This window comes from Archaeoglobus fulgidus DSM 4304, assembly GCF_000008665.1.
GTDB classification, from domain to species: domain Archaea; phylum Halobacteriota; class Archaeoglobi; order Archaeoglobales; family Archaeoglobaceae; genus Archaeoglobus; species Archaeoglobus fulgidus.
The window spans coordinates 879,616-935,805 of record NC_000917.1 but is presented as its reverse complement, the minus strand read 5'-3'; the positions used below and the strand labels follow the sequence as shown (position 1 = coordinate 935,805).

Below are 56,190 nucleotides of genomic sequence, written 5' to 3'. Positions count from 1 at the left end.
AACGCTTTCATCCTCTATCTCTACATCGTAAAGCTCCCTCGTCTCAATCTCCACGAATTCAGGCCTGAAGTTCTTGACGAGGATAAACCCCTTCCTGATTCCATCCTTTAAAACCAGCTCATCCCTGTATCTGACAATTTTCGAAGCTTCCCTCAAATCATAGCGCTCGACTGAGCCGGGATAGGCTATAGCCTTTCCATCAAACTCGTAGATTTTTGGAAGGTGGATGTGGCCGAAGGCGTAGTAGCTTGCCTCTGGCAAATCGTTGATTGTGAGCTCGTAGGCCATGTCCAAATCAATGTCAACAACCTCCTTCACAGCCTGATGCAGAACCAAGACGCTTTTGTCGCTCTGGGGCTTGAGCAATGGCAAAACCTTCTCAAGCTGCCACTTGCTTCTGTGCCTGTCTCCCAGAATCTCTACGTCATCAACCACCCCTTTAACCAAGTAAACGTTCTGAATTCTCAGACTTTCTACGTTCTCTCCCCTTACAGGATTTCTCCTAAGTCCGAGAACGTTCAGCAGTCCCAAAGATTCAAGGAGGTGGTAGGCTGAGATGTCCCTTGAGGTTTTGTCGTGGTTTCCCTCTACTGCAAAAACGGGAATGTTCTCTTTCCTGAACATCCAGAGCGTCTCCACTGCCTCTTTAATAGTTCTCGGACTTGGAAGGCTTCGGTGGAAGAGGTCTCCGGCTATAACAACAAAATCCGCGTTGCTCTCCACCGCCTTCTCTGCAATAACTTTGAAAGCCTTTGCAAAATCTTCAGCCCTCCATGGCTGGTTGTACTGCTCGTAGCCGAGATGAACGTCAGCGATGTGGGCGAACTTCATACTGCCAAATCCTCTAAGGTTACCTGCTTCTTCTGTTCCTCCTCTCTGCCCAGCCACTCCTCAACTACATCAATGTCCCTCCCTCCGTAGTTTCCAGCGAACTTCCTTATTTTTACGGCAACCGGCAGCTTTACTGCGGGCCCTACAACCACAGCCTCACCAACTCCCAGAGAAGCTATGTCCTTCAGCAAATCCTCGCTGATTTGCTCGCTCGCATGCTGCACGTATCTTTGATCATTTGGCTCAGTAATTCTGAGGATAATCTTGGTGTTGCACTGACTTAAAACATCATCGTTCAGCCTTTTCGGCCTCTGGCTGACTATTCCAAGCCCTATGCCGAATTTCCTGCCCTCTCTCGCAATCCTCCCCATCCAGCTTACCACGTCGTTGTTGACTCCCTTGGGGGCGAAGATGTGTCCTTCCTCGAAAATTACGAGCAGTGGCTTCACAATCGCAGGACAGATTTTCTCCCATCCTTTCTTTCCCCTCACGTAGTTTATCCTTCCAACAAGAAGATTTCTCAGGAGGTAGGCAACAACAACTCTCATCTGCCCCTCATCAAAGCCGCTCAGATTAACAACATTGAGATAGGAAGGCTTTATGTTCGCCAGCATGTCGTTCTGGCTCAGCAAATCCTCGTACCTTCGCATGAAGGAGGAAACGTACTCCTTTATCCTTGCCAAAGCGTTCAAATCCTGTCTGTCCAGCGTGGCAACCCTCTTGATGCCGTTAAAGTCATAGTATTCAGCCTCTCCTTTACCGGCAGCAATGTTTATCCACTCCTCAGCGATGTCCAGAACTCTCTCAACAAACTCTCTTCCAGCTTTTCCCTCATGCCTCACTGTGGTGAAAATCCTCTCAAGGTGCATTCTCTGCACTGCTGCCTTCTCTCTATCAACCCCTACAAGGCTTGCGAACTCCCACGGCTCAAGCCTCTCAGGCCTTATGCCTGCTGGAACTACATTCTTCCCCCTCTCGCTGCCATCCTCAAAGGTGTAGCCCACATATTCCCCATGGGGGTCGATTAGCACCACAGTTCCGTTGAGCTTTTTCACAATGTCGTTGACCAGCACGGCAACGGTGTTGGACTTCCCCCCACCCGTGACGGAGAGAATGGCGAAGTGCCTGAGAACGAGCTGCTTTATATCGAGGGAAACGGAGATGTCTGGACGTGCGATCATCCTGCCCAGCTCAACTCCTCTATCGCACTTGAAGAGGGATGAAAGCACGTCGTCATCAGCAAGAAACACCTCTGAGTTTGGCTTGATGGGTGTGCGGTTTGGATAGACCTCTCCATCCTTAACCACTCCTATAACTGTAGCGGTCGCCACTATAACGTCGTTCTTCTCTATCAACCTCCTTGAGAAGTCGAGGTTCTTAACCAGATACTCAAAGCTGAATCCCTCGTCGAGAATCATGCGGTTGAAGTTTGAAATCTCTCTCACGATCCCTATTACCTCCTCCCCATCTCTGTTTATCGCCGTAACGTACTCCCCGAATTTTGGAATCGCCGAAGGGTTGACCGCGAAGCTAAAATCCGTAATCGAAGACTTTCCCATCACCAGGCCGACATTCTGCACGTTACTACTTGAACGAAACAAAATAAAATCTTTGTCTTCAAAGCCCCAATTGAGCTTTTAGTGAATTACTTTTTTGGATTATATTTTCGCAAAATCTGAAAAATTTGAATGGCTTCAGAACCTGAGAATAAATACTTATTTAATTTCGTAAAAAGCGAAAAGTTTTAAAAGGCTGAAAAAATAGTTAAAGACAGTGAGAGTTATGGAGGTGCCTGAGTTTGTAAAAAACAGGTACTGGCTTGAAAGGGCCTGGATTGAGGGTGTTCCGGCAGATGTCGAGATTCCGGAAAAGCCCCTTTACGAAGTAATTGACGAAGTCTGCCAGAAATACGCGGATAGGACTGCAATAATCTTTTACGGCGCTGAAATCAAGTACGGTCAGCTTAAGGAGTACACGGACAGGTTTGCCACATCCCTTGCAAAAATGGGGATAAAGAAGGGGGATGTGGTTGCAATCTACTCCCCAAACTGCCCGCAGTTCGTCATCGCCTACTACGGGGCAATGAAGGCCGGTGCAACGGTCACGGCCCTCTCCCCGCTCTTCGCGCCGAGGGAGGTTGAGTACCAGCTGAACGACAGCGGGGCGAAGGTGCTTGTCACCGTTGAGCAGCTTTATCCGAACTTCGCTGCTGTTAGGGAGAACACAGGCGTGGAGGAGGTGCTGGTTGCGAACATTGCCGGTGGAGAGGCGAAGGTCGAGGGGAAGTTCAGGGACTTCAGGGAGATGCTCGCCTCACCACCTGAACCGCCGGAAGTGAGCTGGAACGTTAAGGATGACGTTGCGGTTTTGCAGTACACCGGTGGAACCACAGGTCTGCCAAAGGCGGCGATGCTCACACACTACAACGTCGTGGCGAACATGTACGAGCTCATCCCCTTCACCGACCTGATAAGAGGCTGGCTGAAGTCGCACAAAGTGATCAGGGAGGAGGGGGATTACGTCATTGTCGACCTTGACGGGAAGGAGTACAGGACGTTTAGGGACTACTACTACAACGACTACTCCCCGAGAGTCGCGATACTTCCATGGTATCACATCTACGGCCAGACGGTTGACCTCAACACAGGTTTGGCGACAGGAGACATCCTCGTCGTTTTCGCCCAGTTCGAGCCGGAAAAGATACTGGAGGCTATTGAAAGGTACAGGGTTGCGACCTTCATGGGTGCTCCCGCAATATTCGTCTTTCTTGCGAACAATCCCGACTTGCTGAAGAGGTACGATTTGACCTCCCTGCTTTACGTTAACAACGGAGCTGGCCCGGTTCCGCCGGAAATCATCGAAAAGTGGGATGAGCTTCTCAAGGATGCGGGAAGGGGGATTCTTGTTGAGGGCTACGGACTGAGCGAGGCCTCGCCGGTGACCCACACCACGGTTGGCCCGCCGTTCAGGAAGAGAAAGATTGGCTCTGTTGGCCCGCCCATTCCCAACACCTACGCTGCTATCATCAATCCGGAAACCATGGAGTTTCTGCCGATTGGTGAGGAAGGGGAGCTTGTGATAGCCGGCCCTCAGGTCATGAAGGGATACTGGAACAGGCCGAGAGAGACAGAGGACGTCTTCTTTGAGGCCGGCGGAATGAAGTGGCTCAGGACTGGAGATATAGCGAAGATGGATGAAGATGGATACTTCTACATCGTTGACAGGCTGAAGGACATCATCAAGTACAAGGGGCACAGCGTCTATCCGAGAGAGATAGAGGACATAATGTACGAGCATCCAGCAATCAAGGAGGTCTGCGTCATCGGTCTGCCAGATGAGGTTGCCGGAGAGACGATCAAGGCCTTCGTCGTCCTTCATGAAGATTACAGGGGGAAGATTACGGAGCAGGACATCATCAACTGGTGCAAGGAGAGAATGGCGGCCTACAAGTATCCGAGAATTGTTGAATTCAGGGATGAGCTCCCCAAGTCCGCTGCTGGGAAGTATTTGAGGAGAATTTTGAGAGAGGAGGAATTGAAGAAGATGAAGAGGTGATTTCGTGGAAGAAGTGTATATTGTAGAGTATGCAAGAACGCCCTTTTCGAGAAGCAGGCCGAAGAAGCCCGAAAGGGACGTGTTCCACAAGATTAGAGGAGACGAGCTAATGGCGTTGGTTCTGGAAAAGCTGCCTGAGAGGGCGGGGATTGAGAAGAAGGAAGTTGGGAGGATTTTACTCGGATGCGCCTTTCCGGTGTCGGAGAACTGGCCTTACGGAGGGAAGATGGCGTCGCTGCTGGCAAAGTACCCTCCCGAAACCTCAGCAAGCCACGTGGACATGCAGTGCGGGTCGTCCCTTGCAACAACCGCCTACGCGTATCTGGAAATTGCAAGCGGAAACGAGGACATGATGATTTCCGGCGGTTACGAGCACATGACGAGGGTGCCGATGGGTGCCGACAATCCGCACGTTGACCGCCATCCGAAGTTGCTCACGGAGGAGTACAAGGACTACAGAATGGACATCGGGTTTGTCATGGGCTTGACTGCGGAAACGCTCTTTGAGATGGCGGGCTACCTGACCAAAGAGGACCTCGACAGGTGGTCTCTGAGGAGCCACCAGCTTGCTGCCAAGGCCCTCAAAGATGGTTACTTCAAGGGGGAGATAATCCCCGTTGAAGCCCCGCAGGCTGATGGTAGTGTGATAACCGTGGATTCGGATCAGTCAATAAGGCCAGACACATCCCTTGAGCAGATAGCCTCTCTGCCACCAGCCTTTAAGCCTGGAGGGGTGATTACAGCCGGAAACTCCTCTCCTCTCAACGCTGGAGCTTCAGGCCTGCTGCTTGCCTCTAAAAAGAAGGTTCAGGAGCTTGGACTTGAGCCAATCGCCAAAATCATCGGATACGGCACAGCGGGAGTGCCTCCTTACATAATGGGAGCAGGGCCGGTTCCTGCAAGCAGAAAGGCTCTGGAAAAAACTGGCTTGAAGGTGAGCGACATAGACTACTGGGAGATTAACGAGGCCTTTGCGATAGTCCCGCTTTACGCCATCCACGAGCTCGGAATTGAGCCGGAGAGGGTGAATATACATGGTGGTGCAGTTGCCATCGGTCATCCTCTGGCAGCGAGCGGTGCGAGGCTGATTGGCACGCTGGCAAGAATCCTTCAGGAGAACAATGGCGATTACGGCGTGGCAACCGCCTGCGTCGGCGGCGGACAGGGCGCGGCGGTTGTAATTGAGAGAGTTTAATTTTTTTAAAAAATATTTTTAAAAATTAATTGTGTTGGTGATGTTATGAGAACATCGGAGGAATACAGGCAGGATTTGTATAAGCTGAAGCCGAATGTTTATGTTAGAGGAAAGAAAGTGAGAAGGGATTCACCCGAAGTGAGTGGAGGAATCAATGTCATTTCCAAAACATTCGACCTCGTAGAGCATCCAGACTACAAGGATTTGCTGACCACAAAGTCCCACATTTCCGGAAAGAGAATCAACCGCTTCACCCACATAAATCAATCTGCGGAGGATTTGCTAAAAAAGCAGCTAATGACCAGAAAGCTCTGCAGGCTCGTTGGGGGTTGCATCCAGCGCTGTATGGGTTGTGATGCTATAAACGGCCTCTCCGTCGCAACCTTTGCAGCAGACACGGAGCACGGAACCGACTATCACAAAAGGTTTCTTGAGTACGTAAAGGAGTTTCAGGAGAGGGATCTTGTTGCTGCCTGCGCCCAGACGGACGTGAAGGGGGACAGAAGCAAGAGACCCCACCAGCAGGACGACCCGGACATGTACGTGAGAGTTGTGGAGAGGAGGAGCGATGGAATTGTTGTGAGGGGAGCGAAGAACTGCATAACCATGGCTGCTGTGGCGGATGAGATAATTGTTGTACCAACGAGAGCGATGACCCCTGAGGATAAGGACTACAGCGTGGCCTTCGCAGTTCCAGCAGATACTGAAGGCGTGAAGATTGTCGCAAGGACGAGCAAACTGAGAGCACCTGAAGGTCTGAAGATGCCGCAGGGGGAGATAGGGGACGACGAGAACATGATAATCTTCGACGATGTGTTTGTGCCGTGGGATAGAGTGTTTTTATGCGGAGAAAACAAGTACGCTACGCTTGCAGCACACCTCTTTGCCCTCTTCCACAGACACAGCTACACGGGCTGCAAGCCCGCCACCACGGACATGATAATGGGCTTTGGCGCTTTAATTGCAGAGTACAATGGGGTTTACGAGAAGCACAACATTAGAGAAAAGCTGGTTGAGCTTGCTGCAACTGCAGAACTTGTGTTTGCTGCTGGAGTAGCAGCAGCACACTACGGTCAGAAATCCCCTGCAGGAACCTTTATTCCCAATGAAGTTTACGCCAACGTTGGAAGGAGGCATGCGGGCCTGAACTACTACAAGGAGCTTGAAATTCTTGCAGAGCTTTCTGGTGGGTTGCCTGCTGCACTGCCCTTTGCCGAAGACTTCCTGAGCGAGGAGGTGGGCCCGTACATCAGAAAGTACATCAAGAGAAGGGCTGACGTTCCGGCGGAGCATGTGTACCGCTGCCTGTTCGGAATATCCAACATCCTCTGCTCCTCCCTCGGAGGTGTTCAGGCGGTTGCAGGAGTTCACGGTGGAGGCTCGCCGGTGATGGAAGAAATTGCAATATGGAGGAGCTACGACTTCGAGAAGAAAAAGGACATCGCAAAGTACCTTTCTGGCATAAGCGAGGAGCTTCCGAGAGATTGATTTTTTGAATTTTTTACATCATTCAAAAAACAAAAGGGAAAATTTACTGGAGGGGATGCTTCCTCACCGCTCCAAGCCTCGAGGGCACTTTGCCCAGCAAAGACCTCCCTATTATCTCCATCTCTATTTCCCTTGTACCCTCGTAGATCTCCAGAATTCTAACGTCCCTGTACATCCTGCTTATGTGCTGCTCTCCCATAAATCCGTAACCTCCGTGTATCTGCAAAGCCTCATTAACAATGAACTGCGCGGCCTTGGCCGTGTAGTACTTCGCCATCGCCGTCAATCCCGGATCTGGCATCCCCATCTTGTCCTGGAAGTAGGCAGCCTGATATGCCAGTAAGCGGGCAGCCTCAAGCTCCGTCCTCATCTTCGCAAGCTTCTCCTGCGTAACCTGGAAGTCTGCAAGCTTCCTCTCGAAAACCTCCCTGTTTCTGGCGTAGTGGTACGCAAGCTCAAATGCCCCCTGTGCAAGGCCCACAGCCTGAAATGCGACAGGAATCCTTGTGACGTTGAAGAAAATCATCGTCTGGTAGAAACCTTTCCCTTCCTCGCCGATGAGGTTCTCCTTCGGCACTCTTACATTTTTGAACACAACTTCCGCAGTGTCATTTGCCCTAATACCAAGCTTGTTCTTCAGCTTGTTCGCCTGCACACCCTCTCTTTCTCTTTCAACCAGAAATACTGACATGCCATGATGTCTCTTCGGCGGATTTGGATCAGTTCTCGCCAGAACTATGTAGTAGTCTGCAATGCTGCCGTTGGTGATGAACATCTTCGTTCCGTTGATTACGTACTCATCTCCATCCTTGTCCGCTCTTGTTTTAATTCCCGCAACATCGCTCCCCGCCTGAGGTTCTGTGTAGCAGGCGGCGCAGATTTTCTCTCCCTTTGCGAGCGGTGGCAGGTACTTCTTCTTCTGCTCCTCGTTGCCGAATAGCGTTATCTGCTCTGAGCCGAACACCGTTCCGACAATCTGCCCAACACCAGCATCGACCCTCCAGAACTCCTCGACAACGAGGCAGGAATCAAGAATTCCAAGCCCCTGCCCTCCGTACTCCTCGGGAATGGACATCCCGATGAATCCGAGCTGGGCAGCCTTCTTCCAAAGCTCAAAGGGGAACTTCTCCTCCCTGTCGCACTCCTCAACGTAGTTAGGAAACTCCTTCTCCGCGAACTCCCTTGCAGCCTCCTTTATGGCCTTTTGCTCTTCCGTGAGGATGTATTCAGCCAGCATGCATGAACTCCTACCGAAAAGTTTTAAATCTTTCGCAATTTTATCTCAATTTAAGATTTTGATTTGACATACTTTGAAATTTATTTGAAAAAATTTCGTAAAAATAGTAAGAATTATAAAGGAGGATTCCAAATATGAGTGGTGGTAAAAATGGAGATAAAAACCGTTGCAGTTCTCGGTGCCGGGCTGATGGGACACGGAATTGCTGAAGTCTGCGCGATGGCGGGCTACAACGTGACAATGAGGGACATCAAGCAGGAGTTTGTTGACAGAGGAATGAACATGATAAAGGAGAGCCTTGCGAAGCTCGAGCAGAAGGGCAAAATAAAGAGCGCCGAAGAAGTCCTTTCCAGAATAAAGCCAACAGTAGATCTGGAGGAGGCTGTTAAGGATGCCGACTTGGTTATAGAGGCAGTTCCAGAAGTGGTTGAAATCAAGAAGCAGGTCTGGGAGGAGGTTGACAAGCTGGCAAAGCCGGACTGCATCTTCACCTCCAACACCTCAACAATGAGAATAACCATGCTCGCAGACTTCACCTCAAGGCCTGAGAAGTTTGCAGGCCTGCACTTCTTCAACCCGCCAGTCTTGATGAGGCTGGTTGAGGTTATAAGGGGAGAGAAGACCAGCGACGAGGTAATGGACTTGCTTGTTGAGTTCGTGAAGAGCATCGGCAAAACGCCGGTGAGAGTGGAGAAGGACGTGCCGGGGTTCATTGCCAATAGAGTTGTTGCACCAAGAGGCGTTTTGCTTCATGCAGTGGTTGAGGCCGAGAATTTAACGCCTGAGGAAGTTGATGCAGCTTTCAGAAAAGCGGGTTATCCTATGGGTCCCTTTGAGCTTGCAGATTACGTTGGGATAGATGTCAATTACAATGCTGCCAGATACTTTGCCAGAGCAGTTAGCCCCGAATACGAACCGCCCGAAAGGGTTAGGAAAATGGTTGAGGAAGGCAGGCTTGGAAGAAAAACGGGCAGGGGGTGGTACGACTGGAGTGGTGGTAAGCCAAAAATTGACCTGAGCAAGGCAACAGGCAAAATCAACGTCGAGGATTTTCTGATGGTCGAAATAAACGAAGCGGTTAAGCTCGTTGAAATGGGAGTGGCGAAGCCTGAAGACATCGACATCGCTCTGAAGCTTGGATACGGCAGGCAGAAAGGACCGTTTGAGCTCCTTGAAGAGTTTGGAAAGGAGAGGGTTGCAAGGAGGCTCGAGGAGCTGGCGAAAAAATATGGAAAGAAGATTTTTGAGCCAGCGGAATCTCTCAGAACCTAATCTATACTTTTTATCTCCGCATACAGGTCTTCCAGAGCTTTGAGGTAGTCAAGCTCTCCGCGCTCGATTGCATCCATTCTGCTTTCCAAGTCTCTTGTTCTGTCCTCTGAGACGAATTTTGCGTATCTTCTTACCAAAAACCTGAAAACGTCAATGCCCAGCTTTGTCGGAATCATCCTTCCGTACTTTTCTACGACGTAGTTTCTCATGAAGAGCCTGTCAACTATGGTTGCGTAGGTCGAGGGTCTGCCTATCCCCCTTTCCTTCATCATCTGGATTATCTCCGACTGCGTGAACGGCAGAACTTTCGGAACACTCTTAACCTCAGCCTTAACCCTGAAAGTTCCCGTTGGAAGCTCGTTTTTAACCCACACAGCTCTATAAAGCTCGTAAGCCCGTCCCTCAGCCCTTACAATTCTTTCCTCCTCCGCCGTTTTGCCGTCGAACTCTATCGAGTACTTCTTCACCACCACCTTGAACGGCCTGCATTGTGAGGCCATAAAGCGCCTGAAAATTAGGTCGTAGAGGGCGAAGTGCTCCCATCTCAGGCCTTCAACCACCAACACTCCTTCCTGAATCAGCCTCTGAACGTCATCCCTCGTGAGCGGCCTTGTTGGCCTTATGCACTCATGCGCCCCACTCTCTCCCCATTCTCTACCGACAAAGTCGTCTCCGAGATACTCCTTTGCAATTCTTTGGCCTACATCGCTCACTCTCGTTGAGTCGGTTCTGTGGTAGGTTATCAGACCATTCTCGAACAGCTCCTGGGCAATCTGCATCGTTTGCTTGACCGAAAACTTCAGTATTCTGTTTGCATCGCTGAGCATGGTTTCGGTTGTGTAGGGGGGAAGGGGCGTTCTGAGCTCTTCCCTCTCCTCAACAAGCTTAATGGTGAGGTCGAACTCCTCCTCGTCGTGCTCAAGAACCAGATCAAAGTCCCGAACAATGGCGATTTTCCTCCTCTCCCTCGACTCCTGAAATCTGTCTATTATCCAGCCGAGAACCGGAGTTTGAGCCCTTCCGGCGGAGAGATTGCGGTTGTTAAACCTCTCCCAGAGCTTCTGGCTTAAAACGAATCCAATCCAGCGGTCTTCTATCCTCCTGACAACCTGTGCCTTCACGAGATTCTCATCCACATCCCTCAGAGATTCTAACGCTTCAAGAATTGCCCTTCTCGTCACCTCGTGAAACTCGGCTCTTTTAACAGCTCCACAGCCTGAAAGGAGGTTTTTGAGGTCCCATGCTATCTTCTCCCCCTCGGTGTCAGGGTCTGTGCCGACGATGACGAACTCAGCGTCGTGGGCGAGCTTTCTCAGGGCTTCAATTCTGCTCCTGGAATTGTCCACGTTCTCGCTCCCGCACTTCGGACAGCTCTCCCTATCCTCCGTGAACTGGTAACCGCAGTCCCTGCACCTCTTGATGGATGCATAGACGGGGACGAACCTTCCGTTGACGAGCACTCCGTGAAATCCTCTGTTGGTGATAAGGTCAACAACATGTCCTATGCTTGCCGTCACCATCAGAACGTACTTCTGCATCGGAATCTCGTACACAACGGCGCCGTCGAGAACCTTCACGCTCGGTTTTCCGAAGAAGCGCGAGATCTGCCTCGCCTTTGTGGGGCTCTCAACGATGAAAAGCGCCGGTTTTATCAGGTCGAACTCCTGCCTTCTTCTGTACCTGTCCCTGCTCTCGTCAAGCTCTCTGGAGAGCTTTTCAAAATCAACTTCATCGATGCTCTTGAATTCGATGTCGTAAAGCTTTGCCCTCTCGATGAAGGCGGAGAGAAGCTCAGAATCGTCTTCCAGCAAGAAGCTTGCTCCCTTCGTCAATCCTCCGGCAAAGAGCCTCGAAGTTCTGCCCGAACCCTGGATGTAGGTTCTCAGGTCGGGAAAAATAACCTCTCCCTCTCTCACAACAACGTCTTTAGCCTGAGGCCTCTCCTTGCCCATAACCTTTTTCAGAATCTCCCTCACTTCGTCAATGTGCCTTTCAACTGCGGGCAGGAGCCTTTCAATCTCGTCAACGTTGCGGTAGAGGTAGGCGAGGAGCTTGACCATCTGAGGACTTAGCGAGTCTATGTCCTCAATTGTGACCCTGAAAGAGGGACATCCGACGAAAACGGCAAACCTTATCCTTTCTGGCAGGTCCAATCCCCTCACAAGCGTCCCGTAGTAGTGCGCTGTGCCAATCAGGTGGTCTATCTCCCCCTCAACGAATTTTTCGTAGTCTCCCTTTTTGGTTGCCGTAACTATTCCGATTCTGAACTTGTTCTTAAGAGATTCGTAAATTTCTTCCGCCTCCTCACCAGTTCTGGCGTAGATTATGCCCCCTGTTCCGAGCTTTTCGAGTATTGATGAGAGCGTTGAGATGCTCTCATCGTTCACCGCAACATCCTCAACATTCCTGACCGTAATCCTCGAAGAGCCTATGTCGAAGTTCAGAAGCTGCCTGAAAAGCTCGGCCTTCTTACCCTTCTTCGCCGTTGCAGTGGAAACCATCAGACAGCCTCTCGCCTCGCCCACCCAGCTTTTCGTCTTCAAGTCGTAATGGAAGCCGAGCAAATGAAGAAGCTTGTCAACGTTCTTCGAGGCTTTCAGGATTGCATCGACATCGTCAACAAAAATGAAGTCAAAATGTCCAAGCTCCCTGTAGTGTTTGGACAGGAACTGTGTTGTTGTTATAACAATTTTGAAGTTTCTCAGGTTCTGCATGAAGTTCTCCTTTTCCCTCTTAGGGATTCTGCCATGATAGTAGCCGATGAGATTCTCAGTCCCAACTCCAGCCTTTTCCGCATACTTTCTGATGGTTTCGGCTGCTTGAATTACCAGCAGGGAAGTTGGGAAAATTACGTAGCACCTTTTTCCCTTTAAGGCAAGGAAGAGGGACATTGCAAGGCCGAAGGAAGTTTTGCCAACTCCTGTGGGAGCTGTTGCGGCGAAGCTCTCTTTACGCAGTATCCTCTTCGCCCACATTTTCTGTATCGCTCTCGGCTCACCCACGCATTTTCTGAAGAATTCGACGAATTCCTTAAGAAGGAAGTCCTCGGGAAAAAGGCAAAGCGACCTCTTTTTTCTGAAGCATACGTGCTTCTCAATCTCTTTGCTTTCAAGGTCGCCCCCGCACACGGGGCAGAGGTTTGAGTAGACAACGGGAATCATCGAAGTGAATTGGATAGAAAAGATAAAAAATTAATCCTCAGAGGCAGCTTGTGGATGCTGCAGTAGTCGGTGGGGGTCCTGCCGGAAGTCTTGCAGCAATTTTGCTCGGGAAAAGCTACGACGTTGCGCTTTTCGAGGAGCACCAGAGCGCCGGCTTTCCAGTTCAGTGTGCAGGGCTGGTGAGTGATAAATGCTATAAAAAGCTGAAGGAGCACTGCAAGGCTGAAAAGGCAATTGAAAATCACATAAAGGGGGCGTTCTTCTTCTCTCCATCCGGAAAAATTGTTCTGGAAGGCAGAGGAGAAGCGGTGGTCGTTGAGAGGAAAATTCTCGACAGATTGCTTTTTGAGAGAGCTGCTGAGAGAGCGAAGGTTTTTGTAAAGGAAAAGGCTCGGTTGAATGGTTTCAGGATTATAACTCCGTCCAGAGAAGTTTCAGCAGAGAAAATAATCGGAGCGGATGGTGTGAACTCCACTGTTAGAGAGCACTTCGGCTTCCCCACAATGGGGTTTTTTACCGCAGTCCAGGTCGAGGCGAAGTTCGAGCCGCTCGACGAGAATTGCGTTGAGCTCTACTTTGGCGGGAACTGGAGCGACTCCTTTTTCGCCTACGCCATACCGCTCGGCGATACCGCAAGAATCGGAGTTGTCAGCAGAAGCAGTCCGCTGCGCTATCTGGAAAATCTGATGAAAAGGCATCCTTCAGTGTCCGGCAGGGTGGAGGGGAGCGCTGTGGAGCTGAACGCAGGGGCGATTCCCGACAGGCTCGTTAAGTTCTCGAAGAGAGACGTTGCTCTGATCGGCGATGCTGCAGGGATGGTGAAGCCCTACACGGGAGGTGGGCTTTACTATCACCTTATCGCCGCAGAAAAGCTTGCCGAATCGTTTCCGGATTTGAAAGGCTACGAGAAGAGCTATCTGAAGGAAATGGGGAGGGAGTACAGGTTTGGCTATGCGGTGAGAAAGCTGTACTCTCTTCCTGACGAAAAGCTGGAGCAGCTTTTCTCGGCAATGGCAGATTTTGATTTCAGGGGTGTGCACATGGACAGCCCCTCAACTCTCATCAGAAAAGCTGCGGATATCAGCTTTAGGCTTTTGAGAAAACCCTCCCTCGCCTTTTACCTTGTGAAGAGCCTGTTTCTCTAAAGTTTTATCAAAACGTACTCTCCGTCTTGAACTTCGGGAGTTACTTTTCCGTCCCTCACCTCCACCCTTTCGAAATCTCCACTGGCGAGCTTTTTAACAATGCTCTCGTAAAACTCGTAGAGCCTTACGATCTCCCTTCCCTTCTCTGTTAAGACGGTTTTACCCCCACCACTCCCCCCCTTCTCGCTCTCAACGACCTTTCCAATGACCTCCTCCATTTTCTTTATGTACCCCCACACGTAGCGGTAGGACATCCCCAGCTTTTTGCTCGCCGCGGAAATTGAACCCTCCTCCTCTATCGCCTTTAAAATCGCAACGCCACCCTTTCCCGCAACGTGGTTGCCCCCCTTCTCAATCCATACTCTGAATCTGATATCCATGATTTTTGTATTGCTATGCTTTAATTTCTTTTCTCCCTATCAGGCTGAAGTAGACATTTTCGAGCCTCGGAACCTCTCTTTCAATTTCAATTATCTTTCCTCCCTGCTTTCTGACCTTTTCAGCAAAATCGAGAAGCTCTTCAACCTCAAAGAGCTTTACGCTCTCTTTTCTGCCGTCAATGGTGTACTCAACTTTGTAGATGGTATTTTGACCGATGAGCTCCTCAAGGCTTCCGAAATACAGGGCTTTACCTCCTTTCATCACCACAACCTTGTCGGCTATCCTCTCAACGTAGTACATGTTGTGTGCGGAGAAGACGATTATCTTTCCCCTTTCTGCAAGCTCTCTCAGAAGCTCGGCTATGCTCAGCGAAGTCGTTGGGTCGAGCCCGCCGGTTGGCTCGTCGTAAACCAGCACCTCTGGGTCGTGAAGAAGAGTTCTGGCAATAGAGACCTTCCTCCTCATTCCCTTTGAGAGGTCCGAAATGTACTTGTCGGGTAAATTCAGCCTCTCAAGAAGGCCGTCTATGTCGGCTCTAACGTCATAAATGTCGGCAAAGAGGTTGAGATACTCGGAGACGGTCATGTTGTCGTAAAGGGCGTCAATCTCCGGCAGGTATCCGATTATTCTTTTCATCTCTTCATCAAAATCCTTGCCGAAGTACCTCACCTCTCCACCATCGGGCCTAATCAAACCGGCGAGGATTTTCAGCGTTGTAGACTTTCCCGCTCCGTTCTCCCCTATCAGACCAAGAACCTCTCCTCTCCTCACCGAAAAGCTTATGCCCTTTACGGCCTCAAAGCTACCGTACCTTTTGAAGAGATTCCTTACTTCGAGCACCTTTGTATCTCAACTTGAGGATATAAAGTTTAATAGTTGAACGACAAAAATTCAAATATGTGGAAAAAAGTCGCTGAAAAGTTTGAAAAGTACCCTTCTCAAATCGCAGTAGCGAGGGAATTTTTGAGGCTTGGCATCTCTGTCAGGAATGGGAAAGCTTACTGCGGGGACATAGAGCTGGTTCCGACCAAAATTGCTGAAGCAATAGGTGTTGACAGAAAGGTGGTTCTTGCAGCCATTCAGAACATTGAGAGTGATGAAGAGCTTAGCAAAGTCTTCTCAGCCTTAAAGCCCGTGGCAAATATAGCTGAGGTGGCAAGAATTCTCGGCTTCGGCGTTCTTGAGGTTTACGCTGAAAGCACCAAAGTCGGGATTGTGGCAGGTGTTGCCTCAGCCCTCGCCAACGCCGGCATCTCGATAAGGTACATCCTCGCCGAAGACCCTGAGCTGAGCGTGGAGTCGAAGCTGACAGTTGTAACCGAAACGAAGATTCCCGGAGCTGTTGTTGAGGAAATCCTGCGGGTTGAGGGGGTTGAAAAGGTTCTGATAAGTTAACCATATATACTGCGATGGCTTCTTGTTATCATGCAAAAAGTTCTGTTGGTCTTAGCGGTCCTCCTGCTTGCTGTTGAGGCAGTCCACGCAGAGGGCGTTTCGGTAAGCTACCAGATATCTCCTGAAATTCTCCTCCCCGGCGATTACGCAGACGTGACGCTCACTCTGACAAATCCCTCCGCTTCTGATGTGAAGGTTAACTCCATTGTGGTTTCGGGAGCGAAGGCCGAGCCGTCGGCAATCTACTCTGTAGGCACAATACCGGGTGGAGGGAGCTACTCCATAACCTTCTCGGTTAAGGCAGAAAAGGTCGGGAGAGAGAACCTTGAGGTTAAAATAGCTACTGAATACAGAGTTGATGAAAAAAACACCACTACCCAGACTATCACACAAAACATACTTCTTCTAGTTGATGACAACTTCCCCTCTCTAACGGTCGCCTCTCCGGTTTACAGAGGGGTTGTGAACGAGGTCAGCTTTTACGTTTCCTCACCGGTGGAGCTTAAAGACGTGAGGGTTGAGGCCCTCTTCGATGCTATACCTAAGACCGTCTATCTCGGAGATTTCGTTGGCGGAAAGGAGGGGAAAATCAAGTTCATTCCGGATTCTAACAGGCTGAAATTCAAAATTTCATTCTACAACGGCAGAAACTACCATGAAATTGAGAAAGAGGTGGTGGTGAAGCTTTTAACTCCGCAAAATGTCGTGTTAAATGTAACATTTCCGTACAAGTCCCTTTTCATCGGAGATGCGGTAACAATTCCCCTTGAAATCACAAATCTGAGGAGCGATGCGATTTACGACATCACAGTATCCGCGGAATCATCTCTCGGAAGCTTTTCGAGTCCGGTGAGCATAGCAAAGCTTGATAGTGGTGAGGGGAAGGCTTTGAGCTTTAAATTCAGCCCCTCAAAGGCTGGTGACGGAGAGGCTGTTTTCAGAGTTTACTACAAGGATGAGCTTGGAAATGGGCTGAGTGTGGAGAGAAATTTCACAATTACGGTTCTCGACAGCTATGCCGTAATGCTCACCAACGTCAATGTGGTGAGGGAGAAGCTGAAGTACAGCGTTTCAGGGGATGTCAGCAACAACGGGAGGAGTGAGGTTTACAACGCCTATGCGGTTGCCGAGTGCGGCGACTTCAGAGCTGACTACTTCATGGGCAACATCGACCCATCAGACTTCCAGAGCTTTGAGCTGCCGGTAGAGTGCAACGGTAGTGTTAAGGTTACCGTGCAGTGGTCGAACGAAATAGGGGAGACCTTTGCAATATCCAAAACCGTTGAGCTCAAAGGAAAAAGCCTGGCTGAGGTTGAGGAAAATCCTATGCCGACTTACGTCTCCATTGCGGTGGCAATTGTTATTCTGGCAATAGTGGGCTTTGTGATTTACAGGCAGATTAGAAAATGAAGGTCGTAGAGCTGAGGAATGTTTACAAAATTTACAGAACGGAGTATTATGAAGTGAGGGCTCTTGACGGAGTGAGCATGGATGTTGAGGAGGGAGAGTTCGTCGTGATCATGGGGCCCTCGGGAAGCGGAAAGTCAACTCTTCTCAATCTTATCGGCTGTCTCGACAAGCCGACTGAGGGAGAGGTGCTGATTAACGGGGTTGAAACGTCCAGTTTGAACGACAACCGGCTCACGGAGCTTAGAAGGGACACAATCGGTTTCATCTTCCAGACCTATAACCTCATTCCGACTTTGACCGCTCTTGAGAACGTGGAGCTTCCGATGATATTCAAGGGCGTGGGGAGAAGGGAGAGGGAGGAAAGGGCGAAGGAGCTTCTGAAAAACGTCGGGCTTGAGAAGGAGATGAACCGCAAGCCCAACGAGATGAGCGGAGGGCAGCAGCAGAGAGTTGCGATTGCAAGAGCTCTGGCGAACAACCCGAAAATTCTGCTTTGCGACGAGCCAACTGGAAATTTGGACACAAAATCTGGTGAGCAGGTCATGGAAATCATAAGACACCAGAACGAGGTGCTTGGAGTTACGGTGATTCTGGTTACTCACGACCCCTCGCTTGCGAAATACGGTGACAGAGTGATAAGGCTGAGGGATGGGAAAATAGAGAGTGTCGAAAATGTATCTTGAGCTTGCGAAGAGAAACCTGCAGAGAGCAAAGGTGAGAAGCCTTCTTGCTGTTATCGGAATACTGATAGGAGTCATGGCAGTCTCTGCCATCGGAATCTTCGGGGAGAGCCTGAAGGCAGCGGTTCTGCAAAATTTTGAGGATGTGGCGAATGAGCTTATAGTTAGCCCTAACTTTCAGGAGGGATACAAGTACCTGGACGAGAAGGACATTAGCAGAATTAAGAAGCTCCCGAACGTTGCGGAGGCGATACCAATTAAGTCTGACTCGCTGCTGGTCGAGTCAAAGAAAAAGAAATCCTACGCTGTGGTTTATGCCATGGACGAGAAGGATGTAGAGGACATGTTCAAGGCGGAAAAGGGCTCAATAAGGTTAAAGAGTAGCTGTGTTGTCGGCAAAAGGCTCGCGGAGTTCGCTGATATTCGCGTAAACTCAAAAATAACCATTGCGGGCAGGGAGTTCAGAGTAGCGGCAATACTTGAAGACACCGGAGCGAGGTTCGACATAAACCCTAACTCAGCGATAATCCTCTCTCCTGAGGACTTCGAGAAAGTGAGTGACGTTGGCTACACGATGCTGATTGTGAAGGCGGAGAGTTTGGAGAAGGTCGATGACGTAAAGAAGGAGATAGAGGAGAAGATAAACAGCAGGGATGAAAAAGTAGTTGTTTTCGACCTCAAAATAATTCTCGAGAGGATAAATGAGGCCTTCTCGCAGATAAACACGTTTCTGATGGCAATAGCGTCGGTTTCCCTGCTTGTTGCCGGAGTCAGCATTCTGAACATCATGCTGATGTCTACGATTGAGAGAACAAAGGAAATTGGCATCATGAGGGCTATAGGGGCTTACAGGTCAACGATTTTAAGAATATTCCTGATGGAGGCTCTGATTCTCGGGCTGATAGGAAGCGCAATAGGGAGCGTTTTGAGCATTGCCGGAGGGTATGCAATAGACCTGATGATACTCCAGGATGCGAGCTACGTCTTCAGGCTCTCAACTCTACTCTACATCTCTCTCGGCTTTTCGATAGGAGTTATGGTTTCTGTGCTAAGCGGCCTCTACCCTGCGTGGAAGGCATCTCGCTTAGAGCCTATCGAGGCCTTGAGGTACGAGTGAATGTCAAAATTCTGCCTCCCAGGCGCAGTAGACCATCAGGCAGAATATGGCGATAGCGAGGAAGGTGTAGAGGCCTTTTTTGTAAAGCAGAACCTCTCTGCTTCTGAAAGTGAAAACGATTAGCAGCAGCAAACCAACAATTCCTCCGTAAACAGCCAAAGCGATTCCAAACATTGCAATTCCATCTCCAGTGTGAATGACGTTTAAAAACCAGTATCCATGCGGTTCCGAGTGGAAAATGGAGTCGTCTGTCCAGATTTTCTCCTCGTCATGACCGCTCAGCAGGTCCTTAATCGTTGACTGGTAGTCAAAAACAGAGTTTCCGGTCACCACCCCTATGATTATACCAGCTATCGCTACCAGTATACCAATTATCGTGAGCCACCCACTGACCTCTCCGTACACGATACCTTCGAGAGGCATTTCGACTTCGTCTTCTAACCTTCGAGCATCCATAATCCCACCCATATGAGCTTTATTCCCGCAAACAGCAGAATTGTGGTCAGCGTGTATCTGATGTACTTGGCCTTCACCCTAACCGCCACCGCCGAACCAAATCTTGCCCCGGTCATCAGTCCTGCAACTGCTGGAACGGCAAAAATAGGAAGGAGTGAGCCAGACATGAAGTAAGGGAAGATAGCTGCCGTGTCCCCGATGCTTATAACCACCGCGCTGGTGGTAGTTGCAATTTTCAGCGGTGCGAGCATTATCAGATTGATTGTGGGGCCGATGGCCCAGCAATCGCCGAAAGAAGTCCGGTTGCTCTTATTTGTCCGGATGTATTGATGTAAATCCCATAAACAGGAAGTAAAAAGAACTCCACCACCCGTACCGGCAATAATAGCTACAAAGCCTATGCTGAAGGACATTGCAAAAACAGTTATAAGGAACTCAACTGGTAATGATGCAAATCCCGTCACGTTTACGATTTTTGTGATTAAAACAAATAAATGTTTTGTTTTTTGTCAAAATCTTCCCGATGCTTTCTTATTGTTCTTCACACCATCCAACCAAAACTTAAAAAATAATGAAGCACTTCTAAAACCATGAGAAGTGATGAGGTTAAGAAAGGCATCGACAGAGTCGCTCACAGGGCTCTTCTGAAGGCCCTCGGCGTTACTGACGATGAGATGGATAAGCCCTTCATTGGAGTTGCCAACGCCTACAACACCATCGTTCCCGGGCACATGACTCTCGACAAGCTCACTCAGGCTGTTAAGGAGGGGGTTTATGCTGCGGGAGGTGTGCCCTTCGAGTTCGGCATAATAGGCATCTGTGACGGCATTGCCATGGGGCATGAGGGGATGTGCTTCTCCCTACCATCGAGAGAGCTTGTTGCGGACACAATTGAGGCGATGGTTGAGGCTCACCGCTTTGATGGGTTAGTTGTGGTTGCGAGCTGCGACAAAATCATTCCGGGAATGCTCATGGCGATGCTCCGCCTCAACATCCCCGCAATTGCCGTCACAGGTGGCCCAATGCCCTACGAGAGAGTAGGGGGAGAGAAAGTCTCCATAAAAGATGCCTTTGAGGCAGCGGGGATGTACAAGGCGGGAAAGCTCGATGACGCTGGCTTAAAGCTCTACGAGGACTACTGCGCCCCCTACTGCGGAAGCTGTCAGGGGCTTTACACGGCCAACAGTATGCAGATTCTCACCGAAACTCTTGGCCTAAGCCTGCCCTACTGCTCCACCTCTCCCTGCCCATCGTCGAGAAAGCTCAGAATAGCGAAGCAGAGCGGGAAGAGGGTAGTTGAGCTTGTTATGCAGAACATCAAACCCCTCGACTTCGTTAACGAGCGCTCCTTTGAGAACGCCATCACCATGGACATGCTGGTTGGGGGTTCAACCAACACAGTTCTCCATTTGCCCGCAATAGCCAAAGAGGCGGGAATAAGGCTGAGCCTCGACCTCTTCGACGAGATAAGCAGGAGAACTCCCCACATAGTCTCCATCGACCCTGCGAGCAAGGAGATGGTTGTTGATTTAGATGAGAGCGGTGGGGTGCCGATGCTGATAAAGAAGGCAAGGAAGTACTTCCACGATGAAATGACAGTGAGCGGAAAAACGCTCTACGAGATTGCGGAGATGGCCGTGCTGAGAGGGAGGGACATTATCGCCTCACCCGACAACCCGCTGCACAAAGAGGGAGGAATAGCCATTCTGAAAGGCAATCTGGCCGAAAATGGTGCCGTAATCAAGGCTGCTGCAGTGAGCGAGGACATGATGAGGTTTGAGGGAACTGCAAAGGTTTACGACAGCGAGAAGGAGGCTCTGAACGCCATACTTGATGGAAAGGTTGAGGAAGGGGATGTGGTGGTTATCAGGTATATGGGGCCTAAAGGAGCTCCGGGAATGCCTGAGATGCTCTTGCCAACAGCAGCAATCTCAGGGCTGGGATTGCAGAAGGTGGCTTTGATCACAGACGGAAGGTTTAGTGGAGCGACGAGGGGGCCGTGCATCGGCCACGTGTCGCCTGAGGCTGCTGTCGGTGGAAACATAGCTCTGGTTGAGGATGGAGATAAAATTTCCATAGACATCCCCGCAAGAAAGCTGGAAGTGAAGCTCAGCGATGAGGAGCTGGCAGAGAGGAGGGCCAAGTGGAAGCCTAAGGAGAAGGAGCTGAAGGGCTACTTGGCAAAGTATGCAAAGCTCGTGAGGGGGGCTGAGGAAGGTGCCGCCCTTCTTTGATTTTTTAATGTCAGCAGGCATCGCCTTCTTTGTTTTTATCATTTCGGCAATAATACTGCCGGGCTTCTTCATCTGGATTGGGCTGAAGGTTGTGGGGAAGGAAAGGGACGTGCTGAGGTGTGGAATGGCCAACTTTGCAGCTGTGGTTATAACAGCAGTGGTTGCCTTCATCCTGCACTTCACTCCCCTCGTGTTGCTGCTTCCCTTACTCGCCTTCCTGATTTACCTCTACGTCCTAAAAACTCTGCTCGATGTGGGCTTTATTGAAGCTTTCGCCGCAACGATAATAGCTGGAGTCGTGATTTTCCTGCTTGCGGTCATTCTGCTACTCATCTTCGGAGTCTGGCTGCTTTTCACTCCCCCACCAGCGCAGATGATGCACGTAAAGTTCTAAAAAAGGGGAGCTCTGGAGTATTTTTCAAGCTCCACGGCCTTCTTCCATTTTTCAATGCATTCGCAGTGAAGACCTTCAAGCTTAGACGTATCCTGAGTGAGCGAAAACTCCCTGATGGCTGCAGCAACTTCAGCGTCACACTTCCCGCAGTTGTGCGGGCCTCGCTGCTTTCCCGCAGCTACAGGATCGCTCAAAATCTCAACGCCAATCGCCGTTGCCTCCCTCAGCACCTCCACCGCACTCCAAAGCCATGGCGGGCGGTAGAGCTTCGCCCTCCAGAACCTCTCCACCAGAGTGCCCTTCTGAACGTTGGTTAGGTTGAGGGAGAAAACGTCGGCGTAGGGTTTGGCTGCAACGATGGATTTGATTGCGTCATCAATCGCCTCGCTCTCCGAGAGAAATGGTGGCTTGAGAAGGAGGTAGCACTTGACTCTGAAACCGTAATTTCTAAGCTTGGTGGCAGCATCCTTGAAATCCTCAAAGCTGAATCCCTTGTTTATGCAAAGCTCCCTTACTCTGTCGCTTGCAGTCTCAAGTCCAATGCCAACCTCCAGATTTACGCCTTTAAAGGGCTCAATCCGCTCATCAGTGATGTATTCGGGCCTGCTCTCAACAATCAGCTTTTTGAGGCCACGCTGCTGGAATTTCTCAAGGAGATAGCCCCTAACCTTGGGCGGGACTTCAGCATCATCGAAAAAGCTGCCAGAGGTGAAGATTTTCAGCACACTCTCATCCTCAAGCTGCTCAAAAACGTAATCAACCTGCTGTATAAGCTCTTCCTCGCTTGCCGGATAAGCGTCGCTGGTGTAGCCGCACATATAACAGCGATCCCACCTGCATCCTCTCGTCCTTAAAATGGCCGTAAGGCAGCCAACAATTTCTCCATCCAGCCTCTCCTTTTCCTTCCAGACAATGGGCTTAGAAGTAGAAGTCATACCTCACCTTTCTCCTTCCGAGCCTTTTCCCGTAGTAGAGGCCCACAGCCAGCCCCGCAAGGTGGGCTATGTTGGCGACATTGGTGTAGAAAAGCCCCATATAGCTGGCAACCATCATCCAGAAGTCGTAGGCGGCGAAAAGCAGGAGGGCGGTTCTTATGTTGATGGGAATCGGAATCGGGAAGATTATTATCCTGATTTCGGGGGCAATTATGGCAAGGCAGCCCATTACACCGAAAATCGCTGCAGATGCTCCGAGAGCTGGGGCAAAGCTTCCAACAGCGTAGGAGTAGGCTATGTATCCTACATTCCCCGCAAGGCCTGAGACAAAGAAAATTTCGAGGTACTTTCTGTCACCAAGCCTCCTCTCAAGCTCAGTTCCGAAGAAAAGCAGGACGAACATGTTGACGAAGAAGTGCCAGAACTCCACGTGGAGGAACATGCTGGTGATAAGCTGCCAGGGCATAGCTAGCAGAACATCAAGTCGGGGATGGAGGGCGAAAATCTCAACCATCTCGTAGGGAGCAACGATTGAGATGAAGAAGAGAATCGTGCAGATTATGAGGACGGTGTTGTTTGCCCCATACTTCATCAATCCAATGTTCCTGCTCCTTCTTGCAGGCTGGGGGCTCAACCTCCGCTTAACATTAACGGGAACATTCCAGTATTCATCCAGCCCGTCGCAATCGTGGTTCTCGGGCAGCCTGTGCTCTGCGCAGAAGGTTCCGCCGCAGTACTTACATTTGAAGGGGATTGTAACCTCCTCACCGCAAACATCACATCTTGCCACTCTCAGCATTAAGGAGCGGGAAGTTAAAAAGGCTTCGGCTTGGGTTGAGTTGGGGAGCCTTGGGAATAGTGCGAAGTTTTCCACTGCCGTAGAAAACAGCGGTAGATGTTTCATCGCATAATTCGCAGCGGCGAGAGATAAAAATCCCCGCAAAAGCTTAAATCGAGAGAAAGAGTGTAGGAGCACGCTATAAATGCCAACTACCCACAACCGCTTACGATAATTGCACTCTCAGGACACGCCTCAACGCATGCGCAGCACTCAATGCACTCATCGCTGTTAACAGCAACCGCAAAGCCGTCAATAACTTCAAAAACGTGGAAGGGGCAGACTTCCTCGCATACCTTGCATCCATTGCATGTTTCCAGCACGATTATTGCCATGCCGCAAATCTTGCATTCGTTTAATAATTTTTCAGCAGTAGCTCTCGTAGAGCGTATCGAACATTCTTTTCTGCAAAGCTACGATGAGCGGGAGGTGTATTGAGAGAGCCAGATACTCCTCTCCATGGGAAAGTGCAAGTATTGAGCTCCCTTCCGAGATTATCAGAATCTCAGGCTTCCCGGCTTCTGTCCCCTCGATGATTTCGGCGAATCTGGCAACAAAGCCGTCCTTAGCTTTCTTTATCCTGCCCAAATCCAGAACCCTGAACTCCCTGATGTTTTCCGGCACCCTGAACTTCTGGTAGAGAAGAACTCTGTGCTCTCCCCTAACCTCACTAAGAACGCTCGCAAAGTTCTCGGTGATGCAGAACACCATCACTTTGTCATTCTCCCTAAGAAACTCCCTCAGCCTATTCTCCACCGCCCACCTGCCCCTCGATATCCAGACGAGCTTTGATTCGCTTTTTTCATCCATTTTCAGCTCCTCGAAGGCCTTCAGCATTTTGCCGAGCCTTTCGTTGAAGTCCCTTTGCATCCTCGCAGCTATCTTGGCAGGCTCAATGGCCCTGAAAATTGCTGGACTGCCCGGCTGGACTTCGGCAAATCCCTTCTCTACAAGCCTGTTCAGCACCTCGTAAACCTTAGTCCTTGGAATCCCCGCTTTCCTGCTAACCTCTCTTGCCGTGGTTTCTCCAGAGGAAACGAGGGCTACGTAGGCGGAGGCTTCGTAGCTTGAGAGGCCGAAATCCCTCAGCGTTTTTAAAAGTTGGTTCATTAACTACTTTCAGTGACAACAGGTTATAAAATTTTTTAGAGGGTCAGCCTTTACTTGGCGAAAGATTCTTGGCGTGCTTAAGAAACTTAGATAATTTTGTTAGCTTATTGTGGTTATAACTTTCCCAGCATACATAAAAGAGGTTTTTGACAAAGGCAATTTTGGTTAAGGTCTGTAAGGCACGAACCAGATACTCGCTTGTTTGTTGACCCCGATAGGGCAAGGTTCGAAGCACCGCAGAGTGCCCACCGTCGCTGAACGTCTCATCCATTTTCATTAGTTACACCTATTATATTTTTCAAACTCTCATAAACTGGGGGAACAGAGTTTGATTCAAACCAAGTTGGAAGAACTTTAAGAGCTATTTCCTTGGAAAACTTATTTCTCTGTATTCCATGATCTCGTCTTATTTGGTCAAAATTAAAAATTCCTTCTAAATTTGGACTTTGTAAAAACAGTTTATCTCCAATTAAATTTCTAATACGACTTATCAGTTGTTGCGTTGACTGATTGCCAGGATCTTCATCCATCAGAACATAAACATCAATATTAAACGCTAGTAGAATTTCTACCATAGGTTTTATTCCCGTATTCCCTCCACAATCTATTATAGAGATGTTATGTTTGTCCAGTTCTAGTCCAAGTTTTTCCAGCGCTAGCTTACAAGCTATTTTGTCTTCAGGACCTTCTACGAGAATAACTTTATTAGCAAAAAATACTTCATTTATTTCCTCGTCAAATTTTGACGCTGTCTTTATAGCGTCGATATCCGTTATGGAATTTCTACAAGTATAAACTTTTGTTCCACCATTCTCTTTTTTTACGAGCAATATAGAATCCAGATCAGCAACATTTACGAAACTCCTTTCGTGTGTAGTGTAAATTAGTGTAAATTACTTGGACATCCTTTTGAGATAATTCTTTTAAAATTTTATAGAAGTGTCTGCCATGGGGGTGTAAGTAAAGTTCTGGTTCTTCTATTGCTAATATTAACGGTTGTTGTACAATTTGAGCATAAGTTCTTGCTATGGCTATTGCCCACAGCGCTTTGAACACCTGCACCTTCGTTTTCTACATCTGCTTCAAAACCTGTAGGTAATATTATCCGAGGCCTGACATTCTTAAGCACCGATGTTGGGTCGATAATAGAAAGTCTTAAGCTAAGTTCTAATCCGGTTTGCTCTTTGACATATTTTTTTAGCAAATCCTCCGCCTGTTGGACATGAGTAAAAATATGCTGTGTAAAGGTATTTTCAACTCCAGTTTTAAAATTTTGTTTATCTGGATCTGGTATCTGGGATGCGATATGCCTTAAAAGTTTTCCATAAATTTTCCACTGAGAAGGTGTGATTTGCTGATATGCTTGTCTATCTAAGGGCAAATACATCATGCTTACTACTTCTCTCATGTCGCTATTTACTTTAATTTCCCTCCCTTGCCTATACTCCAATGAGTTTCCATTGTCATCGATTGCCACATAATTCATGTCCTTTCCGTCAAAGGTGAGTCTAAAGCCATAGATATGATAAGTTTGGTACCGCGTATACTGTATGGGATCTCTAAATCTAACTTCAATAAGAATTGTTCGTGATGTATCGTGTAAGTAAAAATCAGATTCATCAAAAGAACGAACGGACGGATAGGTTGTCCCCACTATAAGATCTAATGCCCTTAAAATATTTGTTTTCCCAGAACTGTTAGGACCTATCAAAGCATTTAACATAGAAAGTTCAACATCCAATCTTTCGATGGATCTATAGTTTTTTATAATAAGTTTTTTTATCATGTTTCATCCCTTCTCGAGGCGATAGCAGGCATTTCACTTAACGTGTATTTCCCAAAATTTTTATCCACATAATCTCCCGAGTTTGTGTTAAAATGAAATTTTATAAATCTGGGTTTCATGTTATTTTGTATAAGTTTTGATATTAAAAAGCTTACGCTGCATGAGATGTAGTGTAATAGTCAGTGAAAAACTAAAACTCACAAAATATTCTTACAGAACATGGAAAAGGCTACTTATCACCAGACCGAGTTGGCAAGGTTCCTTCTAACTCTCAAAATAAATTACCAAATCCAATCAATTAACCGACCCCAGTGACAACAATTTATTAAATTAAATTTTCCATTAAATCAATATGAACATCCTCGAAATCTCAAACCTCAGCGTCAGGTTCGGGGACTTTTACGCCGTCAAGGGATTGACTCTCAACGTCAGAAGGGGCGAGATTCTGGGACTGCTGGGACCAAATGGGAGCGGTAAAACAACCACCATCAGGGCGATTTTCGGGATGGTGCCCTACGAAGGCGAAATAAGGAATTACGCCACCTCAGTAGGCTGGATGCCCCAGAACTCTCCCCTCTACCTCAATCTCTCGGTTGAGGAGAACCTCAGGTTCTTCGCATCCCTTTACGGAATTGAGGACGAGAGGAGAGTAGAGGAGATGCTGAAGCTCGTTCAGCTTGAGAGGTATCGCAAAAGGCTTGTCAAGAACCTGAGCGGCGGGATGAGGCAGCGAGCCATGCTTGCATGCGCTATGCTCCACGACCCCGAGCTGCTCGTTCTCGACGAGCCAACTGCGGGAGTTGACCCACCATTGAGGGTAAGCTTCTGGGAGCAGTTTGAGAAGCTCAGGGAGGAGGGAAAGACGATCCTCGTAACAACGCACTACATGGACGAGGCTGAGAGGTGCGAGAGGCTGGTTCTGATAAGAAACGGCTCGAAAATTGCCGAAGGGACGCCTGAGGAGATAAAGAGGAGAGCTTGTGGTGACAGGCTGCTTCTTGAGGTTGACGATGCCCTTGCCGCATCCAGAATACTGTCAGATTACCGTTCGTGGATAAACGGGAAGGTTGTTGTTGAGGTGGATGATGCGGCTTCAGAGGCTCCGAAAATCATCGAGATGCTTAGCAGGGCTGGAGTTAAGGTTTTCAGGGTAGAAATAAGGCGGTGCACCCTCGAAGAGGCTTTTATGAGGTTGATGGAGCATGCTTGAAAAGGTTTACGCGGTCTTTCTGAAGGAGCTTAAGGTCGTTTTCAGGGAGAGAAGGCTGCTTGCCATCCTCATCCTCCAGCCCATAATCCTCGTCTCCCTTTTTGGCTACGCCTTCAGCGGGGAGGTGAAGAACGTCAGGATTGCGGTGGTTGATGATGATTCCAGCGAGCTGTCCTCCTCGCTGATTTCGGCGATGCAGGGCGGTGATACATTCGATCTCGCTTATTTCGTCTCGACAAGGAGTGAGCTAATCGAGCTCATCAGGCTCGGCAGAGTTCACGCGGGCGTTTACATCCCCGAAGGCTTTCAGAGTGATTTCGCAGCGGGAAAGGCGAGTGTTGAGGTTTATGCAGACGAATCGAACTACAACGTGGTCGCTGCGGTGCTGAACGGCATCGAAAAAATTGCATCGCTGCTTTCAATGGAGCATCGAGGTGGTATCGCGGTGGAGCAGAGGTTCGTTTTCACGACAAAGTCGAGGCTGATTGATTTTGTTGCACCTGCAATAATAGGTGTGGTAACCCAGATGCTGGCCATAATCCTTTCATCGAGCTCCATAGCGAGGGAGAAGGAGGAGGGGACACTTGAGCTCGTTTTCTCCACTCCGATGACGAGCTTCGACATGATAATGGGCAAGTTTCTGGCGATTACTGCACTCATCACCGCTGACGTCTTCATAGTCATAGCCATAGCCCACTACGCCTTCGATGTTGAGGTCAGGGGAAGCATGCTGCTGCTAATCTCAACAATGCTCCTCTTTCTGACCGGAACCATTGGCGTTGGTCTGACGATCTCAGCTGTCTCTCAGACGCAGCTTCAGGGCATTCAGGGCTCAATGCTCTTCGCTCTCGTGAGCATATTCCTTTCGGGCTTCTTCTACCCCCTCGAAAGCATGCCCGAGGGTGCGAGGCTCGTCTCCTACTTCATTCCCCTGACCTACGCAAACATAGCCTTCAGGGAGATTATGGTAAAGGGGAATGGAATAGAGGTGGTTTACCCGCAGATTGCCGTTCTCTGCCTTTACACGCTCATTAGTGTTTTAGCAGCCATTACGGTTTTGAGAAAGGTTATGGGAGGTGGTTCGCATGCTTAGAAAGCTTTTTGTGCTTTTTCTGCTCCTGCTGACAGTTCAGGCTGCGCAGGCTGTCGAGGCAAAGGATGAGCCGGAATTAACCGCCTATCCGCTGAACACCATACCGAAAGCCGGGCAGGTTAACGAGCTGCAGGTTGTGGTTGTCAACACAGCCAAGCCGGAGAACGTTTACGGCGGGGATCTGGAGAGGCAGCTGATACAGAACGCGACGCTTACGGCTTACGACCTCGAAATATGGCTGGAGAGCGACGTTTTTGACGTGAAAAGCGACAAAGTGTATCTTCAGTCGCTGCCGCCATCTGCAAGCGTAAAGCTCAGCTTTCTGGTTTCTGTTCCTGCAGATTACAGAGGGGAGGGGCTGGTTAAGCTGAAGGTGAACTACGAGAGAGTTGAGAGCGTTGATGTGGAGTGGGATGGAAACAATTACACGGCAAAATACGACTACGCAGAGGAAAGCGAGACCATAGAGATTAAAGTCGAGGTTCTTGAGGAGGCAAAGCCTGAGCTGCGGGTTTTTCTGCTAACTCCTGAGGTTTACGCCGGGGAGTTCAGCAGGCTTTCTTTCATCGTAGCAAACACGGGGCTGAGTGAGGTTAGAAGCGTGGTTCTGAAGGCTGAGGGCTTTGAAGATGCTGTTCCGGCACAGCACTACATCCCAGCCCTCCAGCCATCCCAGTCTCAGCAGATTTCGTTCAGCGTTAAAGGTGGGAACGGATCGTTTTCGATTAAGGCTGAGTACAGCTACATCGATGCGGGGAAGCTAATCGAGGCTGAGGAGAGCTTTCAGTTCGAAGTTCAGGTTAAGAAGCTCGAAGCCGATGTTTTTGTAATTACCGAGAATCCGAGGCTGAGCAGAGGAGAAGGTGTGGTGGAGTTCTCCGTGATGAACGCCCATCTAAGCCCAATCACCAACCTGAGGCTCTCTTTTGAGGCTCCAGAGGAGTTTGAGATTAAAAGGAGCGAGATTGCCATTGGAACTCTTTCCGCTGGGGGTATCGTGAAGTTCTCCGTCCCCTACTCTCTCGATGACGACGCAAAAGCTGGAGAGAAGGAGTGGGATGTTAAGGTGAGCTACCAACTGCAGGCTGAGAGGGTTGAAAGAGTCGAGGAGAGCAGAAAGATTCAGCTTTACCTCGAAAACGACCCCTACTTCGTGGTAATTTCAAAGCCGGTGGTTTACCACGGCGAAAACGTTGTGACCTTCCAGCTGCTGAACGCTGGTGGAAAAGCTGAAGACGTGCACTTCAAGCTAATTCCAAGCCCCGGAATAAGGGTTAAGATGCCCGAAGCCTTTGCTGAGGTTGTTGAAGCGGGGAAAGCTTTCAACATAAGCTTCAGCGTTGACGTTGATGAGGATGTTATTGCGGGAAACGAATACAGGCTCAGTCTCTCATGGAAGGCAGAGAACGGGGCTGGAAGGGAAGTTTCGGGCGTTGCTTACGGCTACGTAGTGGTTACGGAGAGGGCGTGGTATGAGAGATATTTGGTGCCATTGATAGCGGCCATCGCGGTAATAGCGCTCGCAGTATTGAGGCTAAAAATTAAACGATGAATCAAAAATCTGCCCTAAACCTTAAAATGCTTTTTTTCCCGCTTTCAATCACCTTTTTCACAATCTCGGCCTCTATCCCTGTTTCATCGGAAATTTTTCTCCAGTCCCTTGACCCTGTTACCTCGGAGTAGCTCAGGATGAAGTCCTCAACACCCTCCTCATCCTCAAGGTCCCAGAGACCGCTGTAAAGCGGGTTGAAATCCAGCATGAACGCATACCTCTCTTCGTCATTCCTCAGCTTTACTCCAAACAAATCAGAGTCGGAAAGAATCGATTCTACAGCTTCTCTGAGCTTTTTGCAGGTGTAAATTCTCCCCGGAGGGCTGTAACTTCTCACAATCTCGTTCATTTCCTCCTCACTCATCCTGAATGGCTGGGAAGGCATCGTCTGAATTATCTCGAAAGTCCTTTTGTCGACGGGGGATATCCTGCTTCTACCTCCTTCACTTAGCTTTACGGTGTAGTAGTCCAAGTTCTTGCCCTTATTGAACCTGAAGTCCTTCTTTCTCAGGTTGGTTAGCTCCTCCGGCGTTGAGAGGGTTGAGACTATCATCCTTATCAGTGCGTGGTGCAGTGTATCCTTCCTCGACAGCACGAGGTGGTGCTGTATGTCAAACTCTGTTCTCAGCAAGTCCATGAATGTCAATTGCGGTACCTTCTTATCTTCTTTGCGTTGGGGAATGCTTATTAGGAAAAATGCTGAGTATTAAATATGAGACTTTACCTCATGCAGCACGGAAAGGCTAAGCCGAAGGAGGTGGATCCGGAGAGAAATCTTTCCGAGGAGGGTGTTAAGGAGGTTGAAAGAGTTGCGGCGTTTCTCGAGAAGGCGGGAATAAGGGTTGAGAGGATATACCACAGCGGGAAGAGAAGAGCGGAGCAGACGGCTGAAATTGTGGCAAAGCATTTGGGTGTGGAGGCGAAGATGGCCGAAGGCCTCGATCCCCTTGCGGACATCGGCATATGGGCTGAAAGACTTGAGAAGCTTGATGAAGACGTAATGCTCGTGGGCCACCTTCCCCACCTGTCCAGGCTTGCCAACTACCTACTTTCCGGAAATCCCGATTTGGATGCCGTCGCCTTCACTTTCGGCGGTGTGGTATGTCTTGAGAGGGAGGAAAGGAAGTGGAGGTTGCTGTGGGCTGTCAGACCCGAGATTGTGGTTTGATTTCTGGCAATTTGGCTTAGTTGAAAAATTTTTTACAAAGCTTTATATACATCTTTATCAACAAAAATTATGAGGAAGTTTGTGGCGTTCTTCGTTATAGTTGCCCTCGCAGCATTGCTAGCAGGTTGCGGGGGTCAGGGTGAGCAGGAACAAAAACCCTCGGAGCAAAAGACCACAACTACGGTGGCAGAATCAAAGGGGATTGAGACCCTGTCTGACCTTTACAACAGCAAAAAAATGGTGCACGGGACTGCGAAGGTTACTTTACAGGGAGAGACGACAACGGTCGAATTCTGGTACTACTTCGATATGCCAAATAAGGAAACCTTGCTAAGGTATGAGGGAGAGCAGGGAGGAATGGGAAAAATGACGGCGATAATCAAGAATAAGTATTCCGGTACCACGCTTACTCAAACAATGTACATGAAAAGTGAGAAAATGGAAGCTCAGGGATGTGACTGGATTGTTATTACTCAAACCTCTACGATCTCCCAGTCTGAAAGCAACATAGGAGATGAGCCAGTTGAAGATGCCTTCAAATCTACCTTCGCCTCACAGGGAAACGTCTGGGAGTATGAGGTTGAAACTGTTGATTACAACCCCTCGCTATTCCAGCCGGATGGGAAGGTTTGCCAGTTCTCCTACGGAAGCTAACCCCTTTATTTTTTAACTGGTAAAAAGATTTTAATCCCCACTCCCCTACAGCTTTCCATGAACTTTGAGAAGGTCGTTGAGAGAATTTGTGATTTCATAAGGGGTGTTGTTTCATCATCAGGTTCAACGGGAGTTGTTCTGGGATTGAGTGGTGGTGTCGACAGCGCAACCGTTGCTTATCTCTGCGTGAGGGCTCTTGGGAGCGAGAGAGTTTTTGCGCTCATCATGCCTGAGACTGGAGTGACTCCTGAGCAGGATGTTGAGGATGCGATAAATGTCGCGGAGAGCCTCGGAATGGAATACAAGCTGATTGAAATCAATGACATCGTTAGAGTTTTCAAAGAAAAGGCCGGAGAGGGAAGCAAGATCGCGGAGGCGAATTTAAAGCCGAGGATAAGAATGGTGCTCAACTACTATCATGCCAACAGCATGAACAGGCTTGTTGCGGGGACCGGAAACAAAAGCGAGCTAATGGTGGGGTACTTTACCAAATACGGGGATGGCGGAGTGGATTTCCTGCCAATAGGAGATCTCTACAAGACCGAGGTATTTCAGCTTGCCGCCTATCTCGGAGTTCCAAGGAGAATAATCGAGAAGAAGCCTTCTGCAAGGCTGTGGCCTGGCCAGACCGATGAGGAGGAGATGGGAATAAGCTACGCCGAGCTTGACGAAATCTTAAAGCTGATCGAGAAGGGGGAGAGGAGAGACGATGAGAAGTTCAGGAGAGTTGTGCAGATGGTTGAGAGGTCGAGGCACAAGAGGGAGATGCCTCCCGTAGCAAGGGTGAGAGATTTGCTATGAAAGGAGCTTTGCTTTTAGTTCTTCTGATACTCACGATTTCAACGACCTCCGCTGTAGAAATTTACGGGAAGGTTTACAGGTGGGACACGCTTGACGTTTTGAGCGGTGCTGTTGTTGAAGTAAGGGATGGCAGTGTTCAGAGGATGGTTGCTGAAAACGGTGAGTACAGCTTCAACGTCACTCCCGGAAACTACACAATCATCGCACGATCAGGGGAATATTACGCGATCGAAAATGTTACCGTTTCAAGCGACATGCGTTTCGACCTCATTCTGTTCCCGTCGCTTGAGGAGGTTGAGGAGATTCCCGATTTTCCGGTTGTTGACCAACAGGAGGAGTTTCCTTACTACATCGTAGCCATCCTCGTTTCCGGTTTTGTCCTGGCTGCCCTCTTCATCGTAAAGATACGCTCAGAAAAACAACCTGAGCTTCTGGAGCAGGAAGTTACACCAGAGGAATACGACCTTCCCGAAGACCTTGCAGAGGTTGTTGAGCTGATTAAAAGAGAAGGAGGAAGGATAACGCAAAAGGAGCTGAGGAAAAAGCTCGGTTACAGCGAGGCGAAGATGAGCTTAATCATCGCAGACCTTGAGCGCCGTGGCATTGTGGAAAAGGTAAAGAAGGGGAGAGGAAACATAATCTTCCTCAAGTAGCCTTCACAAACTCCTTAATTTCAAACTCAAGCCCCTCGTCTATCAAACTTCTCAGCAGGTCGTTCAGCATGCTCTCGGTGCACGCAACAATAACTCCACTCCCGTGATGGGCGGCTTCGATGCAGACTTCCTTCGCTCCAAAGAAGATTGGTTCAACTCTGATCTTCCTGCACGTAACGAGCGCCTCTATTCCGATGGCAACGACTATGCTCGTGGGCCTCGACTTCACAAGCTCCCTGAACGAATCGAGGTCAACTTTTCTGCTTCCACCCTCCGCAACTCCCGGAACCTTAACTATGATTATCTCTCCCTTTTCAGGTGGTTCGAAGCTGCCGGTGGGCTTAATCAGGACGTCTTCTCCGTCTTCAGCAGAAGTCAGGGCCACGCCGTTTCCCTTGGCGCTCCTCTCTGCGAAAATGTACCCGTCTCCAAACCAGTATCTCACCGAATCGTTTTCCGCTATTCTTCCCTTGGCGATTGCAACAACTGTTTTCGAGTAAATTTTTTTGAGCAGCTCCTCGCTAAAAAGGTGGAGGTCGATGAGGTTTCTGGACATCCACTCCTCTCCCTTCCTCGTGACCTCGTAGTAGCCTTTGTGAACGACGTTGATGAACCCCTCTGAAACCATCTCCTTGAAATGCTCCGAAATCGCCTGAGGGGTCAATCCAAGCTTTTTCGCTATATCTCTTTGGTTGCATTCGGGATTCACCATGAGCTCCGACAGAATGAGGAATCTGATGGTGTCCTTTCTGCTGAGGAGAACATTCATAAAATATGTTTATTTTCAGCATTTTAAGCTTTACCGCGAAAGGTATTAATCTTAAAGATTGAGGACCTTACATGCACGATCTTGTCATCAGAAACGGCCTTTGTTTCATTAACGGGGAGTTTGTCGAGTGCAGCGTTGGTGTGGACGGCAACAGAATCACCCATGTAGCCAAGGAGGTTGAGAGGGGAGAAATAGAGATTGACGCTGCTGGCTGCCTCGTCATGCCCGGCTGCTTCAACGCTCACACTCATGCTGCCATGACCTTGCTGAGGGGTTATGCCGAGGGCTTGCCGCTCAGGGAGTGGCTTGAGAAGGTCTGGGAGGTTGAGGCAAGGCTGGATGAGGATGCGGTTTACTGGGGAACCATGCTCGCGTGCGTTGAAATGCTGAAATCGGGAGTAACCGCATTTGCGGACATGTACATACACATGGATGCAGTCGCTGAGGCTGTGGGCGAGTCGGGAATGAGGGCAGTTCTCGGCTACGGCATGGCTGACAGAGGTGATGAGGAGAGAGCAAGGAAGGAGCTTGAAATCGGACTTGAATTTGCGGAGAAGTGGAACGGCGGCTTTGAGGGAAGAGTTACCACCATGCTGGCTCCTCACGCCCCCTACACATGCTCCCCGGAGTTTTTGAAAGTGGTCAGCGACGCTTCGAAGGATAAGGGATTTTTGAAGCACATACACGTCTCTGAAACTCTGTGGGAGGTAAAGGAGGTTAGGGAGAGGTACGGAAAAAGGCCCGTTGAGTTCCTGGACTCAATAGGCTTTCTCGACTCCAGCACCGTTCTGGCTCACGCGGTTTGGCTGTCTGAAGCTGAGATGAAAATTCTTGCAGAGAGGGGCGTTAGCGTCGCACACTGTCCCACAAGCAACCTGAAGCTCTCGTCAGGCATAGCAAAAGTTTCTGAGCTTCTTGAGATGGGTGTAAACGTGGGCATAGGCACGGATGGCGCTGCGAGCAACAACATGCTCAGTGTGCTTTCAGACGCGAGAGTGGGTGCTTTGCTTCAGAACCTGAGAGGCAGGACTCTGAAACCTGGGCACTGGCTTGAGATGGCCACCGAAGGCGGATACAGGGCCTACAACCTTAAGGGAGGGAGAATCGAGGAGGGATACCTTGCCGACATTGTTGTTTTCAGCAAAACGTGCAGGAACGCTCCGATGCACGATCCAGCAGCGATGCTTTACGTCGAAAATCAGGCGCTTCATGCTGTTGTTGATGGTGTTCTCGTCATGGAGGACGGCATTCTTGTGAACGTTGAGGAGGAAAAAGTAATCGAAAAGGCTGAGGAAACGGCACTCGAGCTGGTAGGTGGTTAGCCAGAATGCTTGCAAAAATAGGAGAAAATTTTAATTATTTCTTATGTTAACATCATAACAATGCCAAAAATCAATTTCAGGCAACTGAAATTCAGGGGAAAAGAGCAGGAGGAGTCGGAGGAAGAAGAGGCTGAGCAGCTTGCCGACTACGAAAAAGAAGCTCTGGAGGCGATAGAGGAGGTAAAGCAAAAGGAGGAAATCCTCAAAGTTAAGCGTGAAAAGAAGAAGATCATCGGATTGCCAAAAAGGAAGGAGTACAGTGTTGAAGAGCATGGGGAGCTTGTGGAGTACTCTCCGCCAGTTGGGTGGAGCATCGTCGAGGAGTACTGGCTGCTTGAGCCGTACTGCAAGGCTTTTATTATTTACAACGAGGAGGAGCAGGAGTACAGGTATCAGGTCGTCGAACCGAGATTAGACCCATACGAAACGGAGGTTTACGGTCACCTCTCTGTCCTGCTCAAAGATAAGCTTGAGGAAAATTTCTTTGAGGATGGGAAGGTTGCCAAGGAAGTCGTTCTCAAGGAAACCTTTGACGATTTGATCAGCGAAGTGGGGTTCGATTTGGAAGACCGCTCCTATTACAAAATATGGTACTACATCATGAGAGATTTTCTTTACTACGACAAGATAACTCCGCTAATGCTGGACAAGATGCTTGAGGACATCTCATGCAATGGTGTTCGGAAGTACATGTATGTCTTCCACAGAAACTACACAAACCTCCGCACCAACGTCATCTTCGACGATCCGGATGAGCTTGACAGCTTCGTTGTCAACCTCGCCCAGAAGTGCGGAAAGCACATCAGCATCGCAGAGCCAATGGTTGACGCGACAATGCCCGACGGCAGCAGAATCCAGATGACTTTGGGGAGGGAGGTGACCGACCACGGCTCGACCTTCACCATAAGAAAGTTCCGCGAAGAGCCCGTCACTCCCATCGACCTAATAGCATGGAAAACCTTCAGCAGCGAGCAGATGGCATATCTATGGCTCTGCATCGAGAACAAGAAGTCCCTTATCTTTGCCGGCGGCACTGCGAGCGGTAAAACCACTTCGATGAACGCCATCTCGCTCTTCATCCCCCGCCGCTCCAAGATAGTGACAATTGAAGACACAAGAGAGCTTATGCTCCCCCACGAGAACTGGATTCCTGCTGTAACAAGGGATGCCTTCCACGGGGAGAAGGGAGCAGTTGACATGTACGATTTGCTGAGAGCGGCTTTGAGGCAGAGGCCTGAATACATAATAGTCGGTGAGGTTAGAGGGAGGGAGGCTTTAACGCTCTTCCAGGCGATGGCTACAGGCCACACAACCTACTCAACACTGCACGCTGACAGCATAAGCGGTGCGATACACAGGCTTGAAAACCCGCCAATAGGAGTGCCGAGGCCGATGCTCGAGGCTCTTGACATTATAAGCATCCAGGCCCAAACTTACGTTGGGGACAGGAGAGTTAGGAGGAACATGGAGATTGCGGAGATTGTCGGTTTGGATGCGCACACAAAGATGCTGAGAACCTCAACCGTATTCCAGTGGGACAGCGTTAAGGACGAGCACGCGATGGTTGGAACTTCCAAAGCTCTGGAGGAGATAAGGAGGCAGAGAGGGTGGAGTGTGAGGGAGCTGAACGAGGAGCTTGAGAGGAGGAGGAGAGTGCTGGAGTTTATGCTCGAGCACAACGTAAGGGATTTCAAGAGGGTGAGCAACATAATTCACACCTACCAGACCAAGCCGGATAAAATTATGGAAGCCATTTCAAAGGAGGGGTAATATGTTTAAGGAGGCGAACAGGCTTACTTACATAGGATACAGGCTTTTTGCTGAAGATATCATGAAGAAAGAATCGAAGTACTTCGAGCTTGAGAGGTCCTTGAAAAAGGCCATGATTTCTATGCCGCCTGAAATGTACATCGCAACGGCAAGAATGTTCTCTCTCCTTTTTGGAATAATTGGAGCTGTTATCGGATTGATTGCGGCCTTCATACTCGTTAAGTACGTTGGTGTGCCACCATTCTTCAACATCCGTCTCCCAGAACCTATCGCGACCTACTGGCTGTTCTACAGACCCTTTGTTTACGCAGGTATTCTGGCCATCGGCATAACGCTGGCCCTCTATTACCTCGGAAACTTGATCTTCGCCATTTACCCCTCAACCGTCATCAGCGACAGAAAGAGCAAAATAAACAGGATTCTCCCGCATGCGATTATCTTCATGTACTCCCTCAGCAAGGGTGGGATGAGCCTGGTTCAGATTCTCAAAGCCCTTGCAGACAACCACGAGGTTTATGGAGAGGTTTCAAAGGAGGCTTCGAGAATTCTCTGGGAGGTAGAGGGGCTGGGCAAGGATTTGAGAACGGCGCTGGCTGAGGCTGTTGACACCACACCCTCGGACAACTTCAAGGAGTTTCTGCACGGCCTAATAACAATAATCGACAGCGGTGGTGACATCACGAGGTACTTTGAGGAGAGAGCTGAGTTCTACTTTGAGAGGGCGAGGCAGGACCAGAAAAGCTTTCTCGAATTCCTCGGGCTCATGGCGGAGACCTACATTACGGCATTCGTTGCAGGCCCGCTCTTCCTCATAATCATCCAGACAGTCATGTCGGTTATGGGGCAGACCAACGAAGTGGCGATGTTCTCAATCATTTACTTCGTCATCCCCATCGGCTCCTTCATGTTCGCGATGCTCATCAAGCTCCTAACTCCCGGAGAGGAGGGCAGCGCTCCAAGGCTGAGGGAAAGGTATATTTACGTCAGGCGCTCTTCGGAGCTCGACTCCGAGGAGAAAAAAAAGTTGGAGAAGAAGGTTAGCAGATATAAGCTGATGAAAAAGCTGAAGAATCCTTTCAGGCTTATTGTGGAGAACCCCCTCTACACCTTCGCGTTCTCAATCCCCGCGGCCCTTGTAATTCTGATCTATGGGCTGGTGGTAAACCCCTACATTCCGGGCATGGACCTGAAGAACTGGTTCTTCTCCTACGACGACTACATTTTCATATCTCTGATGGTCGTTCTTGGCCCGTTTGCTCTGTTTTACGAGCTTGGCAGAAGAGGTGTTAAGACCTACATGCGTCTAACGCCGATATTCCTCAGCAAGCTTGCCTCGGCTAACGAAAGCGGCATGCCGATCTACCGCGCAATTACGATGATTGCCAAAACCGACACAAGCCCCCTCAGAAAGGAAATCGCGAAGATAAAGGCGGACCTCGACTGGGGAATAAGCCTCTCCGACGCGCTCGTGAGGTTTGCAAACAGGCTGAAGATTTTTGAGATTTCGAGGACGATGACGCTGCTCAACGAGGCGCTGAAGTCCACGGGAAATGTCACAGAGGTTCTGATGATTTCCGCCAAGGATGCGACGAGTGCGGAGTTGCTCAGAAGGGAGAGGATGACGAACATGTTCATGTACGTGATTATCGTTTACATAGCCTTCTTCGTCTTCATTGGAATAGTTTACATCATCTCATCAACCTTCCTCTCGACCCTCGCTGAGAGCGCTGCAAAGGTTCAGGCTACCGGACAGAACTTCCAGATGCTCCAGAGTGTTGACGTCACACTCTACAGAAACGTATTCATGCATGCTGCCGTGTTTCAGGGAATCTTCGCAGGAATGGTTGCCGGAGTGATGGGAGAAGGCAGTCTGAGCGCAGGAGCGAAGCACTCACTTATAATGCTGACCATTGCCTACATAGTCTTCAGCGTCCTGTTCGGCTTCAAACTCATCTAACTCCTTTTTTATTTGCCGGTAGAAGATTTCGAGAAACCTGTGCCTTTCTTCTGCGATTTTTCTTGCAGTTTCAGTGTAAAGCAAGTCCCTCAGCTTCAGAAGCTTCTCCTCAAAGTGCTTCAAGGTTTCCTCAATGCTCCTTCCCTTTTCGCCGCTGTAGAGGAAGGCTCTCGCCACACCTATAGCACCAATTGCATCCAGCTTGTCGGCATCACTGAGAATTTTTGCTTCCAGCGTTTTCGGTTTCATCTTTCCTGAGAAGGAGTGGGCCTCGATGGCGTGGCAGACAGCCTCAACAAATTCCGCGTCATGGTCTTTGAGAAGCTCTCTTGCGATTTCTGCGGACTTTCTGGCGTGGTTGGGATAGCCTCTGGCAATGTCGTGCAGCTCTGCTGCCTTTAAAACAACGTCAAGTCTCGCTCCTTCCCTTTCCGCTATGTAACGGGCCAGCTTGATAACCCTCTCCACGTGTCCCTCATCGTGCGATGACACCCTTTACGTCTGCCGAGACCAAAAAAATTTAATGGATTGTGTATGAGGTAGGGTAATGAGTGAAGAGAGCAACGAAGAGACGAAGATTATTGAGCTTGAGGATATTCCCGGAGTCGGTCCTGAGACGGCAAGAAAGCTTAGAGAGGCTGGATATTCAACAATTGAGGCTGTTGCCGTAGCATCACCCTCAGAACTCGCCAATGTGGGTGGAATCACTGAAGGTAACGCGGTAAAGATAATTCAGGCGGCGAGGAAATTGGCCAACATAGGTGGTTTTGAGAGCGGAGATAAGGTTTTGGAGAGAAGAAGGTCTGTTAAGAAAATAACTACTGGGAGCAAAGACCTCGACGAGTTGCTTGGTGGTGGAGTTGAGACCCAAGCCATAACCGAGTTTTTTGGAGAGTTTGGTAGTGGTAAGACTCAAATCTGCCATCAGCTCGCTGTAAACGTTCAGCTTCCTGAGGATGAGGGAGGGCTTGAAGGCTCGGTGATTATCATCGACACAGAGAACACATTCAGGCCTGAGAGGATAATCCAGATGGCTGAGGCGAAGGGGCTTGATGGCAATGAGGTTCTGAAGAACATCTACGTTGCTCAGGCTTACAACTCCAACCACCAGATGCTTCTTGTTGATAACGCGAAGGAGCTGGCTGAGAAACTGAAAAAGGAGGGGAGGCCAGTAAGGCTAATAATCGTCGATTCTCTCATGTCACACTTCAGGGCGGAGTATGTCGGCAGGGGAACGCTGGCAGACAGACAGCAGAAGCTCAACAGACACCTCCACGACCTGATGAAATTCGGTGAGCTATACAACGCTGCAATTGTTGTGACGAATCAGGTTATGGCGAGGCCTGACGTGCTTTTCGGCGACCCGACGAAGCCTGTGGGGGGACACATCGTAGCCCACACGGCAACTTTCAGAATTTACCTCAAGAAGGGCAAGGATGACCTTAGAATTGCCAGGCTGATCGACTCTCCACATTTGCCTGAAGGGGAGGCGATTTTCAGGGTGACTGAGAGAGGAATAGAGGATGCTGAAGAGAAAGACAAAAAGAAAAGGAAAAAATAAATAATTTTTTACTCCTCAACAACCTCCTCCACGACCTGCATCAGCTCTTCGCTGTCCTCTGCATCGCCGTACTGGTTGATTAGCTGAATTATCTCCCTCAGGTCCTTAACGCACTCCTTGGTGTGCTGCACTGCAGTCTTAACAGCCTCTCTAACTTCCTTCATTGCCTCAAATCCCTGCTGAGGTGTTTCAATTTCAAGTACCTTCTCCTTTGCCTCGCCTATCTTTTCAAGGGCCATCTCCCTGTGCTCTCTGTAGCTGTCAAGCCAGTTCTCAAGGAGCGTTGTGTCCTTGCCTTCCTCTTCAAACTCTGCAATCTTCCCCTCCACGAAGTTCTCGAGGTTCTCCCCCTTCTCGACGAAGGTCTCAAGCCTGTCGAGGACTCCAATGATTATACTCTTCTGCAGTGAGACCTTTGCATCCCTCCAAACTTCCCTTGCATTCTTCATAGCTTCCTTCAGCTCTTCAACTGTCTCAGCGGCCTCAATCTCCTCCTTTGCGTTGATTAGGTCGGTGATGTGCTCGTTTATCTCAGCAATTATTTCATCCTTCATGCTGAGGTTGCTCTCCTCAAGCCTGTTCTTTATGCTCTCCAAGGAGGCAACTCCAAAGTCCACCATCGCAACGCCGAGGTTCCTTGCCTCATCCAGTGTGTCGTTGTTTAATACAATTCCAAACCTCTGCCAGTCCCTCACCTTCTCAAACACTTTCACTGTATTTCTCAAATCTTCTCCATTTCCAGCTGCCATTGCTGGTGCGACAAGCACCAGCAGAGCCAGCACCCCCAACATTCTACCGAACTTCCCCAACATCTCGCATCACCGATCAAACCTTGAACCTCAAAAAATATAACGAAACTTTCGGATTTGAGGCTTTAAAAGCAAATTTAAAGCTTTATTAGGATTTACTTTGGTTTATACTTCTTTGAGAAACTTCAATTTTTGTTTTAAAGACCTTTAAGGTAAATTTTATGTTGCAGTTGAACCATCCTACATCTTTATTGGCAAACTTTTTCCGAAATCTTTTTAAACGCTCAAAAAAAGAATGTTAAATACAGAAAAAAGGTGGTAGCATGTTCAGAGGAGTGGACTTTTACAATGTTGACGAGCTTTTGAGCGACGAGGACAGGCTTGTAAGGCAGTCGGTGAGAGAGTTTCTGGAGAAGGAGGTTGTGCCGCTTGTTGCCGATGCCTGGCACGAGGAGAAGCCGTTAAACTTCCATGAGCTGGGGAAGAAGTTTGGGGAGCTTGGAATGCTCGGCACCTTCCTGCCAGAGGAGTATGGATGCCCCGGAATGACCTACACAACTTTTGGTGTAGTCTGTCAGGAGGTCGAGAGGGTTGACAGCGCTCTGAGAAGCTTTGTTGCCGTCACATCTGGCTTGGTAATGTATCCCATCTGGAGATACGGCAGTGAGGAGCAGAAGGGGGAATACCTGCCAAAACTTGCAAGGGGAGAAATTATCGGGGCTTTCGGCCTTACAGAGCCGAATCACGGCAGCGACCCGGGCAGCATGGAGGCAACTGCAAGGAGAGATGGGGATGAGTGGGTGCTGAATGGCACCAAGACCTGGATCAGCGAGGCTGATGTGGCTGACATAGCTGTTGTCTGGGCGAGGGATGTTGAAGATGGAAAGATAAAGGGCTTTATTGTAGAGAGAGGCACGAAGGGATTCCAGCAGACGGCAATAACAAAGAAAGCCTCGATGAGGGCTGGAAGTGTGGGCGAGCTTGGCCTTGTCAACTGCAGAGTGCCCGAGGAGAACAGGTTGCCTGAGGCAAGAGGGCTGGGGGCACCGCTCAGCTGCCTGAATCAGGCGAGGTTTGGAATCTCATGGGGGGCGATAGGAGCAGCAATGGACTGCTACGAGACTGCGTTAAACTACACGAAGGAGAGGAAGCAGTTTGGAGCTCCTTTAGCATCTTACCAGCTTGTGCAGGAGAAGCTGGTTAACATGCTCATTGAGATAACCAAGGGGCAGCTTCTCGCGTGGAGGCTGGCAAAGCTGATGGATGAGGGGAAGGCTACAACCGAGCAGATTTCAATGGCCAAGAAGAACAATGTTAGAGTGGCTCGCTACTGTGCAAGAACTGCGAGAGAATTGCTTGGGGCCAATGGCATAAGCCTTGACTACTCGCCGATAAGGCACATGGCCAACATTGAGTCCGTCTATACTTACGAGGGCACGGATGACATCCACACGCTGATTTTGGGCAGGGCTATAACAGGATATCAGGCCTTCAGAAGGGAGCTAAGGTGATATTTTGGCCTTCCAGCCCTTCAACAACCTGCTCATTCTCGAACTGGGGCAGGCTGTAGCAGGGCCCTACATCGGAACTCTGCTGGCTGATCTGGGGGCTGAGGTAATTCACATTGAAAGGCCGGGAGTTGGGGATCTGGCTAGGCACTGGATCCCCATAAGGGCTGACCTGAGCTTTTACTTTGGTGTTGTCAACAGAAACAAAAAGTCAATGACGCTCGATTTGAAACAGGAGAAGGGCAGGGAGATTTTTTTCAGGCTTGCAGAGAAGGCTGATGTCATAATCGAGAACTTTGTTCCGGGAGTTGTGAAGAAGCTCGGTGTTGACTATGAGGCTGTAAAAAAAGTAAAGCCGGACATCATCTATTGCCACGTTTCGGGCTTTGGGCAGGACGGGCCTTACAGAGACCGCCCGGCCTTTGACCAGCTCATTCAGGGCGAGGCGGGGATAATCAGCTACACAGGAACAAGAGAAACGCCGTGCAAGATTAACGTTCCCATCACTGATTTGCTGGCTTCAATGTACGGTGCCTATGCTGTTCTCGCAGCACTGCTGAGAAGAGAAAAGACGGGGGAGGGAATGGAGATTGACATCTCCCTGTTTGATTGTGCCGTCACAATGATGCTCAATCTGATGAACATGGCCATTGTCGAGGGAATGAAGGATGAAGAGCTTAGAATGGGGACAAAGTACTTCCTCGCCACACCCTACGAGCCTTATCCGGCTGGAGACGGAAAGCTGGTCAACGTTGTTGTTGCAACCGAGTGGCACTGGAAGGAGTTCTGCAAGGCTGTGGGGCTGGAGGAGCTGCTTGACGACCCAAGGTTTGCAACAAACCAGCAGAGGCTGAAGCACAGGGAGCAGCTTGAGAGAATCATCATAGAGAAGTTCAGGGAGAAGCCGAGGGACGACTGGATAGAGATACTGCTCAAAGCTGGAGTGCCATGCGGGGCTGTGAACACAATACAGGAAGTTATAGAGCACCCGCAGACAAAGCACCGCAAAACTGTGGTTGAGGTGGATTACCCTGAACTTGGAAAAATCAAGCTCTTCAACAACCCTGTGAAGTTCTCAGGCTTTGAGGTTGAGGTGAGAAGGCCGCCAAAGCTTGGGGAGCACACTGAAGAGATTTTGAAGTCTATTGGGCTTTCAGAGGAGGAAATAGCAGATTTGAGGGCTTAAAAGTAATTTAAAATATTTTTATTCCTCCATCATGGATATTTTCTTGGTCTGTCTGAAACCCAGGAAAACCACAACAACAGAAATCAGTGCAAGCATTGGAGCCAATGCCTTAACCGGCCCATAAAGTATCACCAATCCAAGCGCTATTATCCCAAATCTCGCTGAGTAGTCCAAAGCCCTTCTTCTGCTGACTTTGCCAAAGCTTCCTACAGTTATTGTTAAACAGGCGATGAGTACAATGGCGAAGGCCTTGAGCATCTCCAATCCGGGCTGAACAACGAGCTCCGGCCACGTCAGAACGGCGAATATCAGCAGGTATATTGGCAGAATCCACTTCTGGGTGTAGAATGCTGTCTTTACAAAGGGAGTTTCGGCAATTCTTGAGGTTACAGCAGCTATCAGCGCTACCGGGGGTGTGAACTCGGATATTGCCGCAGCGAGGAACACGAAGAAGTGCGCAACCCACTTGTCCACATCGAAGGAGATGAAGGGAGTTACAACGAGCACGGAGGCTATGATGTAAACTGCCGATGGTGGAAGGCCGAATCCCAGAAAGTAGGCGAGCATGAAGCTGAGGGCGACGAGAATGATCAGACTTTCCTCTCCGAGGTCGAGAAGAAGCATGCTGATTTTAATCAACCACCCGCTAACGGTGAAGAGGTTTATTATAATTCCGAGTACAGCCAGAAGTAGCAGTATATCGACTACTACTGCAGGATAACCCTCTATTGCACCCCTTAATCCTTTAAGCAGCTCTTTCAAACCCTTCTTTAAGTCTTTCGCTGTTAAAACTCTGATCACCGATGCTGCGATCAGGAAAAGCATCGATGTGAAGAGCGCTGCCCTGACTTCCGGCCACCAGAAAACTCCCATCAAAACAATGAGAAGGATGAGGCTGAGGAAAAATATTACGGCATAAACCTTGTCCGTTATCTCAACCCTGCCAAGCTGCGAAAGCACGTCGTCAATTTTTATCCTGCCCGGCTTCACGTACTGAATGGTGAGGAGGTAGACCGTGAGTATTATGGAGAAGTAGTAAATGAAAGCCAGAACGAATCCCCTGATTACAACCTCGAAGTAACTTACACCCAGAAACTCAGCCATGAGAAAGGCTGCTATGGCCATAACTGGTGGCATTATAAGCCCACCGAGAGCAGCAGCGCCCTCAGTTGCTGCTGCATATAGAGCAGGAAATCCAGCCCTGCGCATTGCCGGAATTGTGAACTGCCCTACCAGAGCTGAATCTGCCGCTCCTGATCCCGTACACATCGCAACGCTCATTGAACCTATCACGGCTGATTGAGGAATCAGCGCGGGCCTTTTGCTCAGGGCGTTTATTATCGTCCTGATCAGGGCTTTGTCTATTTCGAAGCCCTTTGCAATTCCCATGAGAAGAAGGAAGGCACCTATTATTCCCACACCGGCCTGAGCGTAGGTGCCGAACATTCCGAGCTTAATTTCGATTGTGGATGAAGTGATTACCCTTTCGAGGCTTATTCTCGAAGTTTTCAGAATTCCGGGGAACAAGTCCCCGTACATGCAGTAAATGATAAGAAATATTATCAGAAAGAATAAAACCTTGTGCTCCCTCCTCGCGTATTCAACAACAAACAGGAATAGGAAAACACCAACAAGCTTATCGGTTAGCGTGAAAGAACCAACTCTCGTGTAAATCAAGTCGAGATAGTTCATGGGGAGGTAAACGGCCGAAAAAACGCATATGGCTATGAAGAAAAACCCAACCGCATACTGAAATTTACCAAGCTTCGGATAAAGACTGCCATCCTTCAGCTTTTCAAGTGTGTAGATTATATACGCCACCGGCACCAAGGCGAGAACCCAGAACATCGTTCCCATTGTGCCAGTGGTGTAGTAGTAAATGGCGCAGGAAAAGTAAATGAGAGACGCGATAAAAATTAGGTAGGAAAAAAATTTGGAAGAGTTAACCATTCAGCCACCTCCGATCACTTGGCTATGTACTGATCCCACTCGCTGTTCCACAACCCCTTTTCCTTCAAATACTTCGCCAGACCAGGATGAATGGGCATAACGCTTGGGTCAGCAGACTTTATTCCTCCAACCTGGAACTCCGCAACGTTCTTGGCGAGAGGTTCAAGTCCTGGGTCAACCTGAGCGAGTTTGTCTGAATTCTTCTCCAGAGCCTTTAACAGATTGTAAACCGCATCTTCAGGTGTATTCAGGCTTGTGTGGAATCCGAAGTAGAACGGAACCGCATCTGCAGTCCCCTCAATGCCCCACTTGCTCACATCAATCTCTTTGACCCCGTACTTGGCCATGATTTTCTGCTTCTCCTCGTCGCTCATTTTGATTACAACAAGCTTGTCCTTGCAGGCTATGGTCAGCTCCTGCCCCCATGTGGGCAGAGAGACTCCGGCTGTGGTGTAAAGACCTGTTGCCACAATCGTTCCCTCTTCGAGGGCCTTGCAGACGAACTTTGAGTCAACCTCTGTGTGCTGCGGCTCCACTCCGAGAACGGCGAAGGCTCTTCTGAGGTTCAGATGGTTCATGTATCCCGCAGGGGTGAGGTAAACTGACTTTCCATCAAGGTCACTCCAGCTCCTGATATTCTCAGCGTTCTCCTTTGTTGTGACGAGGAAAGTCTCCATGGTGTAAGCCCAGAATGTCTGAACGGGCTTTTGTTCACACACGAATCCCTCAAAAGACCCGGTTGACTCATAAAGGTTCTTGGCTGCCAGGTCAGCAATATAGGCACTCTCAGCTTCACCGTTGCAGAATCCTTTAATAGCTGCAGTTGTTGAGGAATAGGGTTTAACAGAAAACTCGTAGCCTGGGACGTCATCCTTCACCGCATCGAAAATTCCAGTTACTACTCTGTAAGCGTAGCAGGACGGGTCACAGGTAGCCCAGCTCCACGGCTTAACCTCTACCTTAGGGGTTGTTGCTCCCTCAGGCTTCTCCTCTGCAGCACAGCCGGCTAAAAAAACTCCAATCACGATTAGGCAAAGCACCACCGCCAACCTCTTCATAGATTAATGAAGATTGATTTATCAATAAAAAGTTTTTCAAAATAGTTATTGAAACCATCAATCCCTACCTCCGGACAAAGCTATTTATAAGTGATTTATTATCAGTTTTATGGCAATTGTTGTCGCTGTGGACCACTCAGACAGAACACCAAGGGTCGTGGATTTTGCCATTGAGGAGGCGAAATTGAGGGGAGAGAAGCTTCTCTTCGTTCACTCCCTCTACGGTGGGGATAAAACGAGTGCAAAGGAGATTGAAGCAGGCGAGAGGTTGCTGGACTACGTCGTAAGTCTTGCTGAGAACAGGGGTGTTGAGGCCGAGAAGCATCTGCTCGTGAGGGGCAAGGAGCCGGAAGAGGACATAGTGGAGTTTGCTGATGAAGTTGAAGCCTCGATGATTGTGATAGGAGTGAGAAAAAGGAGGCCTGCTGGTAAATTGCTCTTCGGCAGTGTTGCTCAGCAGGTTATACTGCACGCAAAGCAGCCTGTTGTCTGCATCAAATAATTTTTTAACCTTTTCTTCCCACTCCTTAAGATGTTTCGAGTTATTCCCGCCATAGACCTCAAGGATGGGAAGGTTGTAAGGTTGAGGCAGGGTAAAGAGGATGAGGTAACCTTTGAGGCTACCAACCCCATTGAAGTTGCAAAGCAATGGGTTGAGATAGGAGCGAAGGTTTTGCACGTCATTGATTTGAGCGGCGCCTTTCAGGGAAGGCTGAGGCACGAGGAGATTATCGCTGAGATTGCGAAAATGGCAGAGGTGCAGGTTGGTGGGGGAATAAGGGATTTCAGAGTTGCTGAGAGACTTTTTGAGCTTGGTGTGGACAGGGTTATTTTCGGGACGATTGCTGTAGAGAGGGTTGAGGAGCTCAGAGAGTTCGCCAAGAAATGGAAGGGGAGGGTCATGGTTGCCATAGACTCGAAGAAGGGCAGAGTTGCTGTGAAGGGCTGGAAGGAGGTGGTGGAGCTTACACCCGTGCAGCTTGCAGAGCTCTATGATGACCTCGACGTTTCATTCCTCTACACCAACATCGATGTTGAGGGGCTGGTTTCCGGAATAGAGAGGGAAAGAATTGAGGAAGTTGTGAAAAGCCTCAGAAATCCGGTTTACGTCGCGGGAGGGATTAGCAGCATAGAGGACATCAGATTCGCAAAGAGGGTTGGGGCTGCAGGAGTTGTGATTGGCTCGGCTTTGTACACTAAAAAGCTTAAATTTGAGGAAGCAATAAAGGTGGAGTATGAAAAAGTTTAGCAGGAAAACGGAGGAGACAGAGGTGGAAGTCGTTCTTGGAGAAGAGCTGAAAGTTGATACTGGCATCGCTTTTCTCGACCACATGCTGAAAACGCTTTCAAGGCACTCCGGGATAAAGCTGAGAGTGAAGGCAAAGGGAGACCTTGAGCACCACGTTATAGAGGATGTTGCCATCGCGCTCGGAAAGGCTCTTGCCGGGGTGGATAAAAAGGGTTTGGAGAGGTTTGGAGATGCCATCGTTCCAATGGATGATGCTGTAGCAATCTGCGGTCTCGACTTCAGCGGGAGAGGCGTGCTTGTGGTGGAGGGGACTTTTGGGGATGGTGAGATGAGGGAAGAGGACTTTCTCCACTTCCTCGACACCCTCTGCAGAAATGCTGGCTTGAACGTTTACCTTAGCGTTAAGGGGAGCAATTCCCACCACAAAATGGAGGCTGCGGTTAAGGCAGTTGCTATATCGCTGAAAAAAGCTTTGACAAAAAATGGAAATGATTACAGAAGCGCGAAGGGAGTTCTGGACTGAGATGCAGTATGATAGAGGTTAGAAATCTCTCGAAGCGATTCGGAAGGAAACTCGTCTTAAAGAACCTCAATTTCGAAGTTGACGCTGGAAGGGTAGCTGTACTTGGACAAAACGGTGCGGGAAAGTCAACTCTGGTTAAAATGGTTGCAGGAATACTAAGGCCAACCGAGGGTGAGGTAAAGGTTTTCGGAAAGGACCCTTCTGCCTCTCCGGATGTGAGGGAGAGGATTGGCATTGCCACTCACAATCCAATGCTCTACGGAGAGCTTACGGTTAGGGAAAATTTAGAATTCTACGCGGGAATATACAACAGTAAACCCAAACTGGAAGAGTTAGCTCGGAAATTCGACTTTTTGGAGTATCTTGACACTAAGGTCAGTGAGCTTTCCAGGGGTTACTTGCAGAGGGTTTCAATGGCTAAAGCCCTAATAAACGACCCGGATTTGCTTATTCTCGACGAGGTGACGTCTGGACTTGATGCGACAGTAAGAAAAAAAGTTCTCGAAATTGTAGGTACTTTCCAAGGGACACTGCTCTTTACAACTCACAATCTTAACGAGGCCAAAGTTTGCGAGGCCTTCATCGTTTTGCGGGATGGACAGCTCGTTTACAATGGAGGTAGCTTTGAAAGAGCTTTGGAGGCCATTAATGAGGTTGCTTGAGCTTGCAAAGAAGGACTTAAGGCTTGAGCTTAAGGCCAAGTCGAACATCAGTTTGATGCTCCTTTTCAGCCTAACAGCGGCATTTCTTTTCAGCGCAGCAATTCCGAAGCCGGGTGAGCTGTTTTCACCTCTCCTCCTCATCATTTTCTTCCTTACCGGAATGCTTGGCTACTCCACCTCCTTTTTAAAAGAGTACGATTCTGGGACGATTGAAGGTCTTAAAGCCTCTCCGCTAACGCCTCAGGAGATAATTGGTGGGAAGGTAGTTTTCAACCTCTGCCTCATGCTTTCCGTTCAGGCATTAATTTTTCCCATCTGTTACGCCCTCTTCGACGTCGAAGGCAACTTTATCTCCGCGTTTGCAGCATTTGCTGTCTGCAACGCTGCTTTGTCCGTCTCAATCACATCCCTCTCCCCCCTCCTTTCCCACTCCAGAGCAAGGGAGATGCTTCTGCCAGTTGTGCTTTTCCCTGTCATCTTCCCGCTGATAAGCTCCACCGTTGTAATCGTTGATAATGCTTTAACAGGATATCTTGACTTCTTCAGAATCCTTTTCGTTGTTGCTTATGACGGAATCATTGCAACACTCTCGATGATTACCGCTGACAGGGTAATTTGAGTTGTAGAGTGAATTGAGGGATTTTCACTCAGGACATTTTAGTTTTAATTCAAAAATCGTTCCTTGTGGTTCGTTATCCCTTATTGTAATTTTACCCCCATATCTGTCCATTAATAGCTTATTTGAGCTGCGATTATTCTGCAGAAGGTTGGTGATGATGTCAGACCATGCATAACCTCGTAACACTTCTTTCCAACAACATCTCCAAAAATTTCTTTTGCTTTCCTATTCTCGTATGTTATCTCAAAATCGGGAGTTATTAGGAAGGTAATGAGGTTTAAGTTGTCCAGAATGTTGTATAATTGCTCCATAAGTGGGGTTTTTCTTCATCTTTTAAAATTTTGCTCTCTAATTGAAAGCGCATCCCATAATATCTTTGTACCCCCAACAAGATTGCCACGTGAGAAAGCTAACAAACATGCGGAAATCTTTCAGGTGACAAGGAAAATGTAATTGTAAAATTTGAGATATCACGCTAGAGTCCGAACCTCAAAAAGCTTTTATAAGGGATTTATCATTTAAATTGAAAGAGGTGGTAAGGTGAGGTGGAAGTTGCTTTTTGCCCTTCTGGCAGCTTTGTTGCTTGCAGCCTGCTCCCAATCATCTGAGAGGGTGGTTATAGGTTCAAAGCCCTTCAACGAGCAGTACATTCTTGCGAACATGATTGCAATCCTCCTAGAGGAGAACGGATACAAGGCAGAGGTGAAGGAGGGGCTTGGAGGGACTTTGGTTAACTACGAGGCTCTCAAGAGGAACGACATTCAGCTTTATGTTGAGTATACGGGCACCGCCTACAACGTAATCCTGAGAAAGCAGCCCCCTGAGCTTTGGGACCAGCAGTACATTTTTGATGAGGTGAAGAAGGGTCTTCTTGAGGCCGATGGGGTGGTTGTTGCCGCCAAGCTCGGATTCAGGGATGACTACGCCCTCGCCGTTAGAGCGGACTGGGCGGAGGAGAATGGTGTGGAGAAGATTTCAGACCTCGCTGAGTTTGCAGACCAGCTTGTATTTGGCAGTGACCCCGAATTTGCCAGCAGGCCTGACGGCTTGCCGCAGATAAAGAAGGTTTACGGCTTCGAGTTCAAGGAGGTAAAGCAGATGGAGCCCACGCTAATGTATGAGGCAATAAAGAACAAACAGGTTGACGTAATACCGGCATACACAACCGATTCGAGAGTTGACCTCTTCAATCTGAAGATTCTGGAGGATGATAAAGGAGCTTTACCTCCTTACGATGCGATAATAATCGTCAATGGCAACACTGCCAAGGACGAGAAGCTGATTTCAGTGCTAAAGCTTCTGGAGGACAGAATTGACACCGACACAATGAGGGCCCTGAATTATCAGTATGACGTGGAAAAGAAGGATGCGAGAGAGATTGCGATGAGCTTTCTGAAGGAGCAGGGACTCGTTAAATGATTTTCAAAAGAATCGAGGACGTTGTGCTGGAAAACGTAAGCAAGAGATACGGAAACTTTTTTGCGGTGAGGGAGCTGAACCTCACCGTTGAAGGTGGAGAGTTGCTTGCTCTCATCGGGCCGAGTGGTTCGGGGAAAACCACAACGCTCAGGATGATTAACAGGCTTGTTGAGCCTGATGAGGGCAGAGTGCTGATAAACGGGCAGGACATAAGCGAAATCGATGCGGTAAGGTTGAGAAGAAACATTGGTTATGTGATACAGCAGATTGGCCTCTTCCCCCACATGAAGGTGTGGGAGAATATCGGCTTGATTCCAAAGCTTGAGGGCTGGGAGGAGGAGAAGATTAGGCAGAGAGTAGATGAGCTCCTCAAACTCGTTGATTTGCCCATAGAATTTGCGGAGCGGTATCCATGGCAGCTGAGCGGGGGGCAGCAGCAGAGAGTTGGTCTGGCGAGGGCTCTTGCCCTCAACCCGCCTTTACTGCTTATGGACGAGCCTTTCGGCGCTCTCGATCCAATTTTGAGGAAGCAGCTTCAGGAGGAGTTTGCGAGGATAAAGGAGGAGCTTGGAAAAACAATCGTTTTTGTTACTCATGATGTTGAAGAGGCCTTCAGGCTTGGGGACAGAATTGCAATAATGAATGAGGGAAGGCTCGTGCAGGTTGGAGAGCCGGAAGAGCTCATCATCAATCCTGCAAACGAATTTGTAGAGGACATAACTGGAGCGAGAAGGAAGTTCCGGCACCTTGACACTCTGAAGGTTAAGGATTTCATGATTTCCGCCGAAAAGTATCTTATTCAGAACATGGAGGTTGCCGAGGCTCTGAAGGAGTTCAGGAAAAGGGGAGTGGAGGTGGGATTCCTCGATTCGGGGAGAGCGGTTTTTCTGAAGGACATTGCTGGCAGAGAGGGGAAAATCTCGGAATACGCAAGGGAGGTTAAATCCTTTGCCCCTTCAGACTCTTTGGTTTCAGCGCTGCTTGAGCTGAGGGAGAGCGGTGAGTTCGTGGGTGTGGTTGAGGAAAAGGGAGAGGTGGCAGGAGTTCTGCTCTCAAACGAGATTTTGATGAGGCTGATATGACCGACGGCAGCTTTTTAACCACCCTTATTGAAATCTGGGAGCTTCACAGGCTTACGGAGAGAACTCTCGAACACCTCTACATGTTTTCAGTCTCCCTCGCAGTGTCAGTCATTGTGGGAGTGCTCCTCGGCGTTTTGATTTACAGGCACCGCAAGATTGAGAGCCTCACCTTCAACGCTCTGAATGTCATCGAAACGATTCCCACTCTTGCTCTGCTGGTCCTCCTACTCCCAATTCTCGGTTTGGGAATGGTTCCAACAATTGCAGCATGTATACTCTACTCCATTCTCCCCATAGCAAGGAACACTTACACAGGCCTTGTTACAGTCAGCGAGGAGTACATCGAGATTGCGAGGGCAATAGGGATGTCTGAGAGGGAAATTCTGCTGAAGGTGAGATTCCCCTTGGCTCTTCCCCTAATCATGGGAGGAATCAGGATTGCGGTGGTTTTCACGATGGGTGTGGTTACTCTGGGAGGGTTAATTGCTGCAGGTGGGCTTGGAGCACCACTTCAGACGGGGATTCATCTCTACGACAAGCTCCTCATACTCGTTGCGGGTTTATGGGTTGGGATTCTTGCTGTATTGCTCGACGCCTTTGCCGGGGCTGTTGAGAGAGTTTTGAGCAGAAAATTCAGGGGAGAGTATGATTGAGCTGCTGAAGGTTCTCGCTGCCACCTACGAGCACCTCCTTCTAACCTATGGGGCGCTGGCCGTAAGCATAGCCCTTGCCATCCCCCTCGCCATCGCCTCGGTTTACAGCAGGAAGCTTGCATCGGTTATTATGGCCTTCGCCAACGTCGTTCAGGCAGTTCCGAGCTTTGCCGTTGTTGCGCTTGTCGTCCCCTTCCTCGGAATAGGCTTCACTCCAGCCGTTTTCGCCATCGTTCTGAGAGCTCTTTTACCGATAGTCAGAAACACCTACGTTGGGATGATGAGCGTTGATGAGGCTACCATTGATGCTGCGAGGGGCATAGGCCTCACTGACTTCCAAATCATCCGCTACATCCGCCTCCCCAACGCCTACGCCCCGATGTTTGCGGGGATAAAGTTTGCAGGGATTCTTGCCAACAGCATAGCCATTCTAACTGCTATTATTGGTAGTGGGGGGCTCGGAAGGCTTGTGTTTGAGGGCTTGGCGAGCTTCAACACCGAGAAGGTTATAGCCGGAGCGCTGCCTGCAATCCTTATAGCCGTCTTTATCGACGTAAGCTTTACAAAAATAGAAGGAAGATTCGGCTCAGATAATTCTTCTCGTTAAACTTCCTCCTCACCCGTCCTTATCTTGACTGACTTCTCCACTGGAATAACGAATATCCTCCCATCACCGAACTTCCCAGTTCTTGCCGAACTCACTATCGCCTCCACAACCTCATCAACAGCATCGTCGCTCACCACAACCTCCACCTTCGTCTTCTGGAGCAAATCAACCTCCACCTCTCTTCCCCTGAACTGAAGCCTTATACCCTTCTGCTCCCCCCTGCCCTTCACCTCTGTAACGGTCATTCCGACAAACCCTCTCTCTTCCAAAGCTTTCTTAACGCACTCAAGCTTCTCGGGCCTTATTACAGCGACAACCATCTTCATCTCCACCACCTCACGTGTAGGCAACCTCCTCATGCTGCGACAGGTCGAGACCGACGTACTCCTCCTGCGAGCTAACCCTCAGCCCCACAGCGGCATCAACAGCCTTTGCCAGTATCAGCGTCACGAGGAAGGCGTAGGCTGTTGTGGATGCAACCGCAATCAGTTGTGAAACTAGCAGTTGCGGATTTCCGAACAGTAGGCCTGCATATCCGTTAACCTCCGGATTTGCAAGAATGCCAACTGCAACACTTCCCCATAAACCGCCTATTCCGTGAATCGCCCAAGCATCAAGGCTCTCGTCTATCTTCTTCTTTATTCTGAAGTCCATAGCAAGGTAGCATACTATTCCAGCCACAAGACCTATGACAATCGCTCCCTTTACATCCACAAAGCCTGCTGCGGGGGTTATGGCGGCAAGCCCAGCAATTGCACCGCTCACTATCCCAAGACTCCCCGGCTTTCCCTTAATCCATCCAATTACCATCCAGACAAACCCTGCTACTGCTGCTGAGGTGTTTGTGACCACCACGGCGTTGATGGCCACATCGTTTGCAGCCAATGCACTTCCGCCGTTGAATCCGAACCACCCAAACCAAAGCAGGGCAGCGCCAATGAGCGTCAGCGGAATGCTGTGTGGCTCTATCGAGTACTCCTCGAATCCCGCCCTCTTACCTATCGTCATCGCGACTGCAAGTGCAGCAAATCCCGAGCTTATGTGAACAACCATACCTCCAGCAAAGTCGAGGGCGCCGAGCTTTGCCAGCCACCCCCCACCCCAAAGCCAGTGTGCGAAGGGGGCGTAAACGAACGTAAGCCACAGAGCGCTGAGGAGAATGAACGATGAAACTTTTGCTCTCTCAGCAATTGCGGAGGTGAGGATTGCAATTGTGACAGCGGCGAACATCATCTGGTACATCATGAACAGCAAATCCTCCCCCTTAACTCCGCTTAGCAGTGCATAATTCAGCCCTCCAATGATTCCAGAGATGTCATTTCCGAAGCTCACCGAGTAGCCGTAGAATATCCACAGCAAAACCGTGATTATGAGTGATATGAAGCTCAGCGCAATCATGTTAACTGCATTCTTTCTCCTTACCATTCCTGCGTAAAAGAACCCCACTCCCGGCACCATCAGCATTACAAGGGCCGTGGATGCGAGTATCCATGCGACATTTCCGTCACTCATGTACTCAGGATTTCATGCCAGATTTAAAAGTTTTTTGCATGAATTAGAGAATTTACTGAAGAATTTTTAAGAAAATTTGTAGAAATTGAAGATTTCTCAAGAACGCGGCCAATTTAGAAAATGTTAAAATCGACATCAAAAAATAAAAAATATTCTTTTTAAAAAAAGAAAAATCAGCTACTCTGCTTCAACAGCCTTCTCAGCAGCTTTCCTGTGGGTGTTCTTGGCAGAGGTTTATCCGTAAACTCAATTATCCTCGGTAGCTTGTACTTGGCGATGTGCT

General features: G+C 49.1%; 58 protein-coding genes (2 of these 58 cut by a window edge). 33 read left to right on the top strand and 25 right to left on the bottom strand.

The window, feature by feature from the left end; genetic code table 11:
- Together AF_RS05225 and AF_RS05220 are read right to left on the bottom strand one after the other, a co-directional pair.
- On the bottom strand, positions 1 to 831 hold the 5' portion of the coding sequence (locus tag AF_RS05225) for a DNA repair exonuclease (RefSeq protein ID WP_010878531.1). It extends 501 nt beyond the left edge of the window; 831 of the gene's 1,332 nt are visible here — the first part of the coding sequence; it begins with the start codon at positions 829 to 831; its stop codon lies beyond the left edge, outside the window.
- Positions 828 to 2,411, bottom strand: coding sequence for an ATP-binding protein (locus AF_RS05220; RefSeq protein ID WP_010878530.1), 1,584 nt, complete (start codon positions 2,409 to 2,411; stop codon positions 828 to 830). The genes AF_RS05225 and AF_RS05220 overlap by 4 nt, the downstream gene beginning before the upstream one ends.
- A gap of 202 nt (positions 2,412 to 2,613) precedes the next feature.
- On the opposite strand from AF_RS05220, the gene AF_RS05215 reads away from it, so the two are divergent.
- The 3 genes from AF_RS05215 to AF_RS05205 are packed head-to-tail and all read left to right on the top strand — an operon-like array spanning position 2,614 to position 7,069.
- Positions 2,614 to 4,386: a long-chain-fatty-acid--CoA ligase gene (locus AF_RS05215; protein WP_048064321.1), complete on the top strand. Its 1,773-nt coding sequence runs from the start codon at positions 2,614 to 2,616 to the stop codon at positions 4,384 to 4,386.
- A 4-nt stretch (positions 4,387 to 4,390) separates the two neighbouring features.
- Positions 4,391 to 5,581 carry an acetyl-CoA C-acetyltransferase gene (locus AF_RS05210; protein WP_010878528.1) on the top strand — a complete coding sequence of 397 codons (1,191 nt, stop codon included), beginning with the start codon at positions 4,391 to 4,393 and terminating at the stop codon, positions 5,579 to 5,581.
- A gap of 45 nt (positions 5,582 to 5,626) precedes the next feature.
- Entirely contained in the window at positions 5,627 to 7,069 is a 1,443-nt protein-coding gene (locus AF_RS05205) for a 4-hydroxyphenylacetate 3-hydroxylase family protein (protein ID WP_010878527.1), read from the top strand.
- Positions 7,070 to 7,112: 43 nt separating this feature from the next.
- Here the strand turns inward: AF_RS05205 and AF_RS05200 are convergent, their stop codons facing one another.
- Entirely contained in the window at positions 7,113 to 8,306 is a 1,194-nt protein-coding gene (locus AF_RS05200) for an acyl-CoA dehydrogenase family protein (protein ID WP_010878526.1), read from the bottom strand.
- A 150-nt stretch (positions 8,307 to 8,456) separates the two neighbouring features.
- On the opposite strand from AF_RS05200, the gene AF_RS05195 reads away from it, so the two are divergent.
- Positions 8,457 to 9,578, top strand: coding sequence for a 3-hydroxyacyl-CoA dehydrogenase (locus AF_RS05195; protein ID WP_010878525.1), 1,122 nt, complete (start codon positions 8,457 to 8,459; stop codon positions 9,576 to 9,578).
- Here AF_RS05195 and rgy read toward each other — a convergent pair.
- Positions 9,575 to 12,739, bottom strand: a complete 3,165-nt coding sequence (gene rgy, locus AF_RS05190; RefSeq protein WP_010878524.1) for a reverse gyrase — start codon at positions 12,737 to 12,739, stop codon at positions 9,575 to 9,577. The two genes, AF_RS05195 and rgy, sit on opposite strands and share 4 nt — an antisense overlap.
- A 50-nt stretch (positions 12,740 to 12,789) precedes the next feature.
- On the opposite strand from rgy, the gene AF_RS05185 reads away from it, so the two are divergent.
- Positions 12,790 to 13,884, top strand: coding sequence for a geranylgeranyl reductase family protein (locus tag AF_RS05185; protein ID WP_010878523.1), 1,095 nt, complete (start codon positions 12,790 to 12,792; stop codon positions 13,882 to 13,884).
- Here AF_RS05185 and AF_RS05180 read toward each other — a convergent pair.
- A complete protein-coding gene (locus AF_RS05180) occupies positions 13,881 to 14,264 on the bottom strand; it encodes a winged helix-turn-helix domain-containing protein (RefSeq protein ID WP_010878522.1) in 384 nt (127 codons plus the stop codon). The two genes, AF_RS05185 and AF_RS05180, sit on opposite strands and share 4 nt — an antisense overlap.
- 13 nt (positions 14,265 to 14,277) lie before the next feature.
- Positions 14,278 to 15,105: an ABC transporter ATP-binding protein gene (locus tag AF_RS05175; protein WP_010878521.1), complete on the bottom strand. Its 828-nt coding sequence runs from the start codon at positions 15,103 to 15,105 to the stop codon at positions 14,278 to 14,280.
- Positions 15,106 to 15,162: 57 nt separating this feature from the next.
- On the opposite strand from AF_RS05175, the gene AF_RS05170 reads away from it, so the two are divergent.
- Genes AF_RS05170 through AF_RS05155 form a run of 4 tightly spaced genes read left to right on the top strand, consistent with a single transcriptional unit; the run spans position 15,163 to position 18,867 of the window.
- Positions 15,163 to 15,660: an ACT domain-containing protein gene (locus AF_RS05170; protein WP_010878520.1), complete on the top strand. Its 498-nt coding sequence runs from the start codon at positions 15,163 to 15,165 to the stop codon at positions 15,658 to 15,660.
- Positions 15,661 to 15,690: 30 nt separating this feature from the next.
- Entirely contained in the window at positions 15,691 to 17,070 is a 1,380-nt protein-coding gene (locus AF_RS05165; protein WP_010878519.1) for a COG1361 S-layer family protein, read from the top strand.
- Positions 17,067 to 17,753: an ABC transporter ATP-binding protein gene (locus AF_RS05160; protein ID WP_010878518.1), complete on the top strand. Its 687-nt coding sequence runs from the start codon at positions 17,067 to 17,069 to the stop codon at positions 17,751 to 17,753. Before AF_RS05165 ends, AF_RS05160 begins: the two co-directional genes overlap by 4 nt.
- On the top strand, positions 17,743 to 18,867 hold the full coding sequence (locus AF_RS05155) for an ABC transporter permease (protein ID WP_048064319.1): 1,125 nt from the start codon (positions 17,743 to 17,745) through the stop codon (positions 18,865 to 18,867). Before AF_RS05160 ends, AF_RS05155 begins: the two co-directional genes overlap by 11 nt.
- A 3-nt stretch (positions 18,868 to 18,870) precedes the next feature.
- Here AF_RS05155 and AF_RS05150 read toward each other — a convergent pair whose 3' ends face one another.
- Both AF_RS05150 and AF_RS05145 read right to left on the bottom strand, forming a co-directional pair.
- Positions 18,871 to 19,323, bottom strand: coding sequence for a hypothetical protein (locus AF_RS05150; protein ID WP_052270476.1), 453 nt, complete (start codon positions 19,321 to 19,323; stop codon positions 18,871 to 18,873).
- Positions 19,305 to 19,787 carry a sulfite exporter TauE/SafE family protein gene (locus tag AF_RS05145; RefSeq protein ID WP_010878515.1) on the bottom strand — a complete coding sequence of 161 codons (483 nt, stop codon included), beginning with the start codon at positions 19,785 to 19,787 and terminating at the stop codon, positions 19,305 to 19,307. Before AF_RS05145 ends, AF_RS05150 begins: the two co-directional genes overlap by 19 nt.
- 126 nt (positions 19,788 to 19,913) lie before the next feature.
- Here AF_RS05145 and ilvD point away from each other — a divergent pair, with 126 nt between their 5' ends.
- Positions 19,914 to 21,557 (top strand): dihydroxy-acid dehydratase, encoded by a 1,644-nt coding sequence (gene ilvD / locus AF_RS05140; protein ID WP_010878514.1) that lies wholly within the window; start codon positions 19,914 to 19,916, stop codon positions 21,555 to 21,557.
- Positions 21,541 to 21,951: a hypothetical protein gene (locus AF_RS05135; RefSeq protein WP_010878513.1), complete on the top strand. Its 411-nt coding sequence runs from the start codon at positions 21,541 to 21,543 to the stop codon at positions 21,949 to 21,951. Before ilvD ends, AF_RS05135 begins: the two co-directional genes overlap by 17 nt.
- On the opposite strand, the gene AF_RS05130 is transcribed toward AF_RS05135, so the two are convergent.
- The 7 genes from AF_RS05130 to AF_RS05100 form a co-directional block, all read right to left on the bottom strand.
- A complete protein-coding gene (locus AF_RS05130; protein WP_010878512.1) occupies positions 21,948 to 22,886 on the bottom strand; it encodes an archaeosine biosynthesis radical SAM protein RaSEA in 939 nt (312 codons plus the stop codon). The two genes, AF_RS05135 and AF_RS05130, sit on opposite strands and share 4 nt — an antisense overlap.
- Positions 22,870 to 23,685 carry a rhomboid family intramembrane serine protease gene (locus AF_RS12400; protein WP_148183444.1) on the bottom strand — a complete coding sequence of 272 codons (816 nt, stop codon included), beginning with the start codon at positions 23,683 to 23,685 and terminating at the stop codon, positions 22,870 to 22,872. Before AF_RS12400 ends, AF_RS05130 begins: the two co-directional genes overlap by 17 nt.
- 191 nt (positions 23,686 to 23,876) lie before the next feature.
- Entirely contained in the window at positions 23,877 to 24,059 is a 183-nt protein-coding gene (locus AF_RS05120; protein ID WP_010878510.1) for an ATP-binding protein, read from the bottom strand.
- A 31-nt stretch (positions 24,060 to 24,090) separates the two neighbouring features.
- Positions 24,091 to 24,834, bottom strand: coding sequence for a TrmB family transcriptional regulator (locus tag AF_RS12395; RefSeq protein WP_010878509.1), 744 nt, complete (start codon positions 24,832 to 24,834; stop codon positions 24,091 to 24,093).
- 263 nt (positions 24,835 to 25,097) lie between these two features.
- On the bottom strand, positions 25,098 to 25,664 hold the full coding sequence (locus AF_RS05105; RefSeq protein WP_048064317.1) for an ATP-dependent nuclease: 567 nt from the start codon (positions 25,662 to 25,664) through the stop codon (positions 25,098 to 25,100).
- A 13-nt stretch (positions 25,665 to 25,677) separates the two neighbouring features.
- Positions 25,678 to 25,824, bottom strand: a complete 147-nt coding sequence (locus AF_RS13875; RefSeq protein ID WP_372429090.1) for a hypothetical protein — start codon at positions 25,822 to 25,824, stop codon at positions 25,678 to 25,680.
- The gene (locus AF_RS05100; RefSeq protein WP_010878507.1) at positions 25,766 to 26,620 is read right to left on the bottom strand and encodes an ATP-dependent nuclease; all 855 of its coding nucleotides are present in this window, start codon (positions 26,618 to 26,620) and stop codon (positions 25,766 to 25,768) included. The genes AF_RS13875 and AF_RS05100 overlap by 59 nt, the downstream gene beginning before the upstream one ends.
- Positions 26,621 to 26,972: 352 nt before the next feature.
- Between AF_RS05100 and AF_RS05095 the strand changes: the two genes are divergently transcribed.
- Genes AF_RS05095 through AF_RS05085 form a run of 3 tightly spaced genes read left to right on the top strand, consistent with a single transcriptional unit; the run spans position 26,973 to position 30,475 of the window.
- The gene (locus AF_RS05095; protein WP_010878506.1) at positions 26,973 to 27,830 is read left to right on the top strand and encodes an ABC transporter ATP-binding protein; all 858 of its coding nucleotides are present in this window, start codon (positions 26,973 to 26,975) and stop codon (positions 27,828 to 27,830) included.
- Positions 27,823 to 28,923, top strand: coding sequence for an ABC transporter permease (locus tag AF_RS05090; RefSeq protein WP_010878505.1), 1,101 nt, complete (start codon positions 27,823 to 27,825; stop codon positions 28,921 to 28,923). Before AF_RS05095 ends, AF_RS05090 begins: the two co-directional genes overlap by 8 nt.
- The gene (locus AF_RS05085) at positions 28,916 to 30,475 is read left to right on the top strand and encodes a COG1361 S-layer family protein (RefSeq protein WP_048064316.1); all 1,560 of its coding nucleotides are present in this window, start codon (positions 28,916 to 28,918) and stop codon (positions 30,473 to 30,475) included. Before AF_RS05090 ends, AF_RS05085 begins: the two co-directional genes overlap by 8 nt.
- Before the next feature lies 1 nt (position 30,476).
- Here the strand turns inward: AF_RS05085 and AF_RS05080 are convergent, their stop codons facing one another.
- Positions 30,477 to 31,112 (bottom strand): hypothetical protein, encoded by a 636-nt coding sequence (locus tag AF_RS05080; protein WP_010878503.1) that lies wholly within the window; start codon positions 31,110 to 31,112, stop codon positions 30,477 to 30,479.
- Positions 31,113 to 31,187: 75 nt separating this feature from the next.
- Between AF_RS05080 and sixA the strand changes: the two genes are divergently transcribed.
- From sixA to AF_RS05060, 4 genes are all read left to right on the top strand, one after another.
- A complete protein-coding gene (sixA, locus tag AF_RS05075; RefSeq protein WP_010878502.1) occupies positions 31,188 to 31,643 on the top strand; it encodes a phosphohistidine phosphatase SixA in 456 nt (151 codons plus the stop codon).
- Positions 31,644 to 31,712: 69 nt separating this feature from the next.
- Positions 31,713 to 32,297, top strand: coding sequence for a hypothetical protein (locus AF_RS05070; protein ID WP_010878501.1), 585 nt, complete (start codon positions 31,713 to 31,715; stop codon positions 32,295 to 32,297).
- 57 nt (positions 32,298 to 32,354) lie between these two features.
- A complete protein-coding gene (gene nadE, locus AF_RS05065) occupies positions 32,355 to 33,098 on the top strand; it encodes an NAD(+) synthase (RefSeq protein WP_010878500.1) in 744 nt (247 codons plus the stop codon).
- Entirely contained in the window at positions 33,095 to 33,751 is a 657-nt protein-coding gene (locus AF_RS05060; protein WP_010878499.1) for a DUF7343 domain-containing protein, read from the top strand. The genes nadE and AF_RS05060 overlap by 4 nt, the downstream gene beginning before the upstream one ends.
- Here AF_RS05060 and AF_RS05055 read toward each other — a convergent pair.
- Complete coding sequence (locus tag AF_RS05055; RefSeq protein ID WP_010878498.1) at positions 33,744 to 34,520, bottom strand: winged helix-turn-helix transcriptional regulator; 777 nt, start codon at positions 34,518 to 34,520, stop codon at positions 33,744 to 33,746. The genes AF_RS05060 and AF_RS05055 overlap by 8 nt on opposite strands.
- Before the next feature lie 71 nt (positions 34,521 to 34,591).
- Here AF_RS05055 and AF_RS05050 point away from each other — a divergent pair, with 71 nt between their 5' ends.
- Genes AF_RS05050 through AF_RS05040 form a run of 3 tightly spaced genes read left to right on the top strand, consistent with a single transcriptional unit; the run spans position 34,592 to position 39,569 of the window.
- Entirely contained in the window at positions 34,592 to 35,842 is a 1,251-nt protein-coding gene (locus AF_RS05050) for an amidohydrolase (RefSeq protein WP_010878497.1), read from the top strand.
- A gap of 60 nt (positions 35,843 to 35,902) precedes the next feature.
- Positions 35,903 to 37,612: a type II/IV secretion system ATPase subunit gene (locus AF_RS05045; protein ID WP_010878496.1), complete on the top strand. Its 1,710-nt coding sequence runs from the start codon at positions 35,903 to 35,905 to the stop codon at positions 37,610 to 37,612.
- A 1-nt stretch (position 37,613) separates the two neighbouring features.
- Positions 37,614 to 39,569 (top strand): type II secretion system F family protein, encoded by a 1,956-nt coding sequence (locus AF_RS05040; protein WP_010878495.1) that lies wholly within the window; start codon positions 37,614 to 37,616, stop codon positions 39,567 to 39,569.
- Here AF_RS05040 and AF_RS05035 read toward each other — a convergent pair.
- Complete coding sequence (locus tag AF_RS05035) at positions 39,504 to 40,061, bottom strand: HD domain-containing protein (protein WP_010878494.1); 558 nt, start codon at positions 40,059 to 40,061, stop codon at positions 39,504 to 39,506. The genes AF_RS05040 and AF_RS05035 overlap by 66 nt on opposite strands.
- Positions 40,062 to 40,116: 55 nt before the next feature.
- On the opposite strand from AF_RS05035, the gene radA reads away from it, so the two are divergent.
- Entirely contained in the window at positions 40,117 to 41,130 is a 1,014-nt protein-coding gene (gene radA, locus AF_RS05030; RefSeq protein ID WP_010878493.1) for a DNA repair and recombination protein RadA, read from the top strand.
- Positions 41,131 to 41,138: 8 nt separating this feature from the next.
- On the opposite strand, the gene AF_RS05025 is transcribed toward radA, so the two are convergent.
- A complete protein-coding gene (locus AF_RS05025) occupies positions 41,139 to 41,921 on the bottom strand; it encodes a hypothetical protein (protein WP_048064315.1) in 783 nt (260 codons plus the stop codon).
- A 281-nt stretch (positions 41,922 to 42,202) separates the two neighbouring features.
- On the opposite strand from AF_RS05025, the gene AF_RS05020 reads away from it, so the two are divergent.
- Positions 42,203 to 43,390 (top strand): acyl-CoA dehydrogenase, encoded by a 1,188-nt coding sequence (locus tag AF_RS05020; protein WP_010878491.1) that lies wholly within the window; start codon positions 42,203 to 42,205, stop codon positions 43,388 to 43,390.
- Positions 43,391 to 43,394: 4 nt separating this feature from the next.
- Positions 43,395 to 44,573 carry a CaiB/BaiF CoA transferase family protein gene (locus AF_RS05015; protein ID WP_048064314.1) on the top strand — a complete coding sequence of 393 codons (1,179 nt, stop codon included), beginning with the start codon at positions 43,395 to 43,397 and terminating at the stop codon, positions 44,571 to 44,573.
- Between the two features lie 18 nt (positions 44,574 to 44,591).
- Here AF_RS05015 and AF_RS05010 read toward each other — a convergent pair whose 3' ends face one another.
- Together AF_RS05010 and AF_RS05005 are read right to left on the bottom strand one after the other, a co-directional pair.
- Positions 44,592 to 46,523 carry a TRAP transporter permease gene (locus AF_RS05010; RefSeq protein WP_010878489.1) on the bottom strand — a complete coding sequence of 644 codons (1,932 nt, stop codon included), beginning with the start codon at positions 46,521 to 46,523 and terminating at the stop codon, positions 44,592 to 44,594.
- Positions 46,524 to 46,537: 14 nt separating this feature from the next.
- A complete protein-coding gene (locus AF_RS05005; protein ID WP_010878488.1) occupies positions 46,538 to 47,581 on the bottom strand; it encodes a TAXI family TRAP transporter solute-binding subunit in 1,044 nt (347 codons plus the stop codon).
- Between the two features lie 109 nt (positions 47,582 to 47,690).
- Here AF_RS05005 and AF_RS05000 point away from each other — a divergent pair, with 109 nt between their 5' ends.
- Genes AF_RS05000 through AF_RS04980 form a run of 5 tightly spaced genes read left to right on the top strand, consistent with a single transcriptional unit; the run spans position 47,691 to position 50,634 of the window.
- Positions 47,691 to 48,083, top strand: a complete 393-nt coding sequence (locus AF_RS05000) for a universal stress protein (RefSeq protein WP_010878487.1) — start codon at positions 47,691 to 47,693, stop codon at positions 48,081 to 48,083.
- A 30-nt stretch (positions 48,084 to 48,113) separates the two neighbouring features.
- On the top strand, positions 48,114 to 48,830 hold the full coding sequence (gene hisA, locus AF_RS04995; protein ID WP_010878486.1) for a 1-(5-phosphoribosyl)-5-[(5-phosphoribosylamino)methylideneamino]imidazole-4-carboxamide isomerase: 717 nt from the start codon (positions 48,114 to 48,116) through the stop codon (positions 48,828 to 48,830).
- Positions 48,817 to 49,353, top strand: coding sequence for an imidazoleglycerol-phosphate dehydratase (locus AF_RS04990; RefSeq protein WP_010878485.1), 537 nt, complete (start codon positions 48,817 to 48,819; stop codon positions 49,351 to 49,353). Before hisA ends, AF_RS04990 begins: the two co-directional genes overlap by 14 nt.
- Before the next feature lie 8 nt (positions 49,354 to 49,361).
- The gene (locus tag AF_RS04985) at positions 49,362 to 50,015 is read left to right on the top strand and encodes an ABC transporter ATP-binding protein (RefSeq protein WP_010878484.1); all 654 of its coding nucleotides are present in this window, start codon (positions 49,362 to 49,364) and stop codon (positions 50,013 to 50,015) included.
- Entirely contained in the window at positions 50,002 to 50,634 is a 633-nt protein-coding gene (locus tag AF_RS04980; RefSeq protein ID WP_048064313.1) for a heme exporter protein CcmB, read from the top strand. Before AF_RS04985 ends, AF_RS04980 begins: the two co-directional genes overlap by 14 nt.
- Positions 50,635 to 50,744: 110 nt before the next feature.
- On the opposite strand, the gene AF_RS04975 is transcribed toward AF_RS04980, so the two are convergent.
- A complete protein-coding gene (locus tag AF_RS04975) occupies positions 50,745 to 50,945 on the bottom strand; it encodes a PAS domain-containing protein (protein ID WP_048064312.1) in 201 nt (66 codons plus the stop codon).
- Between the two features lie 229 nt (positions 50,946 to 51,174).
- On the opposite strand from AF_RS04975, the gene AF_RS04970 reads away from it, so the two are divergent.
- From AF_RS04970 to AF_RS04955, 4 genes are read left to right on the top strand one after another with little or no spacing between them, the layout of a single operon-like run.
- Positions 51,175 to 52,053, top strand: coding sequence for a glycine betaine ABC transporter substrate-binding protein (locus AF_RS04970; protein ID WP_010878482.1), 879 nt, complete (start codon positions 51,175 to 51,177; stop codon positions 52,051 to 52,053).
- Positions 52,050 to 53,135, top strand: coding sequence for a betaine/proline/choline family ABC transporter ATP-binding protein (locus AF_RS04965; protein ID WP_010878481.1), 1,086 nt, complete (start codon positions 52,050 to 52,052; stop codon positions 53,133 to 53,135). The genes AF_RS04970 and AF_RS04965 overlap by 4 nt, the downstream gene beginning before the upstream one ends.
- On the top strand, positions 53,132 to 53,788 hold the full coding sequence (locus tag AF_RS04960) for an ABC transporter permease (protein WP_010878480.1): 657 nt from the start codon (positions 53,132 to 53,134) through the stop codon (positions 53,786 to 53,788). Before AF_RS04965 ends, AF_RS04960 begins: the two co-directional genes overlap by 4 nt.
- A complete protein-coding gene (locus tag AF_RS04955; RefSeq protein ID WP_010878479.1) occupies positions 53,781 to 54,395 on the top strand; it encodes an ABC transporter permease in 615 nt (204 codons plus the stop codon). The genes AF_RS04960 and AF_RS04955 overlap by 8 nt, the downstream gene beginning before the upstream one ends.
- Here the strand turns inward: AF_RS04955 and AF_RS04950 are convergent.
- The 3 genes from AF_RS04950 to AF_RS04940 all read right to left on the bottom strand — a co-directional run.
- Positions 54,392 to 54,721, bottom strand: coding sequence for a P-II family nitrogen regulator (locus AF_RS04950; RefSeq protein ID WP_048064662.1), 330 nt, complete (start codon positions 54,719 to 54,721; stop codon positions 54,392 to 54,394). The two genes, AF_RS04955 and AF_RS04950, sit on opposite strands and share 4 nt — an antisense overlap.
- Before the next feature lie 10 nt (positions 54,722 to 54,731).
- Positions 54,732 to 55,907: an ammonium transporter gene (locus AF_RS04945; protein WP_010878477.1), complete on the bottom strand. Its 1,176-nt coding sequence runs from the start codon at positions 55,905 to 55,907 to the stop codon at positions 54,732 to 54,734.
- 173 nt (positions 55,908 to 56,080) lie between these two features.
- Positions 56,081 to 56,190, bottom strand: partial view of an acyl-CoA synthetase gene (locus AF_RS04940; RefSeq protein WP_010878476.1) — the final stretch only. The gene runs 1,546 nt beyond the window's last position; the window shows 110 of its 1,656 coding nt (coding positions 1,547–1,656); the start codon falls outside the window, past its right edge; the stop codon is at positions 56,081 to 56,083.

Coding starts and splice junctions, on each gene's coding strand:
- AF_RS05215 (WP_048064321.1), top strand. CDS start 2,614: ATGGAGGTGCCTGAGTTTGTAAAAAACAGGTACTGGCTTGAAAGGGCC.
- AF_RS05205 (WP_010878527.1), top strand. CDS start 5,627: ATGAGAACATCGGAGGAATACAGGCAGGATTTGTATAAGCTGAAGCCG.
- AF_RS05200 (WP_010878526.1), bottom strand. CDS start 8,306: ATGCTGGCTGAATACATCCTCACGGAAGAGCAAAAGGCCATAAAGGAG.
- AF_RS05195 (WP_010878525.1), top strand. CDS start 8,457: ATGGAGATAAAAACCGTTGCAGTTCTCGGTGCCGGGCTGATGGGACAC.
- rgy (WP_010878524.1), bottom strand. CDS start 12,739: ATGATTCCCGTTGTCTACTCAAACCTCTGCCCCGTGTGCGGGGGCGAC.
- AF_RS05180 (WP_010878522.1), bottom strand. CDS start 14,264: ATGGATATCAGATTCAGAGTATGGATTGAGAAGGGGGGCAACCACGTT.
- AF_RS05170 (WP_010878520.1), top strand. CDS start 15,163: ATGTGGAAAAAAGTCGCTGAAAAGTTTGAAAAGTACCCTTCTCAAATC.
- AF_RS05165 (WP_010878519.1), top strand. CDS start 15,691: ATGCAAAAAGTTCTGTTGGTCTTAGCGGTCCTCCTGCTTGCTGTTGAG.
- AF_RS05160 (WP_010878518.1), top strand. CDS start 17,067: ATGAAGGTCGTAGAGCTGAGGAATGTTTACAAAATTTACAGAACGGAG.
- AF_RS05155 (WP_048064319.1), top strand. CDS start 17,743: ATGTATCTTGAGCTTGCGAAGAGAAACCTGCAGAGAGCAAAGGTGAGA.
- AF_RS05150 (WP_052270476.1), bottom strand. CDS start 19,323: ATGGATGCTCGAAGGTTAGAAGACGAAGTCGAAATGCCTCTCGAAGGT.
- ilvD (WP_010878514.1), top strand. CDS start 19,914: ATGAGAAGTGATGAGGTTAAGAAAGGCATCGACAGAGTCGCTCACAGG.
- AF_RS05130 (WP_010878512.1), bottom strand. CDS start 22,886: ATGACTTCTACTTCTAAGCCCATTGTCTGGAAGGAAAAGGAGAGGCTG.
- AF_RS12400 (WP_148183444.1), bottom strand. CDS start 23,685: ATGCTGAGAGTGGCAAGATGTGATGTTTGCGGTGAGGAGGTTACAATC.
- AF_RS05120 (WP_010878510.1), bottom strand. CDS start 24,059: ATGGCAATAATCGTGCTGGAAACATGCAATGGATGCAAGGTATGCGAG.
- AF_RS12395 (WP_010878509.1), bottom strand. CDS start 24,834: ATGAACCAACTTTTAAAAACGCTGAGGGATTTCGGCCTCTCAAGCTAC.
- AF_RS05100 (WP_010878507.1), bottom strand. CDS start 26,620: ATGATAAAAAAACTTATTATAAAAAACTATAGATCCATCGAAAGATTG.
- AF_RS05095 (WP_010878506.1), top strand. CDS start 26,973: ATGAACATCCTCGAAATCTCAAACCTCAGCGTCAGGTTCGGGGACTTT.
- AF_RS05090 (WP_010878505.1), top strand. CDS start 27,823: ATGCTTGAAAAGGTTTACGCGGTCTTTCTGAAGGAGCTTAAGGTCGTT.
- AF_RS05085 (WP_048064316.1), top strand. CDS start 28,916: ATGCTTAGAAAGCTTTTTGTGCTTTTTCTGCTCCTGCTGACAGTTCAG.
- AF_RS05080 (WP_010878503.1), bottom strand. CDS start 31,112: ATGGACTTGCTGAGAACAGAGTTTGACATACAGCACCACCTCGTGCTG.
- sixA (WP_010878502.1), top strand. CDS start 31,188: ATGAGACTTTACCTCATGCAGCACGGAAAGGCTAAGCCGAAGGAGGTG.
- AF_RS05070 (WP_010878501.1), top strand. CDS start 31,713: ATGAGGAAGTTTGTGGCGTTCTTCGTTATAGTTGCCCTCGCAGCATTG.
- nadE (WP_010878500.1), top strand. CDS start 32,355: ATGAACTTTGAGAAGGTCGTTGAGAGAATTTGTGATTTCATAAGGGGT.
- AF_RS05060 (WP_010878499.1), top strand. CDS start 33,095: ATGAAAGGAGCTTTGCTTTTAGTTCTTCTGATACTCACGATTTCAACG.
- AF_RS05055 (WP_010878498.1), bottom strand. CDS start 34,520: ATGAATGTTCTCCTCAGCAGAAAGGACACCATCAGATTCCTCATTCTG.
- AF_RS05050 (WP_010878497.1), top strand. CDS start 34,592: ATGCACGATCTTGTCATCAGAAACGGCCTTTGTTTCATTAACGGGGAG.
- AF_RS05045 (WP_010878496.1), top strand. CDS start 35,903: ATGCCAAAAATCAATTTCAGGCAACTGAAATTCAGGGGAAAAGAGCAG.
- AF_RS05040 (WP_010878495.1), top strand. CDS start 37,614: ATGTTTAAGGAGGCGAACAGGCTTACTTACATAGGATACAGGCTTTTT.
- radA (WP_010878493.1), top strand. CDS start 40,117: ATGAGTGAAGAGAGCAACGAAGAGACGAAGATTATTGAGCTTGAGGAT.
- AF_RS05025 (WP_048064315.1), bottom strand. CDS start 41,921: ATGTTGGGGGTGCTGGCTCTGCTGGTGCTTGTCGCACCAGCAATGGCA.
- AF_RS05020 (WP_010878491.1), top strand. CDS start 42,203: ATGTTCAGAGGAGTGGACTTTTACAATGTTGACGAGCTTTTGAGCGAC.
- AF_RS05010 (WP_010878489.1), bottom strand. CDS start 46,523: ATGGTTAACTCTTCCAAATTTTTTTCCTACCTAATTTTTATCGCGTCT.
- AF_RS05005 (WP_010878488.1), bottom strand. CDS start 47,581: ATGAAGAGGTTGGCGGTGGTGCTTTGCCTAATCGTGATTGGAGTTTTT.
- AF_RS05000 (WP_010878487.1), top strand. CDS start 47,691: ATGGCAATTGTTGTCGCTGTGGACCACTCAGACAGAACACCAAGGGTC.
- hisA (WP_010878486.1), top strand. CDS start 48,114: ATGTTTCGAGTTATTCCCGCCATAGACCTCAAGGATGGGAAGGTTGTA.
- AF_RS04990 (WP_010878485.1), top strand. CDS start 48,817: ATGAAAAAGTTTAGCAGGAAAACGGAGGAGACAGAGGTGGAAGTCGTT.
- AF_RS04985 (WP_010878484.1), top strand. CDS start 49,362: ATGATAGAGGTTAGAAATCTCTCGAAGCGATTCGGAAGGAAACTCGTC.
- AF_RS04980 (WP_048064313.1), top strand. CDS start 50,002: ATGAGGTTGCTTGAGCTTGCAAAGAAGGACTTAAGGCTTGAGCTTAAG.
- AF_RS04975 (WP_048064312.1), bottom strand. CDS start 50,945: ATGGAGCAATTATACAACATTCTGGACAACTTAAACCTCATTACCTTC.
- AF_RS04965 (WP_010878481.1), top strand. CDS start 52,050: ATGATTTTCAAAAGAATCGAGGACGTTGTGCTGGAAAACGTAAGCAAG.
- AF_RS04960 (WP_010878480.1), top strand. CDS start 53,132: ATGACCGACGGCAGCTTTTTAACCACCCTTATTGAAATCTGGGAGCTT.
- AF_RS04955 (WP_010878479.1), top strand. CDS start 53,781: ATGATTGAGCTGCTGAAGGTTCTCGCTGCCACCTACGAGCACCTCCTT.
- AF_RS04950 (WP_048064662.1), bottom strand. CDS start 54,721: ATGAAGATGGTTGTCGCTGTAATAAGGCCCGAGAAGCTTGAGTGCGTT.
- AF_RS04945 (WP_010878477.1), bottom strand. CDS start 55,907: ATGAGTGACGGAAATGTCGCATGGATACTCGCATCCACGGCCCTTGTA.